General features: G+C 65.5%; 53 protein-coding genes (1 of these 53 cut by a window edge). 20 read left to right on the top strand and 33 right to left on the bottom strand.

Annotated elements, in window-relative coordinates:
• Positions 1–535: the 3' portion of a HupE/UreJ family protein gene (locus GM910_RS21655; protein ID WP_159591275.1), read on the top strand. It extends 701 nt beyond the left edge of the window; the window shows 535 of its 1,236 coding nt (coding positions 702–1,236); the start codon falls outside the window, past its left edge; it ends in the stop codon at positions 533–535.
• A gap of 111 nt (positions 536–646) precedes the next feature.
• A complete protein-coding gene (locus GM910_RS21650) occupies positions 647–1,450 on the top strand; it encodes an alpha/beta hydrolase (RefSeq protein ID WP_159591272.1) in 804 nt (267 codons plus the stop codon).
• A 112-nt stretch (positions 1,451–1,562) separates the two neighbouring features.
• Here the strand turns inward: GM910_RS21650 and GM910_RS21645 are convergent, their stop codons facing one another.
• The 4 genes from GM910_RS21645 to GM910_RS21630 form a co-directional block, all read right to left on the bottom strand.
• Complete coding sequence (locus GM910_RS21645) at positions 1,563–2,918, bottom strand: aspartate aminotransferase family protein (RefSeq protein WP_159591269.1); 1,356 nt, start codon at positions 2,916–2,918, stop codon at positions 1,563–1,565.
• Positions 2,919–3,072: 154 nt separating this feature from the next.
• Positions 3,073–3,846, bottom strand: coding sequence for an SDR family oxidoreductase (locus GM910_RS21640; RefSeq protein ID WP_159591266.1), 774 nt, complete (start codon positions 3,844–3,846; stop codon positions 3,073–3,075).
• A 1-nt stretch (position 3,847) separates the two neighbouring features.
• Positions 3,848–4,831, bottom strand: coding sequence for a D-erythronate dehydrogenase (gene denD / locus GM910_RS21635; RefSeq protein ID WP_159591263.1), 984 nt, complete (start codon positions 4,829–4,831; stop codon positions 3,848–3,850).
• A gap of 158 nt (positions 4,832–4,989) precedes the next feature.
• Positions 4,990–5,841 (bottom strand): sugar phosphate isomerase/epimerase family protein, encoded by an 852-nt coding sequence (locus GM910_RS21630; protein WP_159591260.1) that lies wholly within the window; start codon positions 5,839–5,841, stop codon positions 4,990–4,992.
• Between the two features lie 321 nt (positions 5,842–6,162).
• Between GM910_RS21630 and GM910_RS21625 the strand changes: the two genes are divergently transcribed.
• The 4 genes from GM910_RS21625 to GM910_RS21610 are packed head-to-tail and all read left to right on the top strand — an operon-like array spanning position 6,163 to position 9,934.
• Positions 6,163–7,050 (top strand): sugar phosphate isomerase/epimerase family protein, encoded by an 888-nt coding sequence (locus GM910_RS21625; protein WP_159591257.1) that lies wholly within the window; start codon positions 6,163–6,165, stop codon positions 7,048–7,050.
• 30 nt (positions 7,051–7,080) lie between these two features.
• Entirely contained in the window at positions 7,081–8,253 is a 1,173-nt protein-coding gene (locus GM910_RS21620) for a mandelate racemase/muconate lactonizing enzyme family protein (protein WP_159591254.1), read from the top strand.
• Complete coding sequence (locus GM910_RS21615) at positions 8,250–8,954, top strand: FadR/GntR family transcriptional regulator (RefSeq protein ID WP_159591251.1); 705 nt, start codon at positions 8,250–8,252, stop codon at positions 8,952–8,954. The genes GM910_RS21620 and GM910_RS21615 overlap by 4 nt, the downstream gene beginning before the upstream one ends.
• 11 nt (positions 8,955–8,965) lie before the next feature.
• Positions 8,966–9,934, top strand: coding sequence for a hydroxyacid dehydrogenase (locus tag GM910_RS21610; protein WP_159591248.1), 969 nt, complete (start codon positions 8,966–8,968; stop codon positions 9,932–9,934).
• A 68-nt stretch (positions 9,935–10,002) separates the two neighbouring features.
• Here the strand turns inward: GM910_RS21610 and GM910_RS21605 are convergent, their stop codons facing one another.
• The 7 genes from GM910_RS21605 to GM910_RS21575 form a co-directional block, all read right to left on the bottom strand.
• Entirely contained in the window at positions 10,003–11,082 is a 1,080-nt protein-coding gene (locus GM910_RS21605) for an ABC transporter ATP-binding protein (RefSeq protein WP_159591245.1), read from the bottom strand.
• Positions 11,083–11,347: 265 nt separating this feature from the next.
• Positions 11,348–12,457, bottom strand: a complete 1,110-nt coding sequence (locus tag GM910_RS21600) for an ABC transporter ATP-binding protein (RefSeq protein WP_159591242.1) — start codon at positions 12,455–12,457, stop codon at positions 11,348–11,350.
• Complete coding sequence (locus GM910_RS21595; RefSeq protein ID WP_159591239.1) at positions 12,454–12,675, bottom strand: hypothetical protein; 222 nt, start codon at positions 12,673–12,675, stop codon at positions 12,454–12,456. The genes GM910_RS21600 and GM910_RS21595 overlap by 4 nt, the downstream gene beginning before the upstream one ends.
• Positions 12,672–13,628 (bottom strand): carbohydrate ABC transporter permease, encoded by a 957-nt coding sequence (locus tag GM910_RS21590; protein ID WP_159591236.1) that lies wholly within the window; start codon positions 13,626–13,628, stop codon positions 12,672–12,674. The genes GM910_RS21595 and GM910_RS21590 overlap by 4 nt, the downstream gene beginning before the upstream one ends.
• Before the next feature lies 1 nt (position 13,629).
• The gene (locus tag GM910_RS21585) at positions 13,630–14,562 is read right to left on the bottom strand and encodes a carbohydrate ABC transporter permease (protein ID WP_163263909.1); all 933 of its coding nucleotides are present in this window, start codon (positions 14,560–14,562) and stop codon (positions 13,630–13,632) included.
• Positions 14,563–14,617: 55 nt separating this feature from the next.
• Positions 14,618–15,928 (bottom strand): ABC transporter substrate-binding protein, encoded by a 1,311-nt coding sequence (locus tag GM910_RS21580; protein WP_159591233.1) that lies wholly within the window; start codon positions 15,926–15,928, stop codon positions 14,618–14,620.
• Positions 15,929–16,285: 357 nt separating this feature from the next.
• Positions 16,286–16,927, bottom strand: coding sequence for a TetR/AcrR family transcriptional regulator (locus tag GM910_RS21575; protein WP_201285575.1), 642 nt, complete (start codon positions 16,925–16,927; stop codon positions 16,286–16,288).
• A 102-nt stretch (positions 16,928–17,029) separates the two neighbouring features.
• Between GM910_RS21575 and GM910_RS21570 the strand changes: the two genes are divergently transcribed.
• The 5 genes from GM910_RS21570 to GM910_RS21550 all read left to right on the top strand — a co-directional run bounded on the left by GM910_RS21570 (position 17,030) and on the right by GM910_RS21550 (position 21,352).
• Positions 17,030–18,127, top strand: coding sequence for a Tm-1-like ATP-binding domain-containing protein (locus GM910_RS21570; RefSeq protein ID WP_159591227.1), 1,098 nt, complete (start codon positions 17,030–17,032; stop codon positions 18,125–18,127).
• 8 nt (positions 18,128–18,135) lie between these two features.
• Complete coding sequence (locus tag GM910_RS21565) at positions 18,136–18,990, top strand: phosphoenolpyruvate hydrolase family protein (protein WP_159591225.1); 855 nt, start codon at positions 18,136–18,138, stop codon at positions 18,988–18,990.
• 1 nt (position 18,991) lies between these two features.
• Positions 18,992–19,408: a cupin domain-containing protein gene (locus GM910_RS21560; RefSeq protein ID WP_159591222.1), complete on the top strand. Its 417-nt coding sequence runs from the start codon at positions 18,992–18,994 to the stop codon at positions 19,406–19,408.
• A gap of 158 nt (positions 19,409–19,566) precedes the next feature.
• Positions 19,567–20,817 carry a PQQ-dependent sugar dehydrogenase gene (locus tag GM910_RS21555; protein WP_159591219.1) on the top strand — a complete coding sequence of 417 codons (1,251 nt, stop codon included), beginning with the start codon at positions 19,567–19,569 and terminating at the stop codon, positions 20,815–20,817.
• A 202-nt stretch (positions 20,818–21,019) separates the two neighbouring features.
• A complete protein-coding gene (locus GM910_RS21550) occupies positions 21,020–21,352 on the top strand; it encodes a c-type cytochrome (protein ID WP_159591216.1) in 333 nt (110 codons plus the stop codon).
• Between the two features lie 105 nt (positions 21,353–21,457).
• Here the strand turns inward: GM910_RS21550 and GM910_RS21545 are convergent, their stop codons facing one another.
• Positions 21,458–22,639 (bottom strand): M24 family metallopeptidase, encoded by a 1,182-nt coding sequence (locus GM910_RS21545; RefSeq protein ID WP_159591213.1) that lies wholly within the window; start codon positions 22,637–22,639, stop codon positions 21,458–21,460.
• Positions 22,640–22,895: 256 nt separating this feature from the next.
• Here GM910_RS21545 and GM910_RS21540 point away from each other — a divergent pair, with 256 nt between their 5' ends.
• Together GM910_RS21540 and GM910_RS21535 are read left to right on the top strand one after the other, a co-directional pair.
• Complete coding sequence (locus tag GM910_RS21540; RefSeq protein ID WP_246226256.1) at positions 22,896–24,383, top strand: phospholipase D-like domain-containing protein; 1,488 nt, start codon at positions 22,896–22,898, stop codon at positions 24,381–24,383.
• Positions 24,384–24,523: 140 nt separating this feature from the next.
• On the top strand, positions 24,524–25,249 hold the full coding sequence (locus GM910_RS21535; protein WP_159591207.1) for an endonuclease/exonuclease/phosphatase family protein: 726 nt from the start codon (positions 24,524–24,526) through the stop codon (positions 25,247–25,249).
• A gap of 37 nt (positions 25,250–25,286) precedes the next feature.
• On the opposite strand, the gene GM910_RS21530 is transcribed toward GM910_RS21535, so the two are convergent.
• From GM910_RS21530 to GM910_RS21520, 3 genes are all read right to left on the bottom strand, one after another.
• The gene (locus tag GM910_RS21530) at positions 25,287–26,063 is read right to left on the bottom strand and encodes a slipin family protein (protein ID WP_159591204.1); all 777 of its coding nucleotides are present in this window, start codon (positions 26,061–26,063) and stop codon (positions 25,287–25,289) included.
• Positions 26,060–27,508, bottom strand: coding sequence for an NfeD family protein (locus GM910_RS21525; RefSeq protein ID WP_159591201.1), 1,449 nt, complete (start codon positions 27,506–27,508; stop codon positions 26,060–26,062). The genes GM910_RS21530 and GM910_RS21525 overlap by 4 nt, the downstream gene beginning before the upstream one ends.
• A 63-nt stretch (positions 27,509–27,571) precedes the next feature.
• Entirely contained in the window at positions 27,572–28,243 is a 672-nt protein-coding gene (locus tag GM910_RS21520) for a GntR family transcriptional regulator (protein WP_159591198.1), read from the bottom strand.
• Positions 28,244–28,353: 110 nt separating this feature from the next.
• On the opposite strand from GM910_RS21520, the gene GM910_RS21515 reads away from it, so the two are divergent.
• Genes GM910_RS21515 through GM910_RS21500 form a run of 4 tightly spaced genes read left to right on the top strand, consistent with a single transcriptional unit; the run spans position 28,354 to position 32,156 of the window.
• Positions 28,354–29,352: a sialic acid TRAP transporter substrate-binding protein SiaP gene (locus tag GM910_RS21515; RefSeq protein ID WP_159591195.1), complete on the top strand. Its 999-nt coding sequence runs from the start codon at positions 28,354–28,356 to the stop codon at positions 29,350–29,352.
• A gap of 21 nt (positions 29,353–29,373) precedes the next feature.
• Positions 29,374–29,862, top strand: a complete 489-nt coding sequence (locus GM910_RS21510; protein ID WP_159591192.1) for a TRAP transporter small permease — start codon at positions 29,374–29,376, stop codon at positions 29,860–29,862.
• On the top strand, positions 29,859–31,151 hold the full coding sequence (locus GM910_RS21505; protein ID WP_159591189.1) for a TRAP transporter large permease: 1,293 nt from the start codon (positions 29,859–29,861) through the stop codon (positions 31,149–31,151). Before GM910_RS21510 ends, GM910_RS21505 begins: the two co-directional genes overlap by 4 nt.
• Positions 31,152–31,196: 45 nt before the next feature.
• Positions 31,197–32,156: a dihydrodipicolinate synthase family protein gene (locus tag GM910_RS21500; protein WP_201285574.1), complete on the top strand. Its 960-nt coding sequence runs from the start codon at positions 31,197–31,199 to the stop codon at positions 32,154–32,156.
• On the opposite strand, the gene GM910_RS21495 is transcribed toward GM910_RS21500, so the two are convergent.
• The 4 genes from GM910_RS21495 to GM910_RS21480 all read right to left on the bottom strand — a co-directional run bounded on the left by GM910_RS21495 (position 32,146) and on the right by GM910_RS21480 (position 35,980).
• Positions 32,146–33,468, bottom strand: a complete 1,323-nt coding sequence (locus GM910_RS21495) for a TRAP transporter large permease (protein ID WP_159591183.1) — start codon at positions 33,466–33,468, stop codon at positions 32,146–32,148. The genes GM910_RS21500 and GM910_RS21495 overlap by 11 nt on opposite strands.
• The gene (locus GM910_RS21490; RefSeq protein WP_159591180.1) at positions 33,465–34,019 is read right to left on the bottom strand and encodes a TRAP transporter small permease; all 555 of its coding nucleotides are present in this window, start codon (positions 34,017–34,019) and stop codon (positions 33,465–33,467) included. The genes GM910_RS21495 and GM910_RS21490 overlap by 4 nt, the downstream gene beginning before the upstream one ends.
• A gap of 7 nt (positions 34,020–34,026) precedes the next feature.
• The gene (locus tag GM910_RS21485) at positions 34,027–35,085 is read right to left on the bottom strand and encodes a TRAP transporter substrate-binding protein (RefSeq protein WP_159591177.1); all 1,059 of its coding nucleotides are present in this window, start codon (positions 35,083–35,085) and stop codon (positions 34,027–34,029) included.
• Between the two features lie 112 nt (positions 35,086–35,197).
• Positions 35,198–35,980, bottom strand: a complete 783-nt coding sequence (locus GM910_RS21480) for a crotonase/enoyl-CoA hydratase family protein (RefSeq protein ID WP_201285573.1) — start codon at positions 35,978–35,980, stop codon at positions 35,198–35,200.
• A gap of 173 nt (positions 35,981–36,153) precedes the next feature.
• Between GM910_RS21480 and GM910_RS21475 the strand changes: the two genes are divergently transcribed.
• A complete protein-coding gene (locus tag GM910_RS21475; protein WP_246226255.1) occupies positions 36,154–38,007 on the top strand; it encodes a feruloyl-CoA synthase in 1,854 nt (617 codons plus the stop codon).
• Between the two features lie 84 nt (positions 38,008–38,091).
• Complete coding sequence (locus GM910_RS21470; RefSeq protein ID WP_159591168.1) at positions 38,092–38,334, top strand: WGR domain-containing protein; 243 nt, start codon at positions 38,092–38,094, stop codon at positions 38,332–38,334.
• A gap of 6 nt (positions 38,335–38,340) precedes the next feature.
• Here the strand turns inward: GM910_RS21470 and GM910_RS21465 are convergent, their stop codons facing one another.
• The 8 genes from GM910_RS21465 to GM910_RS21430 form a co-directional block, all read right to left on the bottom strand.
• A complete protein-coding gene (locus GM910_RS21465; protein WP_159591165.1) occupies positions 38,341–40,737 on the bottom strand; it encodes an aldehyde dehydrogenase family protein in 2,397 nt (798 codons plus the stop codon).
• An 8-nt stretch (positions 40,738–40,745) separates the two neighbouring features.
• On the bottom strand, positions 40,746–41,756 hold the full coding sequence (gene deoC / locus GM910_RS21460; RefSeq protein ID WP_246226254.1) for a deoxyribose-phosphate aldolase: 1,011 nt from the start codon (positions 41,754–41,756) through the stop codon (positions 40,746–40,748).
• A complete protein-coding gene (locus GM910_RS21455) occupies positions 41,753–42,751 on the bottom strand; it encodes an ABC transporter permease (RefSeq protein ID WP_159591162.1) in 999 nt (332 codons plus the stop codon). Before GM910_RS21455 ends, deoC begins: the two co-directional genes overlap by 4 nt.
• Positions 42,741–44,234 carry a sugar ABC transporter ATP-binding protein gene (locus tag GM910_RS21450; protein ID WP_159591159.1) on the bottom strand — a complete coding sequence of 498 codons (1,494 nt, stop codon included), beginning with the start codon at positions 44,232–44,234 and terminating at the stop codon, positions 42,741–42,743. Before GM910_RS21450 ends, GM910_RS21455 begins: the two co-directional genes overlap by 11 nt.
• Positions 44,224–45,216, bottom strand: coding sequence for a sugar-binding transcriptional regulator (locus tag GM910_RS21445; protein WP_159591156.1), 993 nt, complete (start codon positions 45,214–45,216; stop codon positions 44,224–44,226). The genes GM910_RS21450 and GM910_RS21445 overlap by 11 nt, the downstream gene beginning before the upstream one ends.
• Positions 45,213–46,727: an FGGY-family carbohydrate kinase gene (locus GM910_RS21440; protein WP_159591153.1), complete on the bottom strand. Its 1,515-nt coding sequence runs from the start codon at positions 46,725–46,727 to the stop codon at positions 45,213–45,215. The genes GM910_RS21445 and GM910_RS21440 overlap by 4 nt, the downstream gene beginning before the upstream one ends.
• Positions 46,728–46,774: 47 nt before the next feature.
• Positions 46,775–47,797 (bottom strand): galactitol-1-phosphate 5-dehydrogenase, encoded by a 1,023-nt coding sequence (locus tag GM910_RS21435; RefSeq protein ID WP_159591150.1) that lies wholly within the window; start codon positions 47,795–47,797, stop codon positions 46,775–46,777.
• Positions 47,798–47,883: 86 nt separating this feature from the next.
• Entirely contained in the window at positions 47,884–48,861 is a 978-nt protein-coding gene (locus tag GM910_RS21430; protein WP_159591147.1) for a substrate-binding domain-containing protein, read from the bottom strand.
• A gap of 229 nt (positions 48,862–49,090) precedes the next feature.
• On the opposite strand from GM910_RS21430, the gene GM910_RS21425 reads away from it, so the two are divergent.
• On the top strand, positions 49,091–49,555 hold the full coding sequence (locus tag GM910_RS21425) for a MarR family winged helix-turn-helix transcriptional regulator (protein ID WP_159591144.1): 465 nt from the start codon (positions 49,091–49,093) through the stop codon (positions 49,553–49,555).
• Between the two features lie 307 nt (positions 49,556–49,862).
• Here GM910_RS21425 and GM910_RS21420 read toward each other — a convergent pair whose 3' ends face one another.
• The 6 genes from GM910_RS21420 to GM910_RS21395 all read right to left on the bottom strand — a co-directional run bounded on the left by GM910_RS21420 (position 49,863) and on the right by GM910_RS21395 (position 56,166).
• A complete protein-coding gene (locus tag GM910_RS21420; protein WP_159591141.1) occupies positions 49,863–50,936 on the bottom strand; it encodes an ABC transporter ATP-binding protein in 1,074 nt (357 codons plus the stop codon).
• A complete protein-coding gene (locus tag GM910_RS21415; RefSeq protein WP_159591138.1) occupies positions 50,933–51,760 on the bottom strand; it encodes a carbohydrate ABC transporter permease in 828 nt (275 codons plus the stop codon). Before GM910_RS21415 ends, GM910_RS21420 begins: the two co-directional genes overlap by 4 nt.
• Before the next feature lie 11 nt (positions 51,761–51,771).
• Positions 51,772–52,674, bottom strand: coding sequence for a carbohydrate ABC transporter permease (locus GM910_RS21410; RefSeq protein ID WP_159591135.1), 903 nt, complete (start codon positions 52,672–52,674; stop codon positions 51,772–51,774).
• Between the two features lie 259 nt (positions 52,675–52,933).
• Complete coding sequence (locus tag GM910_RS21405) at positions 52,934–54,145, bottom strand: ABC transporter substrate-binding protein (RefSeq protein ID WP_159591132.1); 1,212 nt, start codon at positions 54,143–54,145, stop codon at positions 52,934–52,936.
• A 75-nt stretch (positions 54,146–54,220) separates the two neighbouring features.
• Positions 54,221–55,120, bottom strand: coding sequence for a sugar phosphate isomerase/epimerase family protein (locus GM910_RS21400; RefSeq protein ID WP_159591129.1), 900 nt, complete (start codon positions 55,118–55,120; stop codon positions 54,221–54,223).
• Positions 55,121–55,134: 14 nt separating this feature from the next.
• Entirely contained in the window at positions 55,135–56,166 is a 1,032-nt protein-coding gene (locus GM910_RS21395; RefSeq protein WP_201285572.1) for a Gfo/Idh/MocA family protein, read from the bottom strand.
• Positions 56,167–56,494: the final 328 nt, after the last annotated feature.

The raw sequence follows: 56,494 nt of genomic DNA, 5'->3' as shown, positions 1-56,494 counted from the left end.
CATGCTGCACATTGTCGAGGGGCTGGACCATGTCTTCCTGGTTGTCTGCCTGGCGCTTGGCATCGGCGCGCGCGGTCGGCTGTTGTGGATCGTGACGGCGTTCACGCTTGGCCATTCGGTGACGCTGATCGCCACCTTCCTGGGCGCGGCGCCTTCCTGGCCCTGGTTCATTCCGGCGGTCGAAGCCGCCATCGCGGCGACGGTGCTTTATGCGGCGGTCGCCGCTCTATTGGGCAGGATGGATTCGATCCTGCCGATCGCAGGTGTCGGCCTGCTGCACGGGCTCGGCTTTTCCTTCGTTCTCGGCGACATTCTTGGCCGTGACGCGCCCAACCTCGTGCCCGCGCTGGCGGCTTTCAATGTCGGCATCGAAATCGGCCAGTTGACGATCATTGCGGCAACCTTGCTGGCGGTGGCCGTCGTAACGCGGCTTTCGGCTTCGCTCACGCCGGTCCTGCGCGCGGCCACGCTCGCCGGCATCGCTGTCGTGTCGGCCTGGTGGCTCGTGGAACGGTCCGCAACGCTCGTGGCGTAGCCGCCGCTTACGCATTTCCGACTGCTCGGCACTGCACGCTGGCACGGGGCGTTGCTCTCGCGCTCTGCGTCCGCCATTGCCAGATCAGGAGCGTTGGGCGAAATTCCGGCGATGTGGCTCCTGAAACTGACGCTGGCGCTCGCCGGGTTGTACGCGGTCGTCGTCGCCGTCGCGTATGCCCTTCAGACCTGGATGATCTTTCCGGCCGGCCTTGCAGCTTTCGGGCCCGAACTGCCTGCCGGAGCACGCCGTGTCGAACTGGCGACGAAGGACGGGGAGCATGTCGTCCTGGTGCGCCTGCCGGCGGAGCGGCCGACGGCCGAACCACGGCCGCTCCTGCTGGGCTTCGGCGGCAACGCCTGGAACGCCGACGCGCTTGTCCTAATGCTGCGCCAGATATTCCCTGAATATGAGGTCGCCGCGTTGCACTACCGCGGATATGGGCCGAGCAGCGGGCGCCCATCGGCGGCTGCCCTGTTCGACGATGCCCAGCGCGCGTACGATCACCTCGCCGGTGAGGTCGAAACAGGCATCGTCGCGGTCGGCCTCAGCGTCGGTGCTGCGGTTGCGGTGGATTTGGCAGTTACCCGATCTCTGCAGGGTATCGTCGTCGTAACCCCGTTCGACTCGCTCGAGGAACTTGCCGCTCACCATTATCCTTGGCTTCCAGTGCGCCTCTTGCTGCGGCATCGTATGGAGACGGCGGAAACCTTGTGTGGCCTCGACATGCCGGCGGCCGTCATCACGGCGGCAAACGACGTCGTCGTTCCCGCGGCGCGCTCAGCGCCCGTTCGCGAGGCGGCCCGCGACCTGCGCAAAGACATCACGATCGCGTCTGGTCACAACGACCTCTATGGCCATCCGGACTTTGCCGACGCGCTTCGCAGCTCCGTCGCTGCGGTCAGCGTCGATTGAGGCGTGCAGCCTCGCTGCGGCCGAACTCCATCTGCCGCACAACGCGCTCAAAGACCTGGGCAGCATGCCGGTATCATAAACGCCCCACCCGACCCCTTGAGGGGAAAGCGAGCTACCCTACCCCCTTCGCCACGTCCGCCACCGCCGCTTCCGCGATGTCGAACATCTCGTCGATCTCCTTTTCGGAAATGACGAGCGGAGGGCAGAAAGCAAGCGTGTCGCCAAGGTTGCGTGAGATCAGGCCGCGGTCCTGCGTGGCCTGGTTGATGCGGTCGCCGAGGGCGCCGGGCGTGTCGGCGAGCGCCGGATGCGCGAACTCGACGGCGCCGATCAAGCCGACGCCGCGCGCCTCCACCGCCAGCGCACGCCCGCCCAGCGCTTCGAGCCGTGCCAGGAAGCGCGGGGCGACCTCCCGCACATGGCCGAGCACATCGCGCTCCTCCATGATCTTCAGGTTCTCCAGCGCCACGGCAGCGGCCACCGGATGCCCGCTGGCGGTAAAACCGTGGCCCCAGGTGCCGATTGCGTGGGACTCATCGGCCAGCGGCGCATAGACCTTCTCGTTGACGAGCAGCGCGGAGATCGGCAGGTAGGAGGAGGAAAGCTGCTTCGACAACGTCATGATATCGGGCTCGAGGCCATAGGTGGTCGAGCCGAACAGCTCGCCTGTCCGCCCAAATCCGCAGATCACCTCGTCGGCCACGAAGAGGATGCCGTATTTCTTCAGAACCGGCTGGATCGCCTCCCAATAGCCTTCCGGCGGCACGATGACGCCGCCCGCCCCCATCACCGGCTCGGCAAAGAAGGCGGCGATGGTCTCCGGCCCTTCCTCGACGATCAGCACCTCCAGGTCCCGGGCGCAGCGTTTTGCGAAGTCCCCTTCGCTCTCGCCCTCCTCCTTCATGGTGCGGTAGTGCGGGCAGGTGGTGTGCAGGATGCCGGCAAGCGGCAGGTCGAAGGAGCGGTGGTTGTTGGGCAGGCCCGTGAGGCTCGCCGAGGCCAGCGTGACGCCGTGATAGCCCTTCACGCGCGAGATGATCTTCTTGCGCTGCGGCTCGCCCAACGCGTTCGAGCGATACCAGATCATCTTGATGGCCGTGTCGTTGGCCTCGGAGCCGGAATTGGTGAAGTAGGCCTTGGACATGGGCACCGGCGCCATGGCCACCAGCTTTTCGGCAAGTTCCACCGATGGCCCGTGCGATTTATGCGCGAAGGTGTGGTAGTAGGGCAGCTTCTCCATCTGCCGCGCCGCGGCCTCCGCCAGGCGCTTCTCGCCGAAACCCAGAGCCACGCTCCAAAGCCCGGCCATGCCCTCGATATAGCGCTTGCCGTTGTTGTCGTAGACATGGACGCCCTCGCCCCGCTCTATGACGAGCGGCCCCGTTTCCTCGTGCTTGCGCGCGTCTGTGTAGGAGTGGAGGTGGTAGGCGATGTCACGCGCTTCGAGGGAGTTGGGCAGGCGGCTCATGTCGGGCCTCTCGGTTTGTTGGCGTCGACCGTGGCACGCCGCCACGGCTCCCTGTCATTCCTGACAAGCAACGCCATTCCTGACAAGCGAAAGGCCGGCGATCAATAGGCCAGCGAGGCGGTGGACTATAGGCCGCGCCCTCCGGCCCGCCCGGCTACCCCCGGCCGACCAGCGGCATCTTGGTGGCCATGACCGTCAGGTTGAGCACATTGGCCTCCAGCGGCAGGCCGGCCATGTAGACCACAGCCTCCGCCACCTGGCTGACCGGAATGGTCGGCTCGCTGGCGATCTCGCCGTTGGCCTGCAGCACGCCGGCGCTCATCCGCGACGTCATGTCGGTTGCCGCGTTGCCGATGTCGATCTGGCCGCAGGCGATGTCGAAGGGCCGGCCGTCGAGCGCCGTCGACTTGGTGAGGCCGGTGATCGCGTGCTTGGTGGCCGTATAGGGCGCGGAATAAGGCCGCGGCGTCGTCGCCGAGATGGAACCGTTGTTGATGATGCGTCCCCCGTGCGGCGTCTGCTTCTTCATCAGCCGCATGGCCTGCTGCGTGCACAGGAAGGCGCCGGTGAGATTGGCCGCGACGATGGTGCTCCACTGGTCGAAGGTGATCTCCTCCATGGGCACGGCCGGCACGTTGGTGCCGGCATTGTTCACCAGGAGGTCGAGGCGGCCGAAGGTCTTCTCGATCTCGGCGAAAAGAGCCGCCACCGACTGCGGATCGCCGACATCGGCGGAGATCGCCCGGAAGGTACCGCCCGTTGCCGCGGCCATCTCGCTCGCCGCCGCCTCCAGCACATCGGCGCGCCGGCCCGAGACGACCACGGTATAGCCCTCCGCTCCCAGCGCCTCGGCGATGCCGCGCCCTACGCCGGTACCACCGCCCGTCACCAGGGCAATCCTGCCCGCTGCCGATTTTTTCTCTGCCATGTCAGATCGTCCCACCAAGTTCGTCCTCGATATGAATCCGGATGATATCGTCGAAGCTCTTCTCTGCCGCAAAGCCCAGCCCCTCGGCACGCCTCGCGTCGAAATTCGTCGGCCAGCCAGCGACGATCTTGCGGATCGTCGGGTCCGGCTCGCGGCGGATCAGCCGCACCGCCTTTTCCCCGGCCACGCGCTTCAGCGCCGCGATTTCCTCGCCCACCAGCGCCGAAAGCCCCGGCATGGTGAGGTTGCGCCGCGGCCCCACCTGCGACAGGTCGAGCCTGGCCGCATGGATGAAGAAGCCGACCGCCGCGCGCGGGCTGGCGAACCAGTGGCGCACGTCCTCTTCCACCGGCAGCACAGCCTCCTGGCCGGCCAACGGCTCACGCAGGATGTTGGAGAAGAAGCCGGATGCCGCCTTGTTCGGCGTGCCGGGACGAATGCAGATGGTGGGAAGCCTGAGGCCGATGCCGTCGAAAAAGCCGCGCCGGGAATAGTCGGACAGAAGAAGCTCCGTAATCGCCTTCTGGGTGCCGTAGCTCGTCAGCGGCGTTGCAAAAAACTCATCGCCGATCCTGTCCGGGAACGGCGCGCCGAAGACGGCGATGGAGGAGGCGAAGACGAGGCGCGGCCGGTAGGGCTCCTTTAGTCCCTCCAGACGGATCGCCTCGAACAGCGCCCGCGTCCCGTCGAGATTGACCCGGTATCCCTTCTCGAAATCCGCCTCCGCCTCGCCGGAGACGATGGCCGCAAGGTGGAAGATGACGTCGGGGCGCTGGGCGGCGAGCTTTTCAGCGCTGCCGGGCGCGGAAAGGTCCATCGCCATGGGCGAAGCGATCCCGGCAAGTGCGGCCGGCACCGGCGGCTCGACGATATCGACGAGCGACAGGCAGCTTACCTCAGTGCCGAGCACGCCCTCCTCCGCGGCCAGCCGCTCGACCAGCTTGCGGCCGACCATTCCGGCGGCACCGATCACCAGCACATGCATCTAAAGCAGTCCTCCCATGTCGCGCCGGTGGCGAGATCTGTCACCGAACGATCGGCGCCCTGATAGAGCAGCGGTATGCCACGATTCTCCGCGCAAGCGTAGGACAGACAGACGGCGAGGTCGAGTTGTACTGGCCGGATAGCCCGGTCGCAACGATGCTAGGCCGCCGCGGCCCAACCCTCACGGATATGCCGGTAGCCCTCGCGATAGACCGCCTCGGGGCTTTCGGCGAAGTCGCGCCAGACCTTGGTGGCCGCGGCGAGGTCCTTGAGCCCCCGGCCGAAGGACTCGATGGTCAGCCACCCGTCGTAGCCGCTCTTGCGGATGGCGGCGAAGGTCTCCGCCCAGGGGATGTTACCGCGGCCGGGCACGCCGCGGTCGTTTTCGGAGATGTGGACATGGACGATGTTCCCCGCGTTGCGCGTGAAGGCGCCGATGGGATCGGCTTCCTCGATATTGGCGTGGAAGGTGTCGTAGAGCGCCTTGATGTTGGGATGACCGATCTCGTCGATATGGGCCGAGAGCGCGTCCATGGTGTTGACCAAATAGCATTCGAAGCGGTTGAGCGCCTCGAGCCCGATGGTCACGCCGCGGCGTGCCGCGTGGTCGCCGATCAGCCGCTGCGCGTCGACGGAACGCCGGCGCTCGGCCGGCGTCGGGCCTTTGCCGGAGAAATGGCCGAGGGTGGAGTGCAGCGGCCCCGAGAGCGTGGTCGCACCGAGTGCGGCCGCGCAGTCGATGGCCTGCCGCATGTAGGCGATGCCGGCCTTGTGCGTGCGCGCATCGGGCGAGATCAAATTCCGCTCCGGATCGCCGATGGCCGAGACCGCCGTGCGCTCCAGGCCGATCCGGTCGAGCATGGCGCCCAGCCGGCGGTATTTCGCCGGGTTTCCGGCCATGACGGGGATTTCGACACCGTCGAAGCCGGTCGCCTTGATATCGCGCAGCAGCGCCTCGTGCCTTGCGGAGACGTTCGTCGTCCACAGATACATGCACATGCCGATCTTCATGCATTCCCTCCCGAGCCCACCCCGCCAGCCGGCTTCTTTTGGTAATACCAAAATGACGAATGGGTCAAGGACACACCGGCTGCGCTGACGGTCAGGTTCAAAGCCGAAAGAGCGCGAAATCACATGGAAATATAAGGGAACCGCGCTTCCCAGAACTTCCCTCCCCGCCTGCTTGCTGCAAGGTGAAAAGTGCGCTAGAGCTTCCTTCCATGCATATTTGGTCGAACCAGTTAGCCGAAATGCTGGGGCGGCTTGAGGAGGTAAAGGCGCGCCGGCTTTCAGTCCTGCGCAAGCGCAAGTATCGGATTGGGGAGGAACATCATGCATCTTTCGACGCACAACTGGATGCGTGCGGAGCCGCTGGAAACGACGCTGCGGCGGATCAAGAAATTCGGCTACGAGAGCATCGAGATTTCGGGTGAGCCCGACCAGTACGACCCGAGTGAGACCCGTGCAGCCCTCAAGGAGCACGGCATACGCTGCTGGGGTGCGGTGACGCTGACGCTCGGCGAGCGCAATCTGGCGGCCAGGGACGAAGGCCAGCGCGCCCGTTCGGTCGACTACGTGAAGAGCGTCATCACCATGGTCTCGGAGCTGGACGGCGAGATCATTACCCTGGTGCCGGCGACGGTCGGCAAGGTCGTGCCGGACGGTACCGAGGAGGAAGAGTGGAAATGGGTGGTGGATGCCACCAAGGAGTGCTTCGCCCATGCCCAGGCCAAAGGTGTGCGCGTGGCGATCGAGCCGCTCAACCGCTTCGAGACCTATCTCTTCAATCGCGCGGCGCAGGCCCTCGCCCTGGCGGACGCGGTGCATCCCGACTGCGGTGTCTGTCTCGACGCTTTCCACCTCAACATCGAGGAAGAGGACATGTACGAGGCGATCCGGCTTGCCGGAAAGCGCCTCTACGACTTCCACGTGGCCGACAACAACCGCTTCGCCTGCGGGCTCGGAATGCTCGACTGGGAAAAGATCGTCGGCACGCTGAAGGAGATCGGCTATGACGGCGCGCTCACCAACGAGTTCGTTGCGCCCGTCGACCGCACGCCGGCGGCGAAATATCCGAACATGGTGGAGCGCAATCCGGTCGACATCCCGCCCGAGCAGCTCAAGTTCATCCAGGATCACGGCTCCAGCCTGCTGACGGAGGAGTTCTATTCCGACCAGATGCGGATCACGGCCGAGACCATCCTGCCGCTCATCAGGTAGCGGCACCAGGCGGCGGGTCGGGGAACGGGCATGCGGATCAGACAAGTAGAGGCGTGGTGGGTGCGCATACCCATCGAGGAAGGTCGCCAGCACCGCAGCGATTTCGGCCAGACGGCCACCTTCGACGCGGCGATCCTGCGGATTACGACCGATGACGGCCTCGTCGGCTGGGGGGAAGGCAAGAACGCCGCGGGAAGTGCCGGCACCTACGCCGCCCTCGTCTACCTTCTCAACCACGAGATCGGCCCGAGGCTGATCGGCCGCGACCCGGCCGATATAAGCGTCATCTGGGAGATGCTCTATAACGACGCGCGCCACGAGACGGCGGCATCCAGCGGCCACGCCATGCCGATACTCGCCCGGCGCGGGCTGACGGTGGCGGCCATCAGTGCCGTCGACATCGCATTGTGGGACATTCTGGGCAAATCCCTCGGCCAGCCGGTCTGGCGGCTTCTCGGCGGCCGCAAGGCCGAGCGCCTGCCGGCCTATGCCTCCGGCGGCTGGGCGGGGCCGGAGACGATCGGCGAACAATTGCTGGCCTATGTCGAGACGGGCGGCTTCAAGGCGGTCAAGATGCGCGTCGGCGCCCAGGACGGGCCGGTGCAGGTCTCGGCCGCGCGGGTGCGCGCGGCACGGGCAACCCTCGGTCCGGATATCGATCTGATGGCGGATGCGCACGGCACCTATACCGTGGCCGAGGCAAAGCGCTTCACCCATCTCGTCGCCGACTGCGACCTTGCCTGGTTCGAGGAGCCGGTGATCGCCGACGACAAGAGGGGCATGGCGGAGGTGCGCGCCTCAAGCAGCGTTCCGGTGGCTGCCGGCGAGAGCGAGGCAACGCGGTTCGCTTTCCGCGAGCTTGCGCTTCTTAGGTCCGCGGACATCTTCCAGCCCGATCCCGGCTTCTGCGGTGGCATCACCGAGGCCATGCATATCGGCGCGCTTGCCAGTGCCTTCAACCTGCGGCTGGCGCCGCATTTGTGGGCCGGGGCGCCTTGTTTCTTCGCCGGCTTGCATGTATGCGCGGCCTCGCCGGCGAGTTTCATCGTCGAATATTCCCTCGGCGCCAATCCCATGATCCACGACCTGATCGAGGAAAAGGTGGAGGCGAGCGATGGCATGGTCCGGATTCCGGAAAAGCCGGGCCTGGGCTTCACGGTACGCGAAAAGTTCCTGGAGGCGCACGCGCAGAAGAGCCCATGAAGGAGAACAACCTCCTGCCGGACCTGGCAGCCTATCTCTATTCCCGCTCCAATGCAGCGAACGGGCGCACGCCGTCCGAGCGCGAGCTGGCCGAGCATTTTGCCGTTAGCCGTGGCCAGGTCCGCGAGGCCCTGGCGATCCTCGAGGCCATGCGCATCGTCGAGCGCCGTGCAAAATCCGGCATCTATCTTACGACGAACCAGGCGAGCGTCGAGGCGATGGCGCTGTTCGCCAGAGCCGGCGTGCCGCTCGACCCGATCCAGATCTATGAGACGGTGGAATTGCGCAAGATCCACGAGATCAAGGCGGCGGAGCTTGCCTGCGAACGCGCGACGGAGGAAAATTTCGAGCGGCTGCGCGAGATCCTGAACGCCTCGGAGCAGCGGCTTGCCGCTGGCGAAGGCCTGTGGCGGGAGGACCGCGACTTCCATCTGGAGATCGTACGCGCCACCCAGAACAGCGTTTTCCACAAGGTCTGCAGCGTCTACTATCTGATGGGCGAACAGCGCCTGCCGATCTATTTCAGCGACCCGGAGCGCGCGCGGCGCTCGCACGCCGAGCACATCCAAATCTACGAGGCGCTCCAGCGCCGCGACGGCAATCTGGCGCAAGCCCTGATGAGCGCGCATCTCAAGGGGGCGGAGAGCTATTGGAAGGGCCTGATCGGCGGCGTAGAGTCCGGGGCGGTCGAGCAAGCATAGGTACGGGTCCTTTGCCGGTTATCCTTTCCACCAACGCGCTTCATCCGCGCGCGGAGGCCATGCTGGCCGAGGCCGGCGAGCTGCGCATTGCGAGCAACGCCGATCCCGAGACGCTGCTTGAGGAAGGCCGCGAAGCCGATATCGTCATCGTCCGCGCGCCGTTGCCGGCCTCGCTCTTTTCCGCCGCACCCCGCCTGCGCGCCGCCATCCGCCACGGCGCCGGGCTCGACATGATCCCGGTCGAGGCGGCGACGGCGGCCGGCGTGCTGGTCGCCAACGTCCCGGGCGCCAACGCACGAACGGTGGCCGAGCATGTTTTCCTGGTCACGCTGGCGCTTCTCCGGCGTTTCCGCCGCATGGACCGCGACCTGAGGGCGACGGGATGGTTTGCCGGCCGTGCCCATGCCGACCACGGCGCCGAACTCGGCGGCCGCACTATGGGTATCGTCGGCATGGGCAATGTGGGCCGCGCCGTCTTCCGCGTCGCACGAGGTTTCGGTCTTGACCTCGTGGTCAACACGCGCACGCCCGCCACCCTGCCCGAGGGTGCGCGACCGGCAAACCTCGACCAGCTCATCGAGGAAAGCGACATCATCGTGCTGTGCTGCCCGCTGACGCCCGACACGCGGGGTCTCATCAGCCGGGAGCGCATCGCGCGCATGAAGCCTTCGGCCCTGCTCGTCAACGTCTCGCGCGGCCCCGTCGTCGACCAGGAGGCGCTCATCGCCGCCCTTGGCGAGGGCCGCATTGCGGGTGCCGCACTCGACGTTTTCGATTCCCACCCGCTGCCGGCCGATCATCCCTATTTCACCTTCGACAACGTCATCCTCACGCCGCACGCCGCCGGCATCACTGAGGAAAGCATGATGAGGATGGGAACGGGCGCGGCTGAAGAGGCGATCCGGGTGCTCGACGGACAATTGCCCAAGAACCTTTGCAATCCGGAGGCGATGGAGCTTTATCGGAAGCGATTTCAGTGACGTGAGTTGGGCCAGGCCGGTCGGCTGCGGCAGCCCCCCGGCCCTATTCCCGGCGTACCGACAGCCGCCTACCCTCCGTGCCGCAGGCTCAAGCCGCTGGCATCATCGAAAAGGACAACCTTTTCGGGGTTCCACGCGAACTGCACCGTCTCGTCCACCGCGACGTTCATCCGGGCGGAAACGGTGGCGTGCAGCATGGCATCGCCGGCACGCAGGGTGAGGATTTTTTCGACGCCGTGGTTCTCCACGTCGTGCACCGTCGCCTCGACGGGCGCGCCGGGCTCCACGGTGAGGTCTTCCGGGCGAATGCCGAAGACGAGCGGGCGCCCTTCCGAAACTGCGCCTGCCTGCCCGTTCAGCGGCAACTCGAAACGCTTCGGCGCGACGACCGCCCGTCCTTCCACCAGCCGGCCGTCGAGGAGGTTCATCGGCGGCGAACCAACGGAACGGGCGACGAAGGTGCTGCGCGGATTGTTGTAGATCTCGTAGGGCGTGCCCGTCTGCACCAGTCGGCCCCTGTCCAAAACGCCGATCTTGTCGCCCATCGACATGGCCTCGATCTGGTCATGCGTGACGAAGAGGAAGGTGGCGCCGAGCGTCATCTGCAGGTTTTTCAGTTCCGTGCGCAGCGCCTCGCGCAGCTTGGCGTCGAGTGCGGACAGCGGCTCGTCCATCAGGAAGACGCGCGGCCTGCGCACGATGGCGCGGCCGATGGAGACACGCTGCATCTCGCCGCCCGACAGCCTGTCCGTCTTGCGGTCGAGCAGGTGCTCGATGCGCAGGATTTTTGCTGCGCGGGCCACCTGATTCCTTATCTCCTCCGGCTCGACATGCCGGATCTTCGCCTTCAGCGGAAATTCGAGGTTCTCGCGCACCGTATAGCGCGGATAGAGCGAGTATTGCTGCAGCACCAGCGCCACGTCGCGCTCGGCCGGTCCCCAGTTGCTGACATCCGCGCCATCGATGAGGATCTGCCCTTCGGTCGGCCTTTCCAGGCCGGCGATCAGCCGCAGCGTCGTCGTCTTGCCTGCCCCCGTCTCGCCGAGCAGGACGAAGAACTCGCCGTCGGCGATCTCCAGGTCCAGGTTGCGGAGAGCGGTCGTGGCACCGAACTTCTTTGTGGTGTTTTTCAGCTCGATATGGGCCATCTTCAGAGCGCTCCCACGGCGCGAGGGCGACAAAATCGGGAAGCAGGCGCTCTATGTTGCCCCCCTCTGTCCTGCCGGACATCTCCCCCACAAGGGGGGAGATTGTGCCGGCCGCTTGCTCCGGCATTTCTTCTGCAATGTTGGCGATTAGCGAAGCCGTCCGCGATGGCCGATCTCCCCCCTCGTGGGGGAGATGTCCGGCAGGACAGAGGGGGGCGCGAAGGGACACCGCCGTATAATCCTTGCAACACCGGGCGCATTGCCATCACAACCTCACCCCGAAAGACCTGCCGCTTTCCGCATCGAAGAAATGCGCCTGGGCGGGATCGATCCTGACCCACACTTTTTCGCCTGGGCGCGGCACGAAACCGGCCTTTGTGCGTGCCCTCAGCATCTGCGTGCCGACCTTGAGGTCGATGATATCGTGCGAGCCGAGCGGCTCGATGATGTGTGCCTCGACCGGCAGGTAGCCCTCCCGGCGCTCGCGCTCGACAAGCACGCCCTCAGGGCGGATGCCGAGCGCGAGACCGTCCCCCTTCGCTCCGCCAGCTTCGAGCCGGCCGAGAAGAGTTCGCGGGAAGACAAAACCCTCTGCCGCGCCCGGCATGACGACGCGGGCTTCCGACGCCGTCTCGGCCACGTGCGCTTCCGCAACGTTCATCACCGGGCTGCCGACGAACTGTGCGACAAAGAGATTGGCGGGGTGGGTATAGACGTCGTCCGGCGTGCCCACCTGCTGCAGCACGCCGTCGTTCATGATGACGATGCGGTCGGCGAGTGCCATCGCCTCCACCTGGTCGTGGGTGACGTAGATGGTGGTGGAGCCCTGCTTCATGTGCAGGCGCTTTATTTCGGTGCGCATCTCCTCACGCAGCTTGGCGTCGAGCGCGCCGATGGGCTCGTCCATCAAAAGCGCCTTGGGACTGCGCACCAGCGCACGGCCGATCGCCACGCGCTGCATGTCGCCGCCCGACAGGGCCGACGGCCGGCGCTTCAGGAGCGGCGCGATCCGCAGCACGTCCGCCACCTGGCGCACCGCCCGGTCGACCTCCGCCTTGCTCTGCCGCGTCGCGCGCAGCGGGAAGGCGATGTTCTCGTAGACAGTCATGTGCGGGTAGAGCGAGAAGGACTGGAACACGAAGGCGATGTCGCGGTCGGCGGCCTTCAGATGCTGCACCACCTTGCCGTCGATCAGGATGTCGCCCTCGTCGATCGTCTCGAGGCCGGCGACGGCGCGCAGCGTCGTCGTCTTGCCGCAGCCCGACGGCCCCAGCATGACGATGAACTCGTTGTCCTCAATGACAAGGTTCATGTCCTTGATGACCTGAACCTCGCCGAAAAATTTTTGCACGCCGCGAAGCTCGATATGCGTCATTCCGCCAGCCTCCCGTCACGCGTGTCCTCTTCGGGCGCCTCCTGCTCGGGCCCGATATGGGAGGTGATGATGAAGGCCACGAGCCCGATGAGGGTGATCGTCACGCCGTAGCGATGCAGGAACAGGTTCCAGGGCTGGCAAAGCGCGGCGATGCCGAGGATCATCACGGTCTGCGCCCCCGGCACGAGATATTTCCGGTTCAGCCTGCGGAAGCTCATTTGCGTATCGCTCCGAAGGACATGCCGCGCAGCAGATGGTTGCGAAGCAGGAACGTGAAGATGGCGACCGGCAGCAGGAACAGGAACGTGCCGGCGGCGATCGTCGTCCAGTCGGTCAAGCCGGAACCGACCTGGGCGGGGATGAAGGGCGGCGCGGTCTGGGCGCGCCGGTTGGTCATCATCAGCGCGAAGGCATATTCGTTCCAGGCCGTGATGAAGCAGAAGACGGCCGTTGCGGCGATGCCTGTGGCCGCCTCCGGCAGCACGATCTTGAAGAAGGCCTGCATGCGCGTGTAGCCGTCGACCAGCGCGGCCTCCTCGTATTCCTTCGGGATCTCGTCGATGAAGCCCTTCATGAGCCACACCGAGAAGGAGAGATTGAAGGCGGTGTAGAGGATGATGAGGCCGATATGCGTGTCGGTCATGCCCACGACGCGGTACATGAGGAACATCGGGATCGCCACGACGACCGGCGGCAGCATGCGCGTCGACAGGATGAAGAAGAGCCAGTCCTGCTCGCCTGCCACTCTGAAGCGCGAGAACCCGTAAGCCGTCAGCGTGCCCATCGAGACGGCGAGGAGGGTGCTGGTGACGGCAATGATCAGGCTGTTCAGGAAACGATCGGGATAGCCGGAGAGCTGCACATCCTCGCCCACGCGCAGCACCCGCTCGCCGCCGTCATAGATCCGCTTTTCCCACCAGGGCGCGGCCTCGTAGGCTCCGGGCTCGACCGGCCGGTTGAGCTGGACGCGCCTGGTGAACAGTTTGACGAAGGGCGTGACCTCCGGCTGGAAGAGAACGGTCGGCGGCACGGTGGTGGCGAGCGCCCGCGGCTTGAAGGCCGTGGAGCCGATCCAATAGATCGGAGCCAGGAAGATGATGGCGATGACGATGACGGCCGCGATGGCCAGCTGGTTCGCCACCTTCTGACGCGGCGTCTTGACGGCGGCCATCTCAGCGCTCCTTCACGCGGTTCAGATATTTGACGTAGATGTTGGTGATCGCGATCACGACGATCAGCATGATGTAGGCGAGCGCGCAGGAAAGCCCGGTCTGCCATTCCTGGAAGGCCATCTTGTAGAGGCGTATGGCGACCACCTCGGTGGTCGGCTGCCCGCTCATGATGAAGGGAAGGTCGAAACTCTTGAACGCCTCCATCGTGCGGAAGATGAGGGCGATGAGGAGAAGCGGCGATACCAGCGGCAGCGTGATATGGGTGAAGGTGTACCAGTTGCTGGCACGGTCGATCGCCGCCGCCTCGTAGAGATGCTTCGGCACGGCCGAGAGGCCCGCCAGCGACAGAAGCATCACAAAGGGCGACCACATCCAGATATCTGTGATGGCCACCGCGTAGAGCGCCATGTCGGGGTTGGACAGCCAGTCGAACCGGCCAAGGCCAAGGGCGTAATTGATGATGCCCCAGGACGGATCGTAGAGCAGCTTCCAGAAAAGGCCGACGACCGCCATCGACATCATCATCGGCAGAAGCAGCAGCGTCGTCACAAAGCCCTTGAAGGGGAAGCTGCGATTGAGCAGGAGCGCCACGCCGAAGCCGACGATCATCTGCCCGCCGACCGAGACGATCACGTATTTCGCCGTCACCGTGAAGTTGCGCCAGATGTTCGGGTCGGAAAGGAGCCGCTGATAGTTGTCGAGGCCGACGAAATTTGCCGGCGCACTGACCGACGCGCGAAAGTCGGTGAAGGAATAGCCGAGCGAATAGAGCAGCGGGAAGATGTTGAAGACGATCAGGAAGACGATCGTCGGAATGATGAACATGTTGCGGATCGTAAGATCGCTCCAGCCGCGGGCGGCAGCGCGCGAGCGGGGATCCAGCCTTTCAAGGGCGACCGTCGTCACGACCCGGTTCCTTTCCACGTCAGTCATCGGCAAGTTGCTTGAGAGGCGGAGGGAGCAGGCGCCCCCTCCGCCTTCCCCGCCCCTATTTCAGACGGCCATACCTCTTGAATGTCTCTTCCCAATCCGCGGCGAGCCCGTCGAGGGCGTCTTTCGCGGTGCCCTCGCCGCCGACCACAAAGGGATAGACGCGGTTGTTCATCTGGGTGAGCAACTCCGCGTATTCCGGCACCGCCCAGAAGTCCTTCACGATCTGCATCGACTGGTAGAAGGCCTCGTTGAACGGCGTGGCGTTGCGGAACTCCTCCGATTCCAGAACCGCCGCATGGCAGGTGTAGCCGCCGAGCTCGGCCCACTTCTTCTGCACGTCCTCCTGGATGAACCACTCCAGGAACTTGAAGGCTTCTTCCTGGTTCTGCGAATAGCTGACGATCGACAGCCCCTGGCCACCGAGAGCGGCATGTTGCGCGCCCGTCGGTCCGGGCGGATTGACGAAGTAGCCGGTGGAATCCGCGTTCGGGTTGGTCGCCGGATTGGCGAGCGCCGGGAAGAAGGCGAAATAGTTCATGCTCATCGCCGCCAGGCCCTCGGTAATGGCCTGGTTGTTCTCAAGGAAGAAAGTCTTGCCCCAGTTGGGCGGCGTGAACTCATAGAGCTCGCGGTACATCTCGAGCGCTTCGACGTTCTCGGGCGAGTTCGTGACCTCCTGGACCTGGAACGTCTCGTAGTCGCCGAGCTCGCCGCCATAAGTGAAGATCGTCTGCTCCACACCCATGATCAGGCCGTCATAGGAGTTGTCGGTATAAAGGGCGATGCCGTAGCGGCCCTCGTCCGGGCGATGGAAGAACTCGGCGATGTCGCGGAGTTGCTTGTAGTCCTTCGGCACGTCGAGGTCGTAGCCGTATTTCTCCTTGAAGGCGGCCATCTCTTCCGGGTCCTCGAACCAGTCCTTGCGGTAGGCCCAGCCATTGGCGTCGCCCTCCGTCGGAACCGCCCAGTACTTGCCGCTGGCTTTCGGATACTCGGCATAGGCGCTGACCGTCGCCGGCACGAAGGTCTCTGCGATCTTGTGCTCCTCGAAGAACTCGGTCAGATCGACATAGTGTCCGCCCTCCGAGCCGGCCCCCAGCCACTGTGAATCGCCGACCACCAGGTCATAGGCGTCACCGTGCGCGTTGAACTCGGCGAAAGCCTTGGTCTGGAAGTCCGCCCAGGGTGTCGTCTCGACCCTGACCGTGACGCCGGTTTCGGCCGTGTACTCGTTGACCAGTTCCTGCAAATAGTTGGCGGGATCCCATTCGGCCCAGAAGATGGTGAGTTCCTGCGCGAACACGGACGTTCCGCTGGACAAAGCAAGGCCTATTCCGGCGAGCATGCCGGTCAGTTTCATGCGCATGACGAATTCCTCCCAATCATACCTACGCATTTCAGGATGCCGGCGGCGCCGGCTCCGGTACTCCTCCGCGTTGCCGCCTCCCTGAGCGAAGCCCTCCCCGGCTTCGCCCGTCCGGCCGCGAACCCGATGGGCCCGCAACCTCCTCCTCGATCTGGTATTACCAAATGTAAAGTTCCGTCAAGCTCTTTGTAGCGCGTTCCTCCCGCTGATCCTTCTCAATACATCCTTGTATTCTGGCCTTTCTTGCTCCTCTCGCTCGATCAGGATCGGGCTTGCGGCTTGTAAAGGATCAACCGCATTATTTCAGACTTTTCGATAAAAACCCAATCTGGTCGAACCAGATTCCTTCCACTCTCCCTACTTCGCGGACTTTGCCTCCTCCACCGCTGCGCGCACGAGCGCGCTCGCCGCCCATTGCGCCACGGCCTGCGTCCGGCCGGCATCGAGGCCCCAGATGTCCTTCAGAACAATCAGCGTCTCGACGCCGAAGGTCAACGACAGGGCCTGCGCCAGCCGGTCGATCTGCCCCTTGGAAAGCTCGCCCTTAAGTGGCGCCAACGCCTGCCGCAGAAGGTCGACGCGGTGGCCGCGCGTGAACTGCGGCTCGTTGTCCAGAGAACCTGTCTGGCGCTGCGCCCACTGTTCCAGCGACAGTTTCAGCGCTGCCTTGAAGGTGGCTTCAAACTCCTCGATGCGCGGCAGCGAGAACGCGAAAAGATCGGCCACGCGCTCACCGGCGCTATCCGATGTCGACCGCCAAGTCAGGATCGGCCCCAGCGCCTCGTCGACCACCGCGTGCACGAGCGCGGCCTGGCTGGGGAAATAGCGGTAGGCGGTGGCGCGCGACACGCCGGCAGCCTCCGCCACCTCGCTGACCGACGGCGTGGCGCCGGCCTGCATCAACCGCGTCGCCGTCTCCAGCATCAACCGCCGGGTTCGCGCCCGCGGGCCCCGCTCGGTCTCCTCCACCAGTTCCGATTGTTGACGTGAGACGTCCATATCAATATGATACGCGTGTCTCAAAAATTTGCAACGGCATTCTTTCGGGAGGAGCCGCGGCGAGCGGGGCGAGCTATTAATCTGGTAGTGCGATCCTGACAGATGGGGACCATCTGTCAGGATCGCACTGTGGAGGTCGAGGTAAGTGCCGCCGAGGTCGCCGCGCACCATCCAGCGGGCGTCGAGGCGGTACTCGGCGGCGACGACCGCGGCAAGGCGGTCGCGGCGATGGGCGAGGCCTTCGCCAATTTCATCGCCGAGCGCGAGGATGTCGCCGCGGTGATCGGCATCGGCGGCGGTGGCGGCACGTCGATCGTCACCACCGGCATGCGGCGGCTTGCCTACGGCGTGCCCAAGCTGATGGTCTCCACGCTCGCTTCCGGCGATACCACCCCTTATGTCGATATTTCCGACATCATCATGATGCCGTCGGTGACCGACATGGCCGGCCTCAACGGCTTGAGCCGCACCATCCTGCACAACGCGGCGCAAGCCATCGCCGGCATGGCCATGCGCCCGGCACCGCGGGCGGAAGGAAAGCCGGCGCTCGGGCTCACCATGTTCGGCGTCACCACGCCCTGCGTAACGTCGATCACGCAGCGCCTGCGCGACGACTACGACTGCATGGTCTTCCATGCCACCGGCACCGGCGGGCGCACCATGGAAAAACTCGCCGACAGCGCCATGCTCGCCGGCCTCCTCGACATCACCACCACCGAGGTCTGCGATCTCTTATTCGGCGGCGTGCTGCCCGCAACGGAGGATCGCTTCGGCGCCGTGGCGCGCACCAGGCTGCCTTACGTCGGCGCGCCGGGTGCCTGCGACATGGTCAACTTCTGGGCGCCGGAGACGGTGCCGGAACGGTATCGCAACCGCAATCTCTACCGCCACAACCCCAACGTGACACTGATGCGCACGAATGCCGAAGAGTGCCGCGCCATCGGCGAATGGATCGGCACGCGGCTTGACGCCTGCGAGGGGCCATTGCGCTTCCTCATTCCGGAAAAGGGCGTCTCCGCCCTCGACATCGAGGGCGGCGCGTTCTTCGATCCCGAGGCCGACGCGGAGCTTTTCGCCGGCATCGAGAGCGCGCTGAAGCCCGCCGCCAACCGGCGCATCGAGCGCTTGCCGTTCAATATCAACGATCCCGAATTCGCCGAGGCGGCGGTCGCCGCCTTCCTCGAAATGGTCAGAAAGTGAGACCCCGCATGCCCGCCATCCCCCGCAAGACTATTCTGGAGAAATTCCGCGCGATGATCGCCGAGGGCCGGCCAATCGTCGGCGGCGGCGCGGGCACCGGCCTTTCGGCCAAGGCGGAGGAGGCCGGCGGCATCGACCTCATCATCATCTACAATTCCGGCCGTTACCGCATGGCCGGCCGCGGCTCGGCCGCCGGCCTGCTCGCCTACGGGAACGCCAACGAGATCGTCAGGGAGATGGCCGTCGAGGTGCTGCCGGTGGTAAGGAACACCCCGGTTCTGGCCGGCGTCAACGGCACCGACCCCTTCGTGCTGATGCCGCAGTTCCTGGCCGAATTGAAGGCGATGGGCTTTTCGGGTGTGCAGAATTTCCCCACCATCGGCCTGTTCGACGGCCGTATGCGGCAGAGTTTCGAGGAGACCGGCATGGGCTACGGCCTCGAGGTCGACATGATAGCCGCCGCCCACGAACTCGACCTTCTGACGACGCCCTATGTCTTCAACACGGACGAGGCCGCCGCCATGGCCAAGGCCGGTGCCGATATCGTCGTCGCCCATATGGGCGTGACCACCGGCGGCACGATCGGTGCCACCTCGGCCAAGTCCCTCGACGAATGCGTTGCCGAGATCGAGACCATCGCCGCCGCCGCGCGCACGGTGCGCGAGGATGTCATCGTCTTGTGTCACGGCGGGCCGATCGCCATGCCGGAAGACGCGCGCTACGTCCTGGAGCGCGCCGAAGGTTGCCACGGCTTCTACGGCGCCAGCTCGATGGAGCGCCTGCCGGCCGAGGTAGCGATCCGCGATCAGATCGCCAGCTTCAAGGCACTGCCATTGCGGATGCCAGCTTCAGCGGGAGGATGAGATGAGCGGCATGGAAAGGATCTTCGTCTATCCGGAGGAGGTCGACACCTTCGCCTTCGATTGGGGCCGCCTGGCCCTGACGGTGGGGCCGGAAGTAAACGGCGCTGGGCGCTTTTCCGGCGGCGTGGTCGATCTCGAGAAAGGCCAGGGCCACGCCCGCCACAACCACCCCGGCGCGGAGGAGATCATCTTCGTGATCGCCGGCACCGGCGAGCAGATGGTCGAGGACGAGGAAGGCAACCCGGTCGTACGCGAGGTGCGCCCCGGCTGCACGGTCTACGTACCCGAAAGCCGCTACCACTCGACGCTCAACACGGGCGACGGCCCGATGCGGCTCTTCGTGGTCTACGCCCCGGCCGGACCCGAGCAGGCGCTGCGGGAACTGCCCGACTTCCGGCTTGTGCCGGCAAAGGGATAGGAACGAAACTCCCCGCCGGGCGAGCGTGGCTCAAGACCGATGCGGAATGGACAGGCAGCCGCCTGTGCGGCCATTCGTGGCATGACGACGATTGTCATTTCCCGGGTTTCGGTCGACATTGGACTGCGTCATCCGCACGCAAGCTCTGGGAGGAAGCAATGACGAGGACAATTGCGGCTTCGCTGGCCATGTTGATCGGCACGACGGCGCTGGCTTATGGACAGCAGCAATCGGACAATCTCGAGCGGCTGAGCTCTTTCAAGACCACCGGCACCACCGAGTTCACCGAAATCGAGCAAGGCGGGGCAAAAGCCGAGGCCATCAGTCGCACGCTCGAGAAGATCAAACTGCCTGACGGCTTCCAGATCAGCCTTTATGCAATCGTGCCCGATGCCCGGCACATGGCGGTCGGGCCGCAAGGCGTCGTCACATTCGTCGGCACCCGCAAGACAAAAGTCTGGGCCGTGACCGACCGCGACAAGGATCGCGTTGCCGATGAAGTCAAGGACTTCGCGCCGCCGTTGGCCATGGCTATACCAAACGGACCGTGCTTCTCGCCGGACGGCATGCTCTACATCGTCGAGCAGAACCGCGTGATAGTCTATCCGGCCGCCGAATTCTTCTACGAGAGCCCCGACGTTGCCGCCAGCGAGGTGGTGAAACAGGGCGAGCTGATCCCTGTCGAGGAGGAAAGCTACAACCACACCGCTCGCGTCTGCCGCGTCGGGCCCGACGGCAAGCTCTACATTTCCCTTGGCCAGCCCTTCAACGTTCCGCCGCCGGAGAAGCTGGAACTCTACAGGCAGTATGGCATCGGCGGCATCATCCGCATCAATCAGGATGGGACAGGCCGAGAAGTCTATACCTATGGCGTGCGCAATTCGGTCGGTCACGACTTCAATCCGGCCAATGGCGAACTTTGGTTTACCGATAACCAGGTGGATGGGATGGGCGACGACATCCCGCCCGGCGAGATCAACCGCCAGACGGAGGCCGGCCAGAACTTCGGCTTTCCCTGGTATGGCGGCGGCTCGGTGCGCACGGAGGAATATAAGGGCGAGGAACCGCCGGATGACGTCATCATGCCGGCAGTGGAAATGGACGCCCATGCGGCCGATCTCGGCATGACCTTCTATACCGGGCAGCAGTTCCCCGCCAAATATCGTGGCGGCATCTTTTCCGCCCAGCACGGCTCGTGGAACCGCACCACACCCATTGGCGCGCGTGTGATGTTCACTGCCGTCAACGAGGACGGCACCGCCGGAGAGACCGAGGTCTTCGCGGAAGGCTGGCTGGACGAGAACGGCGAATATCTTGGCCGTCCGGTGGATGTGGCGCAGTTGCGCGACGGCTCCATCATCGTCTCCGACGATCTGGTGGGGGCGCTCTACCGCATCTCGTACGAATAGGAAGGGTGGGCACGAGAGCAATTCCAGGAAAAGTGGAAACCGGTTTTCCGTCCGGAATTGCGACAAAACAAAGAGTTAGACCAGTTCGTCGATTCCATGAAACGATGAACTGGTCGAGCGGCCTCTTGCGTTTCCCGTACGGGGGCATCCATTCAAGCGTCGCCTGCCGCCAAGCGGCGGGCGCCTTCTATTGGGCACTGAAATGGCATCGATCATCAAACTGCTTTTCACTGCATTTGGCCTCGCGGCACTAACGGGCGTGGCCGCTGCCGGCGATATGCAGGCGGGCCGGCAGATCGCAAGCGCCCAATGCCGCACGTGCCACGGGCTCGACGGGATCGCACAAATCCCCGTCGCGCCTCATCTGGCGGGCGAAAGCGAGATCTATCTGCAGACGCAGTTGAAGGCTTTCCGCTCAGGCAAGCGGACGAACGAGATGATGGACGTGGTGGCGAAGGACCTCACGGACGACGATATCGCGAACGTCGCAGCCTGGTATTCGTCGATCAATATCACGGTCGAGATGCCGGAATAGAGCAATTCCAGGAAAAGTGGAAACCGGTTTTCCGTCCGGAACTGCGACAAACAAGGAGTTAGACCAGTTCATCGATTCCATGAAACGATGAACTGGTCTAGAGCGTCACCCCCCGCCCCTGTTCCATCCCCTGCCACGGTTGCCGAACATCTCATAGCCGTCGGCCGTCACCGCCAGCGTGTCTTCGAGCTTGATGAAGCCGCGGGTGGGATGGAGCATGGTCGTCTCCACCGAGAGCACCATGCCCGCCTCCAGCGGGCGCGCGGCATCGACGCCTTCGTAGGTAACGGGGTGGTTGGTCATCAGAAACGGCACCTCGTGGGTGATCAGCCCCATGCCGTGAGCGAAGAAATCCGTGAAGGCGGCGCCGGGCGAGGACTTCAGGGTCTCTTGCGCGCGGGCGATCATATCGCCGCCCAGCGTACCAGCCCTCACCTTGGAGAAAGCCGCCTGCTGCACGGCTTCCACCTCCGCCAGCAAATCCTGAAGCTCCGCATCCGGCTCGCCGAGAACGCCCATGCGGCAAAGGTCGCCGACATAGCCATGGTAGTTGCCGCCGGAATCGATCGACAGCACCTCGCCCCGCCTCCAGGCTTGCGGTGAGGCGGCGCGGTTGTGGCTGGCGCCCAGCGTCAGCAGGCAATATTCGAAGGTCAGGCCGCGTTCCGTCTCTTCCCGGCGCAGCCGCTCGATGATCTCGGCCTTCGTGGTGCCCTCGCGCGCCCAGCCGATCGCCGCCAGCATCGAATCCGTGATCAGCTCCGACGCCAGACGCAGTTTTTCCAGTTCAACGGGCGTCTTAATCGCGCGCATGCGTTCCAGCGCGCCCGTGGCATCGACGAAAGAGGCGCCCTCCAGCCGGGCGTTCAACAGCCGGTAGGCGTCCACCGGCAAAAAGGCCGGCTCGATGCCGATGCGCCGGCCCGCCCCGCCGATCTTCCCGATATGCTCCACCGCCACTTCGGCGGCATCCAGGGTACCCCAGGCGGCGGGGTGAAATGCTGGCGTCCAGAACGGCTTGTTCTGGTGCTCGCCGCCCTCCATGCGGTTGGCGATGTAGGCCGCCCGCTCCGGCCGTCCCTTCTCATAGATGACGATGGGGAGATAGCGGCTATGGCCGATGGCATCCATCGCGGCAAAGAAGATGAACTTGTAGCCGCCCAGCAAGTACTGCGTGTTGTGCTTCGACGTTGTCAGGAGCACGTCGATGCCCGCCCCCTCCATCAGCCGGTCGAGCCGCTCCGTGTCGAACGGGACTTCCAGGGCCAAGCCGCTTTCCGCCTGCATAACGCTCCTCCTCTCAATCATGCGCCTGACGGGCGGGCGCATCTGGTCCGACCAGTTTGTCATTTCGATCGGACGAGGTCCAGAGCACCCAACGGTTCTGGCCGCGGGAAACTTCGCTGCAGCGAACCTAATGCCGCGTCCGCGCGTTGAGCAGGCAGATCACGCAGACAATCGGGCCGAAAGGGATCCGCGCATGCAAGGTGAGATAGAGGTGAAAGGCGCAGCAGGATCACATCGGAGGCGACGAAAGCTGCTGGTGCCGGGCCGCAATTGCTGCGCGGTCGCCACGGCGCGGCGTGCTGCCCTTTTGGTCGACGCCGAAGCCTATTTCGCGGAGCTCGACAAAGCGCTGCGTATGGCGACGCGATCGATCTATATCATCGCCTGGGATTTCGATGCGCGCATCCGCCTGCGTCCGCAGGACGGGCCGGACGCGCTGGCGCTTGGCCGCCTTCTGCGCGCGCTGGTGGAGGAGCGTCCGGAACTGGAGGTCTCCGTCCTCGTCTGGAGCCTGGCGGCCGTGCATGCACCAGGCGCAACGCTGCCCCTGGTGCTGGGCGAGGAGTGGCAGAAACATCCGCGCATCCATCTGCGCCTGGACACCCATCACCCGCCCCATGCCGCGCATCACCAGAAAATCGTGCTGATCGACGATTCCATTGCCTTCGTCGGCGGAATGGACCTGACCATCGAGCGGTGGGACACGCCCCACCACGAGGCCGATCATCCGCTGCGCCGCTCCCCCGACGGCACGCCCTACGATCCGGTGCACGACTTGCAGATGGTGGCTGACGGCCCGGTCGCGCGTGTCGTGGCACAGGTCGTGCGCGAACGCTGGCGGGACGCAGTCGGCGAGGGAAGACCCCTTGGACCCCCGGTCGAGCGGTGGCCGGAGGGGCTTCAGGCCAACTTCACCGATGTGCCCATGGCCGTGGCCCGCACAGCGCCGCGCCTCGGCGGACGCCGCCCGGTGGAGGAGTCCGCCCAGTTGATCGAGGACATGCTGCGGGCGGCAAGGCACACCGTCTACATCGAAGCCCAATACTTCACCGCAAGGCGCCTGCGCGGCATCCTCGGGGAAAGCCTATCGCGGCCGCGCGGACCTGACATCGTGGTGATCTGCTCGCGTACGGCCAATGGCGTGATCGAGCGCTTCATCATGGGGGCAAACCGCGAGCGGCTGCTGCGGGCCCTCAAGCGCGCCGACCGTCACAATCGCCTGCATGTTCACTATCCTGTCGTGCCCGGCCTCACCGGCGACCACCGCGTTCTGGTCCATGCCAAGCTGATGATCGTCGACGACAGGGTGATGCGCGTCGGCTCGTCCAACCTCAACAACCGTTCCGTCGGTCTCGACACCGAATGCGACGTGGTGATCGAGGCCGACCAGCCGGAGACCCGCGCCGCCATCGCCGGCTGCCGTGAGAGGCTGATGGCCGAACACCTCGGTGTCGATCCGGCGCTTGTGCGCGCGGCGGTCCGCCGTGAAGGCAGTCTCAGCCGGGCCATCGAGAGCCTCAACCACAACAGCCGCGGACTGCGGCCGCTGACAGTCTATCGTGGACCGACCGGCTCCTTTCCAGGCACGCGCCTCCTCGATCCCGAGCGTCCCTTCCGCCTCGTCGAAAGGCTGCGCGAGCTTCTCGGCCGCGGACCGGCTCACGACGTCCCGGCCGAGCGCGACGGGACGAGCGTCGAGGAGACCAGCAAAATGGTGCCGCGCACGGGTGGCAGGAGAAAATAGGCGAAGCGGAACACGAGCCCGGCGCCGATCAGCTTCGCGGGGAGCAGCAGGAGAAGGACCACGCTTTCCACGACACCCGCCCGGCGCATTGGTGACCAGGGTAGCCAAATTGGCCTCATATGAAACCCGATACCTCTGACATGGCAGACGCGGAAAGGGCCGCCGGTGTTGACCCGGCCACCGTGCGGGTGATGACCTGGAACATCCATGGCGGCCTCGGCTCCGACCGCCGCCGCGACCTGCAGCGCGTGGTGGCGCTCGTGCGGCGGCATGCACCGGATATCGTCGCCCTGCAAGAGATCGACTCTCGCAAGCCGCTGACGGAAACGTCGGACGCCTTCGCCTTTCTCGCCGCGGCTCTGGGCGGCAATTCCAGCGAAACCCGGCTGATCACCGCGCCGGACGGCGACTACGGCCATGCCGTCATCAGCCGCTGGCCGATATCAAAGACGCAGTGCCACGACATCTCCTATCGTCGGCGCGAGCCGCGCGCCGTCATCGAGACGTTCGTCAGCACACCCCGCGGCCCGCTCCATCTTGCCGCCGTGCATCTGGGGCTGAGCTTTGCGGAACGGCGCCATCAGGCGCGATTTCTCGCCCGGATTTGCCAGAGCGGGCCCAACCGTACGGTCATGCTCGGCGACTTCAACGACTGGATATGGCGCGGTTCGGTGCAGAAGACGCTCAACCGCCTGTTCCCAGGGCATAGCCACATGAAGACTTACCCCGCGTTCTATCCCCTCCTCGCCCTCGACCGCGTCTATTGCCGGCCGACCGGGATGCTGCTCAAAAGCTGGACCGACCCCGCCGCACGCAACGCATCGGACCACCTGCCGGTGGTGGCCGACCTTACGATGGAGGAGTAGTGGGAATGGACGTCGACCGCCGACTTGTCCAAACCCGTCATTCAGCCGGCTTCTCTTTGGTCATGCCGGGTATGAGACTGGCGAGCTCCATCGGGAAGGGGAAGACGATGGTGGAGTTCTTCTCGCCCGCCACCACATTGAGCGATGCCAAATAGCGGAGCTGCATGGCCTCGGGCTGCCGGGACAGGATTTGCGCCGCCTCGAGCAGCTTCTGGGCCGCCTGCTGCTCGCCCTCGGCGTTGATGATCTTGGCGCGTCGCTCGCGCTCGGCCTCGGCCTGGCGGGCGATGGCGCGGATCATGGATTCGTTGATGTCGACATGCTTGATCTCGACATTGGCGACCTTGATGCCCCAGGCGTCGGTCTGTTCGTCGAGGATTTCCTGGATGTCGTTGTTGAGCTTGTCGCGCTCGGCCAGCATCTCGTCCAGATCGTGCTTGCCAAGCACCGAGCGCAGCGTCGTCTGGGCGAGCTGGCTGGTCGCCATCATGAAGTCCTCGACCTGGATCGTCGCTTTTTCGGGATCGACGACGCGGAAATAGATCACCGCGTTGACGCGCACTGAAACATTGTCGTGGGAGATGACATCCTGGCTCGGTACGTCGAGCACGAGCGTGCGCAGGTCGACCCGCACCATCTGCTGCACGAAGGGGACGATCAGGATCAGCCCCGGCCCCTTCACCGCCGTGAAGCGGCCAAGGGTGAAGACCACGCCACGCATATATTCCCTGAGGATTTTGATCGCCGAGGCAAGGATGAACAGCAGGATGACGATCAGGACGGCATAGAAGGTGAAACCGCCGAACAGGTTCATGGTTCTTCTCCTCTCGCGCTCGCGGGCGCCTGCCCGTCCATGGCGACGACTTTCAGGGTGAGCCCCTTTATGTCAGTGACGCGCACCACCGCGCCGACCTGAAGCGGCGCGGGGGAGACCGCTTTCCAGCGCTCGCCATGGACAAGCACGTAACCCTCGCTTCCGTTCCAGTTCCGCACCTGTCCGACGGCACCGATCATCCCTTGCTCGCCGGTAACCACGGTGCGCTGACGCGAACTCCAGGCAAGCCGGACGATAAGAAGCGTCATGCCCAGGCTCGCCGCCGCCACGGCACCCACCACCTCCCAGGAGAGCCCGAAGCCGGGTACCTCCGTGTCGAACAGGATGGTGGCGCCCAGCACCAGCGACACGGTGCCGCCGAGGCCGAGAATGCCGAAGGACGGCGCAAACGCCTCGGCCACGATCAGCGCCATCCCCAGCACCATCAGCGCGGCTCCGGCATAGCTGACCGGCAACACCGCCAGCGCATAAAGGCCGGTAAGCAGGCTGACGGCGCCTATGGTGCCCGGCAGCAATGCGCCGGGATTGAGGAACTCGAAGACGAGCCCGTAGATGCCGATCATCATGAGGATGAGTGCGACGTTGGGATCGGTGATGACGGAGAGCAGCTGCGTGCGCCAGTTGGGCTCCAGCTCCTCCACGGCAAGCCCGGCTGTCTTCAGCGTGGTATCTTCTTCGCCGAGACGCACTGTGCGCCCGTCCGCCTTGGCGAGCAGCTCACCGAGGTTTGCGGCCATAAGATCGATGACACCCTCACGCAACGCTGCGGAAGAGGACAGGCTCGCCGCCTCGCGCACGGCCTTCTCGGCCCACTCGACGTTGCGGCCACGCAGCTCCGCCAAGCCGCGGATATAGGCCACGGCATCGTTGACCGCCTTGGCCTCCGCCGCGTTGCGTGGGGCCGGTGCGTTCTCGCCGCCCTCCTCGTTCTCCTTCTGCTCATCCGTCCCCTCGTCGCCGCCGAAGGGAAAACCGCCGCCACCGATGGCGATCGGTGTTGCCGCGCCCAGGTTGGTACCCGGCGCCATGGCAGCCAGGTGGCTGGCATAAAGGATATAGGTGCCGGCGCTCGCCGCCCGTGCGCCGCTCGGCGCCACGAAACTCGCCACCGGCACGGGCGAGGCCAGGATGGCGCGGATGATGTCGCGCATGGAGGTGTCGAGGCCGCCGGGCGTATCCATCTGCAGGATCACCAGCGCCGCGTTGCGTTCCGCCGCCTCTTCGAGCCCGCGCTGCACAAAGTCCGCCGTTGCCGGACTGACCGCGCCCTCCAGCCGCAGCATCAGCGCCGTCCCGCCCTCCTGCGGGGACAGCGGGAGCGCGAGGCCGAAAAGACCGGCCAGAACGAGAAGCAGCGAGGCAAGCAGCCGCACCGGGCGGCGCAAACCGCCTGCAGGCCGTGCAATCTGCCGTTGAACCGTCATGCGAAATGCATATAGGCCACAAACTCGGGACGGACAGGAGAGGGCAAAGCGGGCCGCCTGCCCTCAGTCGATCTCCCCTCCGAGCGCGAGCTGCATCGAGTTGCCGATGTGCTTGCGCATCGCCGCCGCAGCCCCCTCCCCCTTTTGACGGCGCAGCGCCTCGAGGATTGCGAGATGCTCGTTCATGACGCGGATGGCGTTCAAGGGCGTGACCAGAAGGCGCTTTTGCGCCGCCATGCGCACCTTGATGGCGTTGACGCGATAGACTTCGGCAATCAGATCGTTGCCCAGCGAGCGGATGAGCTGCTCGTGCATCCCCCAGTCCAGGGCCTGCGCCTTCCGCGCCAGCTCTTCCGTAGCATCCTCCTGCAGGCGCCGCAGGATGTCCCGGTGCTCCCGCTCCCAATCCTCGATGGTGGAAGGCTGGATGTTGCGCGGCACATTGGCGATCGCCTCGAGCTCCAGAATGACGCGCAACTGATAGGCGTTGCGTATGAAGGCCACGTCGACATTCGGAAACATGAGCCCGCGCTGGCGCAGCGTGACGATCAGGCCCTCCGCCTCGAGACGCGGGATAGCCTCGCGCACGGCGGCAAGCGAGGTGTTCGTGCGCTCGACAAGCTCGCGCTGGGTCACCACCTGGCCCGGATGCACCTCCTGGGTATTGAGGAGATCGACAATGCGGCCGTAGGCCTCCGCACGAAGCGTCTTCAGGCCATTTTCAGACTTCAGCATTCCGCCACTCGTGAAATGTCATTGACATGTTACTCTGCGTTTGCATTCTAATAGCATCGTTCCCGGCAAATGGGAATCCGAACTTAACTGCGATCAGGGAGGAGTGAAGAATGCATTTGACCAGACGTCTTATGCTAGCCGCCATGGGTGCGCTGGCCCTTTCCACGGCAATGCCGGCCCTTGCGGCGGCGGACGCCGTCAAGCTGAGGATCTCGACGCCGGCGGTGGAATCCGACTGGCACGCCAAGATGCTGACCGTGTTCAAGGACGAGCTTGAAAGCGCGGCGCCGGGCGAGTTCGACGTCGAGATCCATCTCAATGCCACGCTCTTCAAGCAGGGCACGGAGCCGGCCGCCATGCAGCGCGGCAATCTCGACATGGCGATGATCTCCGCCCAGGACATCGCCAAGCAGATCCCCGCCTGGTCGGTCTTCACCGCCGGCTACCTCATCCGCGACCCGGAGCATCAGAAGAAGGTGTTCCGCGGCGACGTCGGCGCCGAGTTCTACGGCATGGTCGAGGATGAGATGGGCATCCACATCCTTGACGTCGGCTATCTCGGGACCCGCCAGCTAAACCTCCGCACCGACGACGAGATCCGCACACCCGAGGACCTGGCCGGCGTGAAGCTGCGCATGCCGGGATCGGATGCCTGGCAGTTCCTGGGAACGGCCCTCGGCGCCTCGCCGGTGGCGATCGCCTTCGGTGAGGTTTACACGGCGCTGCAGACCGGTGTCGTCGACGGTCAGGACAACCCGCTGCCCACCAACAAGGCGGCGAAGTTCTACGAGGTCACCAAGCAGATCGTGCTGACCTCGCATCTGGTGGACGCGATCTTCCTGTCCATGTCGGGCGAGACCTGGGACGCGCTGTCCGACAGTCAGAAGGAAGCGGTCACCGCCGCCGCCGAGAAGGCCACCGCCTATAACGACGAGAACCGCATCGCCGACGAGGCGGAACTGGTGTCCTTCTTCGAGAGTGAAGGCCTCAAGGTCTACGAGCCCGACCGCGAAGCCTTCCGCGAGCGGGTGCAGAAGATGTACCTGGAATCCGAGTTCGCCGCCGACTGGCCTGAAGGCATCGTCGACCGCGTCAACGCCGTCGAGTAGCGCACAGGACACGTCCAGTCGATGATCGGCAAATGGCGCAAATTCGCTGAGATCGTGGCCGTGGGCTTGCTCACGGCCATGTTTGCCTCGTTCCTCTTGCAGGTCTTCATGCGCTATGTCGTCAACCATCCGCTCGGCTGGACGTCGGAGGCCTGCGTCATCCTCTATATCTGGGCAGTGTTCTGGACCTCCGCCTTTCTTCTGGAGGAGCGCGAGCACATCACTTTCTCCATCCTGTCCGATGCGCTCGCCCCCCGCCCGCGCTGGGTCCTGAGCCTGATCGGCCACGCCGTGCTGGCGGTCGCCTTCGCCAGCGCATTGCCGGCCATCGTCGACTACATCGCCTTCATGAAGATCGACTCCACGCCGATCACCCGCATCCGCTTCGACTACGTCTTCTCGATCTTCGCGGTGTTTGCCGTCGCGGTCGTCATCCGGTCGGTCCTTGCGCTTTACCGCACCCTGCGGGACGGCATAGCGGTAAACGAGCGCGCGGCGGAAAACCCATGAGCACACCGTTTCTCCTTGCCGTCGCCGGCTTTTTCATCCTGTCCGGCGGCGGCCTGCCGATCGCCTTCGCCATGTTCGCGGCGGCCATCGCCTATCTGTTCATGAGCGGCCAGGATGTCGGCCTTATCGCCGAGCAAAGCCTGAACGGGCTGTTCGGCTCCTTTGTGCTTCTGGCCGTCCCGCTGTTCATCCTCGCCGCCAACTTCATGAACGCCGGTACGGTGACGGATCGACTCCTGACGTTCTGCGTCGCCCTGGTGGGGCGCTTCCGCGGCGGGCTGGCGCAAGTCAACGTGGTGGCGAGCCTGATCTTCTCGGGCATGTCGGGCTCGGCCATCGCCGATGCCGCCGGCATCGGCCGGATCATCATCGACATGATGCGCAAGGATGGCCGCTATCCGGCCGGCTACGCCGCCGCACTCACGGCCGCCTCGGCGGTTATCGGCCCCATCATCCCGCCGTCGATCCCCATGGTGCTCTACGCGCTGATCTCGGGCAGCTCGATCGGTTACCTGTTCCTCGGCGGCATCGTTCCCGGGCTGATCATCGGCGCCACGCTGATGGTCTTCAACGCCTGGACAGCGCGGCGCCGCAACTTCCACACCGATGAGGTGGTGCCCCTCAAGGCGCTGCCCGCGATCACCTTCCGGGCCTTTCCGGCACTCATGCTGCCGGTCATCCTTTTGACGGGGATCTATGGCGGCGTGACGACGCCGACCGAGGCCGCGGCGGTGGCCGCCGCCTACGCGCTGGTGCTCGCCGCCCTCGTCTACCGCGCCATGAGCTGGCGGCAGTTCCACGAGTTGGTTCTGGGCAGCGCCCGCTCCACCGCCGCCATCGGCATGATCATCGCCGCCGCCCTGGTGTTCAACTATCTGGTGGCGAGCGAGAATATCCCGGGCATCGTCGCCGAGAGCCTTGCCGGCCTGGACGTCCCGCCGGTCCTCTTCCTCATCGCCGTCAATCTTCTGTTCCTGGCGCTCGGCTGCCTGTTCGACGCCACGACGCTCCTGCTCGTCGTCGTTCCCCTGTTCCTGCCTACCGTGACGACGCTGGGCATCGATCCGGTGCATTTCGGCGTCGTCATCGTCATCAACATCATGGTCGGGCTCATCACACCGCCCTACGGCGTGCTGCTGTTCGTCATCAACGCCGTAACGGACATTCCGCTCAAGGACATCATCCGCGAGATCTGGCCCTTCATGGGCGTCCTCCTCGCGGCCCTCCTGGTCATGATCCTGTTCCCGCAGACCGTTTTGTTCCTGCCCGAGCTTTTCGGATACCGCTGAACCTCAACCCCAAGGCCCCTCCCGCCTGCCATGAGAAGTCCAACCATGATCGCCCCCATCGATGGAATCATCCCCGTCATGCTGACCCCGTTCGACGATGAGGGGCGCATAGACTGGGAGGATCTCGAAGCCCTGATAGAGTGGTACATCGCCAACGGCTCGTCGGCGCTATTCGCGGTCTGCCAGTCCAGCGAGATGGCAAGCCTGAGCATCGAAGAGCGCGTCGCGCTGGCGCGCTTCACGGCCAAGGCGGCGGGCGGGCGGCTGCCGGTCGTCGCCTCCGGTCATGTGGCGGACGACCCGGAAACGCAAAAGGCCGAGCTTGTCACCATGGCCGACACCGGCATCGACGGGCTGGTGCTCGTCACCAACCGCCTCGACCCGGCGCAGGCGGGCGCGGAGACCTTCCGTTCCAACCTCGAGGCCCTCTTCGCGGCACTCCCCGCCGACCTGCCGTTGGGGCTCTACGAGTGCCCCTCGCCCCATCGCCGCCTCCTGAGCGACGACGAGTTCACGTTCTGCTGCGACAGCGGGCGCTTTGCCGTCCTCAAGGACGTCTCTTGCGACCTCGACGTGCTCAAGCGCCGGCTGGCGCTGGCGAAGGGGTCGCCGCTCGCGGTGGTCAACGCCAACGCGGCCATCGCCTGGCCGGCACTGCAGGCCGGCGCACCGGGCTTCTGCGGCATCGCCAACAACTATCACCCCGACCTCTATCGCTGGCTCGCCGACCACGGCGCCAGGTGGCCGGAACTCGCCGGCGAACTCGCCGCTCATCTCACCCTCGCCGCCCTTTCGGAGGCCTACGGCTACCCCGCTATCGCCAAGCTCTACCATCAGCGCCTTGGAACGATGAAAAGCGCCCGCTGCCGCGTGATCGACTACGACGTCCGCCAGCGTTTCTGGGCGCTCGACGCGATTGTCGATGCGGTCATCCAGGGGACGGAGGGGTTCCGCGCGCGCATCCGGGCGTTATCGCGCGAAGGCGGAGAGCGCCTCACGGCATGACGAGATCGACCAGCCAGTAGGTCGTGGCCGGCACCATGACAACGAGGGCGATGCGCAGGAACTCCGCCAGGATGAAGGGCACGGCACCGCGAAAGACCTCATGTGTCTTTATCTCCGGCGCCAGGGCGGAGATGACGAACAGGTTGAGCCCCACCGGCGGTGTGATCATGCCGAGTTCCACCACGATCAGCGTGATGATGCCGAACCACATGGCCTGGTGCAGTTCGGTCATGCCGAAATCGAGCCCCATGAAGGCAGGGAAGAGCACCGGGACGGTGAGCAGGATCATCGACAGACTGTCCATGATGCAGCCCATCACCAGATAGAAGCCGATCAGCACGATCAGCACCAGCATGGGCGAAATCTCCGCTGCCTGCAGCCAGCCGGCGGCAAGCGTGGGGATGCGTGTCAGCGCCAGCGCCACGTTGAAGAGGTCGGCGCCGAAGATAATGGCGAAGATCATGGCCGAGGTGGCCGCCGTTTCGATGATGCAGTCGAACAGGTTCCTGGCCGTCAGGGTGCGCAGGAGAAACCCTACCGCCGCCACCATGACGACCCCGACGGCCGCCCCCTGGGCAGGCGTGAAGAAGCCGGCATAGATGCCGCCGAGCACGCCGACGAAGACCAGCACTACATGCCAGACATCGAGCAGCGAGCGGAAACGGGCGGCATACGGCATCCGCTCGCTCGCCGCCGCCTCTCCAGGGAAGACGCGGACATAGACGGCGATCGCCAACACGAACCCCACCACCGCCATCAACCCCGGCACGGTGGCGGCGAGGAACAGCTTGACGATGTTCTGCTCCGTCAAAAGCGCATAGATGATGAGCACGATCGACGGCGGGATGAGGATGCCGAGCGTGCCGCCGGCAGCCAGCGACCCCGCGCTGAGCGCGCCCGAATAGCCGTGACGGCGCATCTCGGGCAGCGCCACCTGCGCCATGGTGGAGGCGGTGGCGATGGACGAGCCGCAGATCGAGCCGAAGGCCGCGCAGCCCGCCACCGACGCCATGGCCAACCCGCCGCGGTGGTGCCCCAGCCATGCATTGGAGGCGGAGAAGATCGCCCGGCTCATGCCCGTGCGCATGGCGATCTGCCCCATGAGGATGAAGAGCGGCACGACCGCAAGGTCGTAGGAGACGAACTTGTCGACCATCGCCGTCTTCAGATAGGCCGAAAGCGGCGGCCAGCCGGCCTGCAGGATGTAGCCCGCCGCCCCCACAAGCCCCATGGCGAGCGCGATGGGCGCACGCAGCACGATCAGCGCCAGCAGCACCACCACCATGGCGGTGAAGACCTCGATGGGGCTCATTGGGCCACCGCCGCATGCCCGACCGCCTTGCCGCGAAGGAGCGTGACGCCGTGGCGTACGGCAACGATGGCGGAAAGCACCGCGCCAAACAGCGCCGGCACATACATCGCCCACAGCGGTATCTTCAAAAGCATGGAGCGGTCGTCATAATCGAGTGCGCCGGCCATGCCGTCGGTGAAGCGCCAGGCGATCACCAGCCAGGCGGCGGCGAAGACGATCTCCCACAGGCCTTCCAGCCCATATCGCCCGCGCTCCGGCAGCCAGTTCGAGAAGAGATCGACGATGATGTGGGCGCGCCGGAGCTGGGCGAGCGGCAGGAACAGGAAGGCGGAAACGCCGCAGCCATATTCCACCAGCTCGAACTCGCCGCGAATCCCGCCGAAGCCCAGCGCGCTTCCCGCCACCGACCACACCACGGCGAGCGAAACGCCCAGCACCACCACGCCGGCAAGCGTCGCCGCGGCCCAGCAGAGAAAGTCGATAAGCCGGTTCAACGCGGCAAGAACGCCGCGCTGTCCTGCCGGGCCATCATCCTTGCCAGGCCGCTCCATGCGCGCGTCACGCGCTCTCGGCGTCGATCAGGGCGTTGAGGCGCTCGACCGCATGGGCGCCGTCGATGCCCTTGTCGTTGAGCGTGGTGATCCAGTCGTCGACCACCGGCTGCACCATCTCGCGCCAGCTTTCCACCTCCTCGCCCGGCACCTCCACGAAGGTGTTGCCCTGCTCCTCGCAAAGCTTGCGGCCCACCTCCTCGAAGGTATCGAAATTGGCACCGATCCGGCGCGCGAACTCGACACCCGAATGCTCGTCCACGACTGCCCGCAAGTCATCCGGCAGACCTTCGTAGACCTGGCTGTTCATCAGCACGTTGAAGGTGTTCGAATAGAACCCGCGGCCGACCGGCGCCGCCGCACAGTGCACACTCGTCAGCTCCTGCAGCTTGAAGACCGGCACCACCTCGTAGGGCAGGAGCGTGCCGTCGATGACACCGTTGGCAAGCCCCACGGCCATTTCCGTGACGGGAAAGAAGACCGGCTCGGCGCCGAGGATCTCCAGCGCCTTGCCGAAGGTCTCGTTGGGGGCGCGGATCTTCAGGCCTTTCATGTCCGCCGCCTTCTCGATGGCTTTCTCGCGCATGTGGAATTTCCCCGGCGCATGGGCGTGGAAGGCGAGCGGCTTGACGCCCTTGTATTCGTCCATGCCCATCTCCTCCATGAACTTGTGCAGCGCGACGGAGGTGTTCTCCGCCGTCGTCACCATGAAGGGCAGGCTGCCGGTCTCCGACAGGGGAAAGCGGCCAGGCGTGTAGACCACCAGCGTCCAGGCGATGTCGGCGATGCCGTCGCGCACCTGGTCGGCAAGCTGCGGCGGCTTGCCGCCGAGCTGCATGGCCGGGAAGATCTGCACGTCGATGCGCCCCTCGCTCTTCTCGCCGATCTCCTTGGCCCAGGGCTCCAGCACCTGGGCATGCATGGGCGAGACCGGCGGCAGCATGTGCGACAGGCGCATGGTCACCTCGGCCGCGTGCAGGTCGCGGATATAGGCGGGTGCGGCCAGCGCGCCGCCGATAAGGCCGAGCGTGCGGCGGCGTGTGATGGAATGTCTCTTGTCAGTCATGGTTTCCTCCCTGGTTCGAGCCCGCGTACTGGGGTCTTCGCCTCCTCCACGCGGGGTCAGATGCAGTCCATTCCCGTTTCCTCGCAGCAAGCTCCTTTTTTGCTTCACCTCCCTAGCGGAACCGCGGCGAGCGCTTTTCGAGAAAAGCCGTCAGTCCCTCCCGCGCGTCCTCGCTGGAGACCGAAAGTGCTGCGGCGAGGCTTTCGGCAAACAGCCCGTCCGTCCGCGACATGTCATCGATGCGCGCCAGACTCTGGATGATGAGATGGTTGGAGAGCTGCGCATTGCCGGCGATCTGGCGCGCCAGCTCCTCGGCTTTGGCAAGCGCCTCCCCTTCGCCCACGCGATAGTGCACGAGGCCGAGGGAAAGCGCCTCGTCGGCTGCGTATTTGCGGCCCGTCAGCATCATCTCCGTCAGCCGGTCCGGGCCGAGGATGCGGCCGATGCGTACCGAGGCCCCTCCGCCCACGAAGATGCCGCGCCGCCCCTCGGGCAACTGGAAGAACGCCGAAGGCTCGGCCACCCGCACATGGGTGGCCGCCGCCAATTCCAGCCCGCCGCCGATCACCCCGCCATGAAGCGCGGAGACCACCGGCAGCCCGCCGAACTGTATCAGGTCCATCACCCGGTGCCAGTTGCGCGAGTGATGCATGGTCTCGGCCGCGCTCCGCTCCACGTGCTCGCCGAGGTCGAGGCCGGCCGAAAAGTGATTTCCCGCGCCCGCAAGCACCACCACGCGCGCATCCTCGCCCGGCTTGGAAAAGAAGCGGTCGAGCGCGTCGATCACCAAGTCGTTGAGCGCGTTCTGTTTTCCGGGCCGCGTCAGCGTAAGGTGGGCGATGCCGTCTTTCACGCGGACAGACAGCACGTCGTCAAAGGCGGGATTCTCGTTCATCGACGGCCTCATGCAATGGCTTGAATGATAGCGCAGAATTTTGTTATACACAATAACAATATATCGATGGTCTTGCCCCAGGAATGCCGTCGTCGGAAGAGCGTTGCGGAACGGGAAAAGATGTGGGCAGACGAGGGGCGGAGATGCATTATCCGCTTGGGAGGAGTGGTGGCATGAGCGCACAGGTTTCAAGTTCGTTCCGGGATGTCCCGTTCGGCAATCTCGACATCATGCTGGAGCGCCGCGACGACGGCGCCATCTTCGTGGCGCCGGTGAATACTCTTCCCGACTATGCCCCCTCCATGTGCGATTGTCTTGAGAGATGGGCTTTGGAGAAGCCGGACAAGGTCTTCATGGCCGAGCGTCAGGGCGAAGGCTGGCGCAGGATCACCTATCGCGAGGCACTCGAGGCGGTCCGCCGCCTTGGTGCGGCTCTTCTGCCCTTCGGGCTTTCCGAAGAGCGGCCGCTGGCGATCCTGTCGGGCAACGGCATCGACCATGCGCTCATCGCGCTCGCCGCCATGCATATCGGCGTACCGCACGCCCCCGTCTCGCCCGCCTATTCGCTGGTCTCCACCGACCACGGCAAGCTGAAGCACATCTTCAAGCTCATCACCCCCGGCCTCGTGTTCGTGGCCGATGGCGCGGCTTTCTCAAAGGCGCTCGATGCCGTCTGGCCGCCCGCCGCGCCGACTGTGTTCACCCGCGGCGCCCCGGAAGGCCGCGAGGCGATCCCACTCTACACACTTTACAATGCCGAGCCCGACGCCGCCCTCGATCGCGCCCGCGCGAAAGTCGGCCCGGATACCATCGCCAAGTTCCTCATGACCTCCGGCTCGACCGGTGGCCCCAAGGCCGTCATCACCACCCAACGCATGCTGACGGCCAACCAGGAAATGCTGCGCTACGCGCTCACCTTCCTGAAGGACGGCCCCACCATCATCGACTGGCTGCCCTGGAACCACACCTTCGGCGGCAACCACAATATCGGCCTCGTGCTCTACAATGGCGGCTCTCTCTATATCGACGACGGGCTGCCGACGCCTGCGGGCATCGCCGCCACGGTGAGAAACCTGCGCGAGATCGCGCCGTCGATCTATTTCAACGTGCCCAAGGGCTACGAGGCGCTGGTGCCGTTCCTGAAGGAAGACAAGGGGCTGCGCGACCACTTCTTCTCACGCGTCCAGGCGCTCTTCTTCGCCGGGGCGGGGCTCTCGCCGCATGTCTGGAGCGCGCTCGACGCGCTTGCCGTCGCCTCGATCGGCGCCCGCATTCCCATCCTCACCGGCCTCGGCGCCACCGAGACCGCGCCGTTCTCGCTCAGCTGCACGCCGCACACCGCCGCTTCCGGGCGCGTCGGCGTTCCCGTGCCCGGCAACCGGCTGAAGCTTTTCCCCGTCGACGGCAAACTGGAGGCGCGGGTGAAGGGGCCGAACGTTACGCCCGGCTACTGGCGCGAGGCGGACAAGACGGCGAATGCTTTCGACGAGGAAGGTTTCTACCGCTTCGGCGATGCCCTGAAATTCGTCGACGAGGACCGTCCGGAGGAAGGCTTTATCTTCGACGGCCGCATCTCGGAGGACTTCAAGCTGGCAAGCGGCACGTGGGTCAGCGTCGGTCCCCTGCGCGCCCGCATGATCGCCCACGCCGCCCCTCTCATCCGCGACGTCGTGCTCGCCGCTATCAACCGCGACTATCTGACGGCATTGATCATCGTCGACCCGCAGGAATGCCGTCGGCTCGCCGGCGATCTTTCCGCCGACGCCGCTCTCGCCGAGATCGTGCGCCATCCAGCCGTGCGCAGCGCCATGCAGGCCCATCTCGACAGCCTTGCCAAACTCCCCGGCGGCTCCTCCACCCGCGTCATGCGCGCGATCCTGCTCGACACCCCTCCCTCCATCGACGCCGGCGAGGTCACCGACAAGGGCTCGATCAACCAGCGCGCCGTGCTGGAGCACCGGGCGGCGGATGTGGAGGCCCTGTACGCCGAGCCGCCGGACGAGCGGGTGCTGGTGGTGTGCGTCTGATCCATAAGCCCCATGAATCGCTTGGGATCGACCGATTCAAATTAGTCATTGGACCCGTGCGGAGGCGGCGGGAAAGATGGCGGCATGGAAACCGCCGACGAACCTCTCCTCCTCACGCGCATCGACCCCGCCCGCAACATGGCGCGCTTTTACCTGCTATCGGTCGAGCCGACGCTGTTCGGCGTGATCGCCCTCCGGCGCAACTGGGGGCGCATCGGCACGTGGGGCCGGCAACGGCTGGACCTCCACGACGACGAGCAGGCTGCGAGGCGGGCGCAGGCGCAGTTCCTGGCGGAAAAGCTCAGGAAAGGCTATCGGCCTTCCTGAACCGCCTCACTCCCCGTAAGGCACCCAGATGTTCTTGACCTGCGTCGCCCGGCGCAGAAACTCCCGTCCCCGCGCCTGGCGATCATCCAGCCAGTCCCGCGCCTTGCCGTCGTTCACCCAGGTGGCCTTGAGGTTGCCGCAGGAGGCGCGCTCGACCATGGCGCTGCCTTCCCTGCCGCCGAAATACCACATGGCCGCCACCTCGTCGTGCTCGGCCAGCGTCTTCGCCAGCGCGTCCTTCTCGCCCGAGACGATGTTCACCACACCGCCCGGCACGTCGGAGGTATCGAACACCTGGTAGAGATTGGCGGCCAGAAGCGGATGGCGCGTCGAAGGCACCGCCACGACCCGGTTTCCCATGGCGATCGCCGGCAGCACGAGCGACACGAAGGCGGCAAGCGGCGCCTCCTCCGGCGCCACGATCCCCATCACGCCCCAGGGCTCGTTCATGGCCAGCGTCACATGCCGCGACTTGGTGGCATGCACGGCGCCGTCATATTTGTCGGCCTGCGCGGCGTAATAGAAGATGCGCCGCAGGGCGACGTCGAACTCGGCGGAAGCGGCCTTGGCGCTCTGGCCCGTGCTTTCGGCAAGAAGTGCCTCGAACTCCTCGCGCCGCGCGTCCAGGTTCTCGCCGACGTAGTAGAGCACCTGCGCTCGGTTGTGCGCCGTCACGCCGCCCCAGCCTCCAGCCTTCGCTGCCGCCTCCACTGCGTTGCGGATGTCCTTGCGGTTGCCGAGCGGCGCCTGGCCGATGACGGCGCCGCCCTTGCCGATGACGTCGTAAGAGTAGCCGCCGTCAGGCCGCGCCTGCTTCCCGCCCACATAGTTCTTCGCCGTACGGTCGATATGGCCGAGGCCGGCGAAGCGGCGCTCCTCTTCCCGCGCGCCGCGTGGCGTGAAGACGGCCTGCTCCTTGGCCGGCTTCAGCGCTTTCTCGACATCGCTCACCAGATATTCGTATAGCCCCTCGCGCGCGCCTTCGCGGCCGAAGCCGCTCTCCCGGTAGCCACCAAAGCCGGAGCCCGCGTCGAGCATGTTGGTGCAGTTCACCCACACGACACCGGCCTTCACCTTGGCCGCGGCATCAAGCGCCAGGTTGATGTTCTCCGACCAGACGGAGGCGGCAAGGCCGTAGCGCGTGTTGTTGGCGAGTTCCACGGCTTCCGCCGGGGTGCGGAACGTCATGGCGACGGCGACCGGCCCGAAGATCTCCACCCCGCACACGGTCGAGGCGGGGTCCACCTCCGTGAAGAAGGACGGCGAGAAGAAATAGCCCTTCTCCGGCAGCGCTCCCGGCGCTCGCCAGAGCCGGCCGCCCTCTTCCTCACCCTGCTTCACCAGCGTCGAGACCCGCTGCAGCTGCTCGGCCGAGACGACAGCGCCGACGTCGATCCCTTTGTCCAGCGGGTCGCCGACGCGCAGCGTCTCCATGCGCCGGCGCAGCTTGTCATAGAAGCGCTCGGCAACGCCCTCCTGCACGAGGATGCGCGAGCCCGCGCAGCACACCTCGCCCTGGTTGAACCAGATGGCGTCCACCACACCTTCCACCGCGCCGTCGAGATCGGCGTCCTCGAAGACGATGAAGGGCGACTTGCCGCCGAGCTCCAGCGACAGCTTCTTGCCCGAACCGGCCAGCGCCTCGCGGATGATGCGCCCGACCTCCGTCGAGCCGGTGAAGGCGATCTTGTCGATATCCTCGTGCGCCGTGATCGCAGCCCCCGTGCGCCCGTCGCCATAGACGATGTTGACGACACCCGCCGGCAGGCCGACCTCCTCGCAGATCTCGGCAAAGGCGGCCGCCGTCAGCGGTGTCTGCTCGGCCGGCTTCAGGACCACCGTGTTGCCCGCTGCAAGCGCCGGCGCGATCTTCCAGGCGAGCATCAGGAGGGGGAAGTTCCACGGGATGATCTGCCCGCAGACGCCGACCGGCGAGAAGCCCTCGAACTCGCTCTCCACCATCTCCGCCCAGCCGGCATGGTGGTAGAAGTGGCGGGCGACCAGCGGAATGTCGATATCGCGCGTCTCACGGATCGGCTTGCCGTTGTCCATCGATTCGAGCACGGCGAAGAAGCGCTCGCGCTTCTGGATATGCCGGGCGATGGCGTAGAGATAGCGCGCCCGCTCGTGGCCCGGCAGCTTCGACCATTTGCCGAAGGCCCCGCGCGCCGCCTTCACCGCCGCGTCGACCTCCGCCTCGCTGCCCTGCGCCACGCGGGCAAGCTCGGCCTCGGTGGCCGGGTTCACGGTCGCGAAGCGCTCCTTGCCCGGGGCGACGAACTTGCCGCCGATAAAATGGCCGATGCCGGCAGCCCGCGCCTTCAGCCACGCGGCGACCTCCTCGCCCGCCTCCGGGGCCGGCCCGTATTCCATGGTGCGCATGATGTCCCTGATCTGTTCCATGAGTGGCCTCAGGCGAGTGCGTGACGGTAGGACGCCGAGTAGCGCCCGGTGGCGTAATGTTCGAGCTGGCGTTCGATATCGCCCAGCATGGAGCTGGCGCCGAGGCGGAAGCGGTCGGGCATCGTCCAGGCCGTGCCGAGCTCCTCCTTCATGAGGATGAGCCAGGAGAGCGCGTCCTTGGCGGTACGCATGCCGCCCGCCGGCTTGAAGCCGACAATCTCTCCCGACAGCGCGCCATAGTCGCGGATCGCCCGCACCATGGTAAGCCCGACGGGCAGGACGGCATTCACCGCCTCCTTGCCTGTGGAGGTCTTTATAAAGTCGGCACCCGCCTGCATGGCCACCATCGAGGCGCGGTAGACGTTGCGCAGCGTGGCAATGTCGCCGGTGGCGAGGATCGCCTTCAGATGCGCGGGCCCGCAGGCCTCGCGCATGGCGCGGACTTCGTCATAGAGTGCCGGCCAATTCTGCGTCAGCACATATTCGCGGGTGATCACGATGTCGATCTCCGCCGCCCCCGCCTCGACCGCATAGCGGATTTCGGCAAGCCGCTGCGGCAGCGGCGTAAGGCCTGCGGGAAAGCCGGTTGCGACCGAGGCCACGGGAACGCCCGAGCCCTCCAGCGCCTTCACCGCGGGCGGCACCATGGTGGGATAAACGCAGACAGCGCCCGTGGTGATGCGCTCCTCCTCCAGCCCCAACGCGGTCAGCAGCTCATCGGAGAGCGGCTTCTTCGCCTTGGCGCACAGCCGGCGCACGCGGCCGGCCGTGTCGTCGCCGGCGAGCGTGGTGAGGTCGATGCAGGTGATGGCGCGGACCAGCCACGCCGCCTGCCACGCCTTTTTCACGGAGCGCCGGGTCGCCAGCGTCGCCGCCCGCCGCTCGGCGGCGGAGAGGTTCACCGCCACGTCCTCGAACCATCCGGGGGTCAGCGCCGTGCCGCGATTGCGGACCTCGTGCGGCCCGCTTCCGGCCTCGGGGACGGCTTTGATTGTCGGGTGCTTTTCCGGCAGGATCATCCGCGACCCCTCCTCATCTCGATGAAACGGTTGAGCAGAACGGCGGCCACTATGATAAAGCCGGTCACCGTCATTTGATAGAACGATCCGAGCCCCAGCAGGTTGAAAACGTTGCGCAGCACCTGCAAGAGCATGACGGCGAAGAACGTGCCGAGAAGACTGCCGCGCCCGCCGAAGAGGCTGGTGCCGCCCAGCACCACCGCGGCGATGGCGTCCAGCTCCAGCCCCTGCGCCGCCGTCGGCTGGCCGATGCGCAGGCGTGAGGTCAGGAGAATGCCGGCAATGGCGGCCGTCACGCCGGAGATGGCAAAGACGGCGGTGATCATCAGCCGTGTCGGCAGGCCCGACAGGCGCGCCGCTTCCGGGTTGCCGCCGGTCGCATAGACGTACTCGCCGAACACGGTAAAGCGCAGCACCAGCCCGCCGGCGATGCACAGGCAAATGAAGATCAGCGCCATCGACGTCAGGCCGAGGCCGGGCAGGATGGGGATGACAGAGGACGAGATGGCGGCGAAGGACGGCGGCAGCCCGCTCACCGGCACGCCGTCCGTCAGGAGATAGGTGATGCCGCGGAAGGAGACGAGGCCGGCGAGCGTGACGATGAAGCTCGGCACCTGCCCATAGGCGCTCGTCGCCCCCATCGCCGCCCCGCATAAAAGCCCCACGAGAGCGGTGGCCACGACGGCGAGCGCCGGGTCCCATCCCGCCGCCATCAGCACCGCCACCACCATGCCGCAGAGCGCGGTCAGCGAGCCCACCGACAGGTCGATGTTGCCGGTGAGGATCACGAACGTCATGCCGATCGCCACCACGCCTACAACGGCCGCCTGCTGGAACAGGTTGGCGATGTTGACGAAAGTCAGGAAGTTATCGGAGAGCGCGGCGGCGATCACCACCACGACCACGAAGATGGCGATGAAGTTGTACTCGATCAAGAGATTGGCGAGGCGCCGGTGGGCCGGCGCCCGTTCGGCGATCGCGTTGTCAGTGGACATGCTGGTCTCCAAGGATGGTCGCCTTCAGTATCGCCTCTCGGTCGATGACCGAGGGGTCGTAGCGGTCGAGAATCCGGCCTTCGTGGAACACCCAGATGGAATCGCAGGCCGCGTAAAGCTCATCGAGCTCGCTGCTCGCCACGATCACGGCGGCGCCGTCGGCCGCCAGCTTCTCGACCAGCGCGTAAAGGTCGGCCTTCGCGCCAACGTCGAGCCCGCGGCTCGGCTCGTCGAGCAGCAGGATCTTCGCCCCGTTCACCACCCACTTGGCGAGCACCACCTTCTGCTGGTTGCCGCCCGAAAGCTGGATGACCGCCTGTTCCAGGTCGGCATATCTGGTCGACAGCCGGTCGAGCACGGGCCGCACCCTCTCCCGCTCGCGGCGATGGCGCATGGCGAACCGGCCGCCAAGCGAGGCGAGCGTGGCGTTCTTGTAGATCGGCGCATCGAGAACGAGGCCGTGGGTCTTGCGGCTTTCCGGCACCAGGCCCAGGCCACGCCGGATCGCATGCGCAGGATGGGTGGGGCGGTAAGGCCGGCCGCCGACCTCCACCGCTCCCTCGAACCTGAGATCGCCGAACAGCGAACGCAGGAACGTGGTGCGGCCGGAGCCGTTGAGGCCGGTGAGGCCCGTCACCTCGCCCCAGCGTACGGCGAAATTCTCCACCATGAGCCCATCCGCACCGCGCATCTGGCTGACCGACAACGCCACCTCGCCGGCGACCGGCGGGCACGCCTTGCGCTCGACCAGTGTGCGCGCCTTGCCGATCACCGCCTCCACCAGTGCCGTGTCCGGCGTATCGGCGACATCGTAGGTGGCGATGGTGCGCCCGCCGCGCAGAACGGTGACGCGGTCGCCGATCTCGCGCAGCTCGGCCAGCCGGTGGCTGACATAGAGGATGGACACGCCCTGGCGCACCAGGTCGCGGATCACCTCGAACACGGCTTCCAGTTCCGTCTCGTTGAGCGCGGCGGAGGGCTCGTCCATGATGATGATCTTGGCGTTCATGGTCAGCGAGCGGGCGATGGCGGTGAGTTGCTGGTTGGCCACCGAAAGCTGCTCCACCCGCGCCCTCGGCGAAAAGCGCGCGCCGATGCGCTGAAGCGCCTCGCGGGCACGCTCGCTGCGCACGCGGCGGTCGATCACCCCGGCCTTGCCCGGCGCATGGCCGAGGAACAGGTTCTGCTCCACGGTGAGCTGGGGAACGAGGTCGAGCTCCTGATAGATCATCGAGATGCCGGCGCGCGCGGCATCGGCCGGCGAGTGGAGATCGAGCGCCCGGCCCTCGAGGCTGATGCGCCCGCCGGACGGTTTCAGCGCGCCGGCGACCATCTTCAACAGCGTCGACTTCCCCGCGCCGTTGGCGCCCAAAAGGCAGTGGATCTCGCCGCGGCGCACCGTCAGCGAAGCCTGTTCCAGGGCGACGATGTTCATGGGAAAACGCTTCGACACGTTCTCCACGACAAGCACGTCATCGGCCATCCGCACCCTCCAACGCGGCGCGCGCCGTGGTTTCGTCTGTGATCAGGACGGATAGGTAGCCGGCCTTGAGCGCGGCAAGCGTCACGGCGTGCTTCTCCGGCCCCGAGGCGATGCCGATCGAGCGCTCCTTTTTCTTCAGGAGATCGAGGCGCAGGCCGATGGTGCGGCCGTCGAGCTCCTCGTCGACGACGGCCCCCGACGCGTCGATGAAGCGGCCCAGAATGTCGCCGACGGCGCCCTCTTCTCCGAGCCGGTCGATATGGTCCGCATCGATATAGCCGGAGGTCACCAGCACGGATTCATGCGAAAGACCGCCCATGCTGAAGCACACGACTTCCGCCTCGGCGGCAAGCTCCAGCACCTTCTCGATCACCGGGTCCTGCTCCAACACTTCGCGCGTGCTCTTCTTGCCGACGATGGCCGGCACCGGCAGCAGCGTCGCCATGCCGTTGGCGCTGCGCGCGAACTCTTCCGCCACGGCGATCACGCGATCCGACGTCGAGCGGAAATTCGTCGCGCCGTTGACCAATACCACGTGCAGCCCCGGATTCCAGTTGGCCGGCAGGAAGCGGGCGACCGCGGACATGGTGCGCCCCCACGAAACGCCCATAAGCGAGACCTGAGGCTTGAGCCCGGCGATATATTTGCTGGCCGCCTGCGCCACCGCCTCCAGAAGCACGTCGCCGTCGTGGCTTTCTCCATGGGGCACGACCACGGCATCGCTAAGCCCGAACGCCTGCTGCAACGCCACCTCCAGGTCGGTGGCGCGGCTGGAGCGCGGGGTGATCTCGATACGCACGACACCCAATTCGCGCGCCTCGGTCAGCAGCCGGCCGATCTGCCAGCGGGTGAGGCCCAATTCCTTGGCGATCTCACCCTGCGTGCGCTGCAGGTCGTAATAGAGCTTCGCCGCGCGCACCATCAGATACTCGCGCTGCTCGTCGGAGGGCAGACGGACGGGCGGGGTCCTGGCCACGCTCATGGGGCGCCGTCCTCCGATGCCGAAAGCCGGTGCAAGGCGGGCGCGAGCATGCTGGTGAGCTCGTCATACCGGGCCAGAGCGCCATCATACCAGGATGTCCGCTCCGGCTCCGGCATCATCGCCGATCCGCCGACGGCGAGCGCGTGCGAGGCCGAGGCAAGGTCCGGGTAAAGACCGAGGCCGCAGGCCGCGCTGACAACGGCACCGAGAAGCGAGAGGTTCTCCTCGCGCACCAGCTGCACCGGCCGGCCGAGCGCGTTAACCGTCGCCTGCAGCCACAGCGGATTGTGGCAGATGCCGCCGCCCATGACGATCCGCTCGATCAAGACGCCCTCCTTCTCCAGCGCCCGCAGGACGTTGACCGTACCGAGCGCCACCGCATCGACCGCCGAACGGTATATCTCCGCCCGGCCATGGCCGAGCGAAAGACCGAGGATGGCGCCGCGCAGACCGGCGTCGCGATAGGGCGTGCGGTTTCCCATCCAGTAGTCGAGCACCATCAGGCCTGTCTTCTCCGGGACAAGCCGGGACGCTTCGGCGATGAGCGCGTGATGACCGGCCTCGTCCAGCCCGAAAATCTTCCCGGCCAGCCAGTTGAGGATGGAGCCGGCCGAGACCTGCCCGCCCTCGACCAGCCAGCGCCCGTCCATCAGCGCATTGGGATAGGGCCCCCAGAAGCCGGGAAGCGGGCGCTGCGCATCGAGATGCGTGAGGTGAGCGACCGATGTGCCGCCGACGATGAGCATGCTGCCGGGATCGATCGTCCCCGCTCCCAGCATGCCCATCTCCGCGTCGATGCCGCCCTGCGTCAGAAGCGGCGTGGAGGTGAGGCCGAGTTCGGCCGCGATCTCGGCGCGCACATGGCCCACCACACCGCCAACCGGCACGATGCGTGACGGCAGCTTGTCGATCAGTGCGGCAACGCCCAGCGTTTCGTAGATCTCCGGCACATAGCGCCCGGCGGCCGCATCGTAGTTCCACTTGCAGGTGGCGTTCATGCGCGAGCCGGCCCATTCGCCACAGAGCCGGTAGTTGATGTAGTCGAGGGCCTCGCACATCACCTCGGCCCGGGCGAACACTTCCGGCTCGTGCCGCGCCAGCCACATCGCCTTGGGAACCAGCCATTCGGCGGCGTCCTCGCCGCCGCTATAGGCCATGACGGGATGGGCGAGCCTGCCGGTCTCATGCGCCTCGCGTGTGGCCCGGCAGTCCATCCACAGTATAGCCGGGTAGACCGGCGTGCTGTCGCGCCGGCAGGCGACGACGGTGGATGCCGTGGCGGCCACGCAGACGGCGGCGATATCGCGGCTGCCCGCCGCCTCAACCGCCCGCCTGCCGGCGACGATAAGGGCCCTCCACCACTCCTCCGGCTGCTGTTCCGCCCAGCCCGGGTGTGGGTAGACGGTCTCGTAGCGCTCTTCCGCGCTGCCGCGCATCGTGCCGCCGTCGAGGTCGTAGACGCCGGCGCGGACGCTTCCCGTTCCCAGATCGAATCCCAGGACAAGTGTCATCTGTCTCTCCTCCCACCACGCATGCCCCGCCGGGCCGACGCACAATGCTACGGCCGGAACATGACCTTGGAATAGAACATGTCCGGCTCGTCGCGGAACCGCGCGAACATACCGGGCAATTCGGCAAGGTCCAGATCGTGGCTGATGAGAAACTCCCATTTCAGACGGCCGGTGCCAAGCGCTTCCAGCGTGGCGGCCCATTGCGGCCCCGGAAAGGGGGCGCCGAAGGAATTCCAGGAGCCGTGCAGAGAAACCTCCTGGCGCAGAAAATGCTGGAAGGCGGCGTTGGGCAGCGCCACCTCGCCAACCGGAATGCCGATGAAGACGACATGCCCGCCGGGGGCCGCAAGCCGCACGGCAGCAGTGATGGCGGCGGCGTTTCCCGCCGCCTCGACAATCACGTCGCACGGCAGGTCGCCGGCCGCCCCGTCGCCGGCCAGGATAGAGTGGGTGGCGCCCGCCTCCTTCGCCAGCGCCAGCTTGCGCTCGGAAACATCGACCGCCACGACCTCGCTCACACCCATGAGCCGCATCCACTGGATGGCGAAAAGGCCGATGGGCCCGCAGCCGATCACGCCGCCGCGCTGGCCGACGGCGATCCCGCCCGCCTTCCAGATGGCATGAAGGGCGATGGAGGCGGGATCGGCCATGGCTACCGCCCTCGGGTCGGCACCGGCCGGCACCTTCAGAAGGTTGGAGGCAGGGACCGAGACATATTCGGCATAGGCGCCGTCGCGCCGCGAGCCGAAATAGTCGTAGTCGCGGCAGCGCGAGAACTGCCCTTTCAGGCACTGGTCGCAGGCATGGCACGGCAGCATCGGCGGCACGACGACGAGATCACCGACCGTGAACCCCTCCAACCCCTCGCCAATCTCCGCGACATGGCCGGAAAACTCGTGCCCGCAGATGAGCGGCATCCGGTGCGCGCCCTTGATCAGCATGCGCGGCAGGTCCGAACCGCAGACCCCGACCGAGGCCACACGCACCAGGGCGTGGTTGTCATGAAGCCGGGGGGCGGGGACGTCCTCGACGCGGATATCGCCGGGACGATGGAGCACTGCTGCGCGCATTGTCTGTTCCTGTTTCAATCTTTTGAGAAACCCGCGGGTCGCGCGCACGGCGGAACGAGCCCACCGTGCGCGCCGTCTTGGGAGCCTTACCTGGCCAGAACCTCGGGCCGGTATTCCGCGAACAGGGCATCATGCGGGAACTCGCCTACATTCTCCGGTGTCACCAGGGTGGTGCCCGCGTCGACGAAGCCGGGCACCTTCTTGCCGGCCGCCGCCTCGCGCGCCACCTGGATGGTCACGTCGCCCAGATATTGCGGGTCGTTGAGCGTGGTGGCGATGTAGTTGCCGCCCGCCTCCATCACACTGAGCGCCTCGGACAGCCCGTCGACGCCGGCGATCAGCACGTCGTCGCGGCCGCTTTCCTGGAGCACCTGCAAGGCGCCGAGCGCCATGTCGTCATTGTGTGCATAGACCACCTTCACATCGATGTGCGCTTGCAGAAGATCCTGCATGGCGACCACGGCATTGGCGCGGATATATTCGGCATACGGCCCCTCAACGATCGTGTGGCCCGACCCTTCGAGCGCGGCATGGAAGCCGTCGCGGCGGTCCATCATGACGGCGCCGCCGGCGTCGCCCTGGATCTCGATGATCTTCGCCCCCTCGACGCCGTCGGCCTTCAGGCGCTCGACCAAGGCCTCGCCGACGAGCGCTCCCATCTTCTTGTTGTCGCGGCCGATATGGGCGGTGACGCCCTCGCCGTTGATGCTGCGGTCGACGGTGATGACGGGAATGCCCGCCGCCGTCGCCGCTTCGAGCGAAGGCACCACCGCATCCGGGTTGACCGGGTTGATGATGATCGCATCCACGCCCTGGGTGATGAGATCCTGGATATCGTTGTTCTGCTTGCTGACGTCGCCATTGGCGTCGAGGAAGATCAGCGTGTCGCCGCCCGCCTCGGCCGCCGCCTCGGCGCCGTTCTTGAGCTGCACGTAGAACGGCGACTGCAGCGTCACCTGGCTGAAGCCGATCTTCAGCCCCTCCGCACCCGCCACTCCCGCACCCACCACCACGGCAAGCGGCAGCGCGGCAAGCGCTGAAACAATCCTTGAAAATCCGAACATGCGTGCTCCTCCCGTTGAACGATGATAAAACAACAAATGAGCGAAATATGCTCATTTGTTGTTTTATCAAAAGCAGAAACCCCGCGCCCAGTCAAGAGCGCGCGCGGTGGTCGTCGCTCCTGGTGCCCCGAAACCCGAGCCAGGCGGAATGCCGCAGGTCTGGTGAAGGCTTGAGACCCGGCTATAGTGTGCTATTGCGGCGCGGATGGTTTGGGAGGACCGCTTGTTTATGGACAATAGTGAAGACCGCGGCGCAACTGCAGCGCCCAACGGCGTCAGTCTCGGGCCCCTCCCGGGCTTTATCGGATACGCCCTGCGCCGCGCCCAACTCGTCATCTTCGACGACTTCATCCGCACGCTGGAGACCGTCGACTTGAGGCCGGCCTATTTCTCGGCCCTCATCATCATCGACGAGAACCCCGGTCTCAACCAGTCCGAGGTAAGCGCGGCGCTGGGCGTCCAGCGCACCAATTTCGTGACGATGGTCGACCACCTGGAGAAGCGAAACCTGATCGAGCGCCGGCCCTCCAAGAAGGACCGCCGCTCCTACGCGCTGCATCTGACGAAGGAAGGCAGGGCGCTGCTCGGCGAGGCGCGGCAATTGCAGGCCGAGCACGAGGCGCACTTCGCGCGCAAGCTGGGCCCCGGGGGCCGGGAGCAGCTTCTGCCGCTTCTGTGGAAGCTGGTGGAGTAGTGAAATGAAGGCGCGTGCCTTCACCCTCGCCTTCGACAGGCTCAGGCGCCAAGCGCCCTCGTGGTTCGACAAGCTCACCATGAGGGCTACTGGAGACTCGGCGCCCCTTCGACGCCGGTCCAAGGAGGGGAGATGAGCGGAGAGTTTCCCTATGAGCAGGAAGGGGCGACCTCGCAGTAGCCCTCATGGTGAGCTTGTCGAACCACGAGGGCGCTTGGCGCTTGCCTTCAAAAAGCCCTCACCTGAGCCCTGAGCTTGTCGAGGGCCAACCATGAGGGCGGGATGCCGGTCACCGTCTTATGCGAAACTACCCGACCCGCCGTCCCGTTTCCGGGTCGAACAGATGCACGTGCTGCGGCGCGATGGTGAGCCCCACGGTCTCACCCGGTCGCACCTCGGTGCGACCCGCATGGAAAACCGTCAGCTCCGGTTCGCCGGCCGACGAGAGATAGCTCGCCGCACCCGTGAACTCGACGACACCGACGCCGACGCGGATCTGGCTCCTGTCCGGCTCCCCGAGGCTCAGATGCTCCGGCCTGAGGCCGGCGACCACCCGCCGTCCCGGCTCCAGCTTGCGGCCGAGCGGCAGCACCGCGCCGTCGTACCCTTCGAGCGCCACCGCGTCGCCCGTCTCCGCCACCGCCGCCTCGACGAAGTTCATCGCCGGCGAGCCGATGAAACCGGCGACGAAACGGTTGGCGGGGTGGTCGTAGAGATCGAGCGGAGCGCCGGCCTGCTCGATCACGCCCTCGCGCATCACCACCACGTGGTCGGCCATGGTCATCGCCTCCACCTGGTCGTGCGTGACATAGACGGACGTCGCGCCCAGCCGGTCGTGCAGCGCGCGGATCTCCTTGCGCATGTGGACGCGAAGCGCGGCATCGAGGTTCGATAGCGGCTCGTCGAAGAGGAAGGCCTTCGGATGGCGGATGATGGCGCGGCCCATCGCAACGCGCTGGCGCTGGCCGCCGGAAAGCTCGCGCGGGTAGCGGTCGAGCAGGTTCCCAAGGCCGGTGATCTCCGCCACCTCCTTGGCGGCCTTGTCGCGCTCCTCCCTCGGCTTGCGCTTCAAGCGCATGGAATAGGTGAGGTTCTCCTTCACCGTCATATGCGGGTAGAGCGCGTAGGACTGGAACACCATGGCCACGTCGCGCCGGCGCGGCGGCACGCCGTTCATCGTCTCGCCGGCAATCTTCATCGTGCCGCCGGTGATCGATTCCAGCCCCGCCAGCGAACGCAGGAGCGTCGACTTCCCGCAGCCCGACGGCCCGACCAGGGCGACGAACCGGCCCTTGCCGATCTCGAGGTTGATATCCTTGAGCGCATGGAAATGCCCGTAATGCTTGTCCACATGCTCCAGTTCGATCTGCGGTGAGGTCATTTCAGGGCTCCCGCGGTCAGTCCGCTGACGATGCGCCGCTGCAGCAGCACGAAGATGAAAAGGATCGGCGTTACGTAGATGGCCGAATAGGTCATGACGCCCGACCAGTCGCTGGTGTTGGGTCCCATGAAGGACTGCAGGCCGACGGTGGCCGGCTGCAGCGCCCGTTCGCCGATGAGCGAGCGCGAATAGACATATTCGCCGAAGGACAAGAGAAAGACGAGCACCGCCGTCACGAGGATGCCGTTGCGCGCCAGCGGAATGGCGATCTGCAGGAAAGCGCCGAGCCGCGAATTGCCGTCCACCAGCCCCGCCTCCTCCAGTTCCCGCGGCACCTGCATGAAGGCCGTGCGGCACAGGACGATATAGAGCGGCAGAAGCTTCGCCGCCTGCGCCAGCACCACCGCCAGGCGCGGATAGTCGAGCAGCCCGACATGATTGAACGACACGAAGATCGGCGTGATCATCAGCGAGGACGGCAGCACCTGCATCATCAGCGTCGTGAACATGGCCACATCCATCCAGATGGAGCGCACCCTGGCCAGCGCATAGGCACAGCCGGTGCCGACCGCCACGATGATGGTCGTGGTGCCCGCAGCGATGATCAGCGAGTTCGTCAGGAACCGGTCCATGCGCAGCCGCACCCAGACGTCGGCGACGTTGAAATGAAGCGTCTCGGGCCAGAAGGTCGGCGGGAAGCGGAAGATCTCTGAGCCGGACTTCAGCGCCGTCACATACATCCAGTAAAGCGGGAAGAGGTAGAGCGCCACGAACAGGATGGCGAGCGCCAGTAGAGCGTATTTTCTCATGGCCGCTTTTGTCATGGCCCCGCTCCTCAATAGCTCTGTTCGTGCCGCGTGGAGCGGGTATAGACCGCCGCCACCGCCACCACGAAGACGATCATCAGCACCGACACCACCGAGCCGTAGGAGATCTGGTAGGTCTGGAAGGAAAGTTGCCAGGACCAGTACTGAGCTACGTTGGAGGCGTTCGACGGCCCGCCCTGGGTCAGCGCGGCGAAGAGGTCGAACTGCTGCAGCGTGAAGATGATGCCGAGCGAGATAACGGCGCCCAGCGGCGCGCGCATCAGGGGCAGCGTGATGGTGAAGAAGCGCTGCCAGGCGCCCGCCCCGTCTAATTCGGCCGCCTCGTAGACGTCACGCGGGATCGCGGCGAGGCCGACCGACAGGAGGATCATGTTGAAGGGAATGCCGAGCCAGATATTGGCGATGATGACCGAATAAAGCGAAACGTTCGGATCGGAGAGCCAGAAGATGTTTCTGTCGGTGATGCCGAGCGAGCGCAGCACGTAGTTGAGGACGCCGAAATCGCCGGCAAGAATCCAGCTCCAGACCGCCCCGACCACCAGCGCCGGCATGATCCAGCCGGCCAGGAACAGCCCACGCAGATATGTGGCGCCGGGAAAGTCCTGCTGAAAGAACAGCGCCAGGCCGAAGCCGATCGCGAGCTGGAAGACAACCGACAGCACCACGAACTGTATCGTGTTCCACAGAACGGTGCCGGCGACCGGATCGCCCAGCACGTCGCGGTAGTTCTGCAGTCCGACGAAGGGCCGCTCGAAGGAGGCCAGCGAGAAGAGGTCCACCGTCTGCAGCGAAATGACGATGTTGTAGACCAGCGGAAAGGCCGAGAAGACCCCGAGATAACCGAGCGCCAGCCACACCAGAACCGCATCCAGGCCGCGGGCGTCCCGCACGGAGCGTATGAAACGTGCCATGAACGATCCTCCTTGGCGGTGCCATCACGGCCGCGCGCCCTTCCCTCCCTTTGCGGCAGGGCTATCCCATATGCCGGCTTCGCCGGTACCCCCACCCCTTACCCCTCCCCTCAAGGGGGAGGGGCCGCCGACGTCCCAGAATCCCCCTCCCCCTTGAGGGGAGGGGTGAGGGGTGGGGGTCCGATCAAGGACTCAGAACCCATATGCGATAGCCCCGCCCCTTGCGGGGAGGGAATGGGCGCACGGCCACTGCCTTACCTCAATCCCCCAGCACCCCGTCGATCTTCTGCTGAGCCGTTTCAAGCGCGGCTTCCGCCTCGGCCTGCCCGGTCAGCGTCGACTGGATGGCCTGCTGGATCGCCTGCGAGATGCGCGGCCATTCGGGATGCGGCCCGCGGTTGCGCGCATATTTCATGCTCTCCTCGAAGACGGCATAGATCTCCGCGTTGTTGGGATCGCTGACCTCCACATCCGAGGCCGGCAGGTAGCCGAACTCGTTCCACACGCGCGGCATCTGCTCGTAAAGGAACTCGACGAACATAAAGGCCTCGTCCGGATTGTCCGTGCTCGCCAGGATCACGTTGTCGCCCTCACCGAGCGCGGAGGCCCGTGTCGCCCCCTCCTCCGGCACCGGCAGGAGTGCGGCCCGATACTCGAAGTCGGCCTCTTCGCTCATGCGCGGCAGTTCCCAGGGGCCTGAGATCGACATGGCGGCACTTCCGGCGTTGAAGGTGCCGGTCGAATCCCACTGCCCGCGGATCAGCGTGTCGGGCGAGGCCAGCCGCTCGTCGAGCAGGCGCTTCCAGAAGTTGAGCGCGCGGGCGCCGCCCTCGGTCGCGACGTTGTCATAATCGCCTCCCGTCATCTGCAGCCAGGGCAGGAACTGGAACGTGCCCTCCTCCGTCGCCACCGCCGAGAAGGCGATACCGTAGACATTCTCCTCCGGCTTGGTCAGCGTCTTCGCCGCCTCGTAAAGCTCGTCCCAGGTCTTGGGCGGATTATCCGGATTAAGGCCCGCTTCGCGGTACATGTCGGCGTTGTAATAGAGCGCGATGGTGTTGGCCCCGCGCGGCAGGCCGTAGATGCCGCCCTCGTAGGTTACCGAGGCGAGCGGGCCGGGATAGATGTCCTCGACATTCACGATCTCGGACTTGTCGATATAGGGCTTCAGATCCATCAGCAGCCCGCGCGAGGCGAACAGAGCCACTTCCGGGTTGTCGATATAGGTAATGTCCGGGCCGGTCCCCGTCGCCACGGCGCGGGCGAGGTCGTTGACCATGTCCTCGAACTGCACCGTGCGCACGTTGATCTTGATGTCCGGGTGCTTCTCCATGAACTCTTCGGCGAGCACGTAGTGGTATTCGCCCGGATCGTCGATCGTCCAAAGATCGAGGCTCACCTCTTGTGCCGACACGATGGCCGTCGAGGCCAGAAGCCCGGCAACGGCATGGATACATGACTTCAGTCTCATCTTCTCCTCCACTTGGCGGACCCTTCGCCCGCATTGTGCCGCCTGCCGGCCATTCCCCCCGGCCGGCACGGCTCGTCATCCGGCTGCGACGAACGCGCCGCCCCGGCATCTCTTCAGATATTCCAGCGCACGCATCTGCCCGGTCATCTCCAGCGCGTCGCGGTAGACCGGGTCGTGCCAGCCCTCGATGTCGATGGAGCCGCTCCAGCCGGCGAGCCGCAGTTCGGAGATGATGTCCGTCCAGTTGCTGTCGCCGAAGCCCGGCGTGCGCATGAAGACGAACGGGTGCTTGCCGAAGATCCCGTGCTCGCGGATCACGTCCCGGCGGATGGTCGCGTCCTTGCCGTGGATGTGGAAGAACTTGTGCGCCCATTTGCGGATCTGCGGCAGCGGATCGATGAGATAGATCATCTGGTGGCACGGCTCCCATTCGAGACCGATATGCTCGTCCGGCGTCTCGTTGAAGATCAGCTCCCAGGCGTCGGGGTTGTGGGCGATGTTCCAGTCGCCCGTCTGCCAGTTGCCGTCCATCGCGCAATTCTCGAAGGCGATCTTCACCCCTTTGTCGGCAGCGCGCCTTGCAAGCTCGGACCAGACTTGCCTGTAGCGCGGAAGGCTGTCCTCGATGGGCATGTTGCGGATGCGCCCGGTGAAGCCGGCAACGCATGTGGCGCCGAAATGATGGGCGTTATCGATGCACTTTATCCACCCTTCCAGCGTCTCCCGGTCGAGCGGCCGCTCCTCCAGCGGATTGCCGAACATGCCGATGGTGGAGATGGTGATGTCGCGGTCACCGATCGCCTCGCGGCACCGCCTGCCGAGTTCCGCCAGATCCTGCCCCTCCGTCGTCTGCCAGAAGAAGGGCTGGAAGCTTTCGAATCCGTGGTCGGCGATGGCGGCGATGGTCTCGTCCGCGCGGGCGCGGTTGCCCTTGATCATGGTGCCGATGCGGATGGTCTTGGCTGGATCGCTCAACGTCTTTCCTTCCCTCATTCCCTGATTTCGACACGGGCGTGGGTCGCCGCGCTCTCGATGGCCGCGAACACCATGGCCAGGCTCTTGATGTTGTCGGTTCCGTCGGTCTCGGGCCTGCGCCCTTCCTCGATCGCCGCCAGGAACTCGGCGATGACGCTGGCATGCCCGTGCGTCTTCGCCGCCTCCGGCGCTTCGGGAACGTCGACCGGCGCAAGGTCGTTCAAGAATTTTCCTTCGCTCGCCACCACTCGCGCATCAAAGCCTTCCGCCCCGTCCCAGAGGAGCGAGCCTTTCGTGCCGGTAAAGCGCCACGCCGCCTCCCAGCTCGTCGGCGCCCCCTCCGCGCACCACGAGCCGCGATAGGTGAAGGTCACATTGTCGGAGAATTCGAAGATGGCGCTCGCCGCCGCCCCTTGCGCATACCAGGAACCCGTCGGGTTGGTCTCGAGCGCGTAGACCGCCAGCGGCACCTTGCCCGCCATGAAGCGCGCAGCGTCGAAGGTGTGGATCGCCATGTCGAGCAGCAGCGGATGGTCCATCTCCTCGCGGAAGCCGCCGAAATGGGGGCCGAGGAAGAAGTCGCAGTGGAGCCCGGTCAGGTCCCCCAGTGCCCGGCTTTCCAGAAAGGCGCGGATGCGCCGTACTCCGGAAATGAAGCGCCGGTTCTGGACGACGGCGTGGAGGCGTCCCGCCCGCTCCGCCGCCTGGATCAGAAGCCGCGCATCCTGAAGCGAGGTCGCCATCGGCTTCTCGCTCAGCACATGGCACCCGTGCTCGAGCCCCGCCAGCACCACCGGCTTTCGCGCCGCCGGCGGCACGACGTCGAACAGAAGGTCGGCGCCAGCCGCCTGAAGCATCGCAGGAAGGTCGGAGCCAGTGCGCGCCGGGAGCGCAAACTCGTCCACCAAGGCGCGGGCCGCGCCCTCGTCGACATCCACCAGCCCGGCGATCTCGATGCGGCCGGCAAGCGCGGGTGTCTCCCGCACGGCCCTGAGCCAGCCCTTGGCCATGCCCCCGCATCCCACCAGAACGGCCTTGAATGTCACGCAGCTTCCTCCTCCCGAACGTCTTCCGGCCCGACCTCCAGCCCTCCCGGCTGCGGCCGCTCTTGCCCGTAAACGTTTACGACGGTAGAATCGGCCGCGCATTCGTGTCAACAGGGAATCGGAAACGTTTACGAGGAAAATGCTGCGGGCGGCTCCAGCCATCTCCAACGCACCAAAAGTGAATTCAGCTAAATGGAAAGCATAACGCCCCTTCGCGCCCCCTCTGCCCTGCCGGGCATCTCCCCCACGAGGGCAGGGCTATCGCATATGAGTAAAGAGCTCATGGAAGAAGTCTCTATTCCAGTTTGCGCGGCGCATTTTACTGGCG

Origin of the sequence: Chelativorans xinjiangensis (assembly GCF_009812055.1) — a bacterium.
Lineage (GTDB): Bacteria > Pseudomonadota > Alphaproteobacteria > Rhizobiales > Rhizobiaceae > Chelativorans > Chelativorans xinjiangense.
This window is presented reverse-complemented; position numbering and strand designations above follow the sequence as displayed.

Bases quoted from the DNA above. Each gene is read 5' to 3' on its own strand.
- GM910_RS21650 (WP_159591272.1), top strand. From the start codon at position 647: ATGTGGCTCCTGAAACTGACGCTGGCGCTCGCCGGGTTGTACGCGGTC.
- GM910_RS21645 (WP_159591269.1), bottom strand. From the start codon at position 2,918: ATGAGCCGCCTGCCCAACTCCCTCGAAGCGCGTGACATCGCCTACCAC.
- GM910_RS21640 (WP_159591266.1), bottom strand. From the start codon at position 3,846: ATGGCAGAGAAAAAATCGGCAGCGGGCAGGATTGCCCTGGTGACGGGC.
- denD (WP_159591263.1), bottom strand. From the start codon at position 4,831: ATGCATGTGCTGGTGATCGGTGCCGCCGGAATGGTCGGCCGCAAGCTG.
- GM910_RS21630 (WP_159591260.1), bottom strand. From the start codon at position 5,841: ATGAAGATCGGCATGTGCATGTATCTGTGGACGACGAACGTCTCCGCA.
- GM910_RS21625 (WP_159591257.1), top strand. From the start codon at position 6,163: ATGCATCTTTCGACGCACAACTGGATGCGTGCGGAGCCGCTGGAAACG.
- GM910_RS21620 (WP_159591254.1), top strand. From the start codon at position 7,081: ATGCGGATCAGACAAGTAGAGGCGTGGTGGGTGCGCATACCCATCGAG.
- GM910_RS21615 (WP_159591251.1), top strand. From the start codon at position 8,250: ATGAAGGAGAACAACCTCCTGCCGGACCTGGCAGCCTATCTCTATTCC.
- GM910_RS21605 (WP_159591245.1), bottom strand. From the start codon at position 11,082: ATGGCCCATATCGAGCTGAAAAACACCACAAAGAAGTTCGGTGCCACG.
- GM910_RS21600 (WP_159591242.1), bottom strand. From the start codon at position 12,457: ATGACGCATATCGAGCTTCGCGGCGTGCAAAAATTTTTCGGCGAGGTT.
- GM910_RS21595 (WP_159591239.1), bottom strand. From the start codon at position 12,675: ATGAGCTTCCGCAGGCTGAACCGGAAATATCTCGTGCCGGGGGCGCAG.
- GM910_RS21590 (WP_159591236.1), bottom strand. From the start codon at position 13,628: ATGGCCGCCGTCAAGACGCCGCGTCAGAAGGTGGCGAACCAGCTGGCC.
- GM910_RS21585 (WP_163263909.1), bottom strand. From the start codon at position 14,562: ATGACTGACGTGGAAAGGAACCGGGTCGTGACGACGGTCGCCCTTGAA.
- GM910_RS21580 (WP_159591233.1), bottom strand. From the start codon at position 15,928: ATGCGCATGAAACTGACCGGCATGCTCGCCGGAATAGGCCTTGCTTTG.
- GM910_RS21575 (WP_201285575.1), bottom strand. From the start codon at position 16,927: ATGGACGTCTCACGTCAACAATCGGAACTGGTGGAGGAGACCGAGCGG.
- GM910_RS21570 (WP_159591227.1), top strand. From the start codon at position 17,030: ATGGGGACCATCTGTCAGGATCGCACTGTGGAGGTCGAGGTAAGTGCC.
- GM910_RS21565 (WP_159591225.1), top strand. From the start codon at position 18,136: ATGCCCGCCATCCCCCGCAAGACTATTCTGGAGAAATTCCGCGCGATG.
- GM910_RS21560 (WP_159591222.1), top strand. From the start codon at position 18,992: ATGAGCGGCATGGAAAGGATCTTCGTCTATCCGGAGGAGGTCGACACC.
- GM910_RS21555 (WP_159591219.1), top strand. From the start codon at position 19,567: ATGACGAGGACAATTGCGGCTTCGCTGGCCATGTTGATCGGCACGACG.
- GM910_RS21550 (WP_159591216.1), top strand. From the start codon at position 21,020: ATGGCATCGATCATCAAACTGCTTTTCACTGCATTTGGCCTCGCGGCA.
- GM910_RS21545 (WP_159591213.1), bottom strand. From the start codon at position 22,639: ATGCAGGCGGAAAGCGGCTTGGCCCTGGAAGTCCCGTTCGACACGGAG.
- GM910_RS21535 (WP_159591207.1), top strand. From the start codon at position 24,524: ATGGCAGACGCGGAAAGGGCCGCCGGTGTTGACCCGGCCACCGTGCGG.
- GM910_RS21530 (WP_159591204.1), bottom strand. From the start codon at position 26,063: ATGAACCTGTTCGGCGGTTTCACCTTCTATGCCGTCCTGATCGTCATC.
- GM910_RS21525 (WP_159591201.1), bottom strand. From the start codon at position 27,508: ATGACGGTTCAACGGCAGATTGCACGGCCTGCAGGCGGTTTGCGCCGC.
- GM910_RS21520 (WP_159591198.1), bottom strand. From the start codon at position 28,243: ATGCTGAAGTCTGAAAATGGCCTGAAGACGCTTCGTGCGGAGGCCTAC.
- GM910_RS21515 (WP_159591195.1), top strand. From the start codon at position 28,354: ATGCATTTGACCAGACGTCTTATGCTAGCCGCCATGGGTGCGCTGGCC.
- GM910_RS21510 (WP_159591192.1), top strand. From the start codon at position 29,374: ATGATCGGCAAATGGCGCAAATTCGCTGAGATCGTGGCCGTGGGCTTG.
- GM910_RS21505 (WP_159591189.1), top strand. From the start codon at position 29,859: ATGAGCACACCGTTTCTCCTTGCCGTCGCCGGCTTTTTCATCCTGTCC.
- GM910_RS21500 (WP_201285574.1), top strand. From the start codon at position 31,197: ATGATCGCCCCCATCGATGGAATCATCCCCGTCATGCTGACCCCGTTC.
- GM910_RS21495 (WP_159591183.1), bottom strand. From the start codon at position 33,468: ATGAGCCCCATCGAGGTCTTCACCGCCATGGTGGTGGTGCTGCTGGCG.
- GM910_RS21490 (WP_159591180.1), bottom strand. From the start codon at position 34,019: ATGGAGCGGCCTGGCAAGGATGATGGCCCGGCAGGACAGCGCGGCGTT.
- GM910_RS21485 (WP_159591177.1), bottom strand. From the start codon at position 35,085: ATGACTGACAAGAGACATTCCATCACACGCCGCCGCACGCTCGGCCTT.
- GM910_RS21480 (WP_201285573.1), bottom strand. From the start codon at position 35,980: ATGAACGAGAATCCCGCCTTTGACGACGTGCTGTCTGTCCGCGTGAAA.
- GM910_RS21475 (WP_246226255.1), top strand. From the start codon at position 36,154: ATGAGCGCACAGGTTTCAAGTTCGTTCCGGGATGTCCCGTTCGGCAAT.
- GM910_RS21470 (WP_159591168.1), top strand. From the start codon at position 38,092: ATGGAAACCGCCGACGAACCTCTCCTCCTCACGCGCATCGACCCCGCC.
- GM910_RS21465 (WP_159591165.1), bottom strand. From the start codon at position 40,737: ATGGAACAGATCAGGGACATCATGCGCACCATGGAATACGGGCCGGCC.
- deoC (WP_246226254.1), bottom strand. From the start codon at position 41,756: ATGATCCTGCCGGAAAAGCACCCGACAATCAAAGCCGTCCCCGAGGCC.
- GM910_RS21455 (WP_159591162.1), bottom strand. From the start codon at position 42,751: ATGTCCACTGACAACGCGATCGCCGAACGGGCGCCGGCCCACCGGCGC.
- GM910_RS21450 (WP_159591159.1), bottom strand. From the start codon at position 44,234: ATGGCCGATGACGTGCTTGTCGTGGAGAACGTGTCGAAGCGTTTTCCC.
- GM910_RS21445 (WP_159591156.1), bottom strand. From the start codon at position 45,216: ATGAGCGTGGCCAGGACCCCGCCCGTCCGTCTGCCCTCCGACGAGCAG.
- GM910_RS21440 (WP_159591153.1), bottom strand. From the start codon at position 46,727: ATGACACTTGTCCTGGGATTCGATCTGGGAACGGGAAGCGTCCGCGCC.
- GM910_RS21435 (WP_159591150.1), bottom strand. From the start codon at position 47,797: ATGCGCGCAGCAGTGCTCCATCGTCCCGGCGATATCCGCGTCGAGGAC.
- GM910_RS21430 (WP_159591147.1), bottom strand. From the start codon at position 48,861: ATGTTCGGATTTTCAAGGATTGTTTCAGCGCTTGCCGCGCTGCCGCTT.
- GM910_RS21425 (WP_159591144.1), top strand. From the start codon at position 49,091: ATGGACAATAGTGAAGACCGCGGCGCAACTGCAGCGCCCAACGGCGTC.
- GM910_RS21420 (WP_159591141.1), bottom strand. From the start codon at position 50,936: ATGACCTCACCGCAGATCGAACTGGAGCATGTGGACAAGCATTACGGG.
- GM910_RS21415 (WP_159591138.1), bottom strand. From the start codon at position 51,760: ATGACAAAAGCGGCCATGAGAAAATACGCTCTACTGGCGCTCGCCATC.
- GM910_RS21410 (WP_159591135.1), bottom strand. From the start codon at position 52,674: ATGGCACGTTTCATACGCTCCGTGCGGGACGCCCGCGGCCTGGATGCG.
- GM910_RS21405 (WP_159591132.1), bottom strand. From the start codon at position 54,145: ATGAGACTGAAGTCATGTATCCATGCCGTTGCCGGGCTTCTGGCCTCG.